This window comes from Streptomyces sp. NPDC046716 (assembly GCF_040645755.1).
In the GTDB taxonomy this organism is placed as follows: Bacteria; Actinomycetota; Actinomycetes; order Streptomycetales; family Streptomycetaceae; genus Streptomyces.
The window spans coordinates 1-41,091 of record NZ_JBEYYU010000069.1 but is presented as its reverse complement, the minus strand read 5'-3'; the positions used below and the strand labels follow the sequence as shown (position 1 = coordinate 41,091).

Sequence of the window (41,091 nt, the reverse complement as noted above, 5' to 3'; positions counted from 1 at the left end):
GGGTTTTTTGTTGGGTTCTGTGCCCGGTTTTGTGGTGTGGGGTGTTGTGGGGTTCGTCGTCGAGCTCGACGACGACGGCTCGGTGTGGTTCCGGGTACGGGCGTTCTCGCGGCCCGGGCGGTGGTTCGTGCGGGTCGGGGGGCCGGTGGCCCGCCGGGTGCAGTTGTGGGTGACCCGGCGGTATCTGCGGGCGGTTGTCCGTGCCTGCTCCGACGCGCCGTAAGAGGTTCTGTTCGTTCGCGGGTGCTGCGCCGCCGTGGCTGGTCGCGCGGTTCCCCGCGCCCCTGCGGGGCGCGGCCCCATCGACAGGGTGATCGGCTGTGCACCGGTCCGCTCGACGCAGCGTCCATTGTTCTCGGGATGGTGTGACGGCATTCTTCGAGCGTGCGAGCCAACATGATCAGCCCCCGAGTCACCCGTCGATCCCTGCTCCGCGCCCTCGGCGGCGGGGCCACGGCCGCGGCGGTCGGTGCCCTCGCCACCGGCTGCGGGGTGCCGGCCGCCTATGTCGCGCCGGGCGACCGCGGCGCCCAGGACAGGTCCTCCACCGACAAGCGGCTCACCTGGGCGAACTGGCCGCTCTACATCGACGTGGACGACGACGACACGTCGAAGCGGCCGACCCTGGACGCGTTCGAGAAGCAGAGCGGCATCCAGGTCAAGTACACCGAGGAGATCAACGACAACGACGAGTTCTTCGGGAAGATCAGCCCGTCGCTGATGAACCACCAGAAGACCGGCCGGGACCTCATCGTCATCTCCGACTGGATGTGCGCCCGCTTCGTGCGGCTCGGCTGGGTCCAGGAGATGGACCGTGCCCGCCAGCCCCACGTCACCGAGTACCTGGATCCGCTGCTGCGTTCGCCTGCCTTCGACCCCGGCCGCAAGTACACCGTGCCGTGGCAGTCCGGCATCACCGGCATCGCGTACAACAAGCGCCGCCTCGGGCGCGAGATCAAGCACGTCTCGGATCTCTGGGCCGACGACCTGGCCGGCCGGGTCACCCTCCTGTCCGGCCTCGACGAGTCCTTCGCGCTCCTCATGCAGGGCAACGGCGTCGACATCACCCGGTGGACCGCCGCCGACTTCGACAAGATCTGCGACCAGGTCGAGAAGCTGGTGAAGTCCCAGCACATCCGCCGCTTCACCGGCAACGACTACATCAAGGACCTCTCCAGCGGCGACGTCCTCGCCTGCCAGGCCTACAGCGGCGACATCATCCAGCTCCAGGCCGACGACCCGGACATCGAGTTCGTCGTGCCGGAGGAGGGCGCCGAGCTGTGGGCCGAGTCCCTGATGATCCCCAACCTCGCCGACCACAAGGCCAACGCCGAGCAGCTGATCGACTACTACTACCGGCCCGAGGTCGCCGCCGAACTGGCCGCGTGGGTCAACTACGTCTGCCCCGTCCCGGCCGCCCGCGACATCCTCGCCGACGCCAGGGACAAGGAGACGGCCGCCCTGGCCGAGGACCCCCTGATCTTCCCGGACGACGCGATGCGCTCCCGGCTCGCCATCGCCCGCGACATCACGTCCGAGGAACGCACCGAGTTCGCGAAGCGGTGGAACGCGATCGCGGGGCTGTAGCGCGGACGCGCCGGATCTACCAGACGTAATAGGGGTCCGCGTAGGGAAGCGGATACCCGCGCGAATAGTTCATCAGGGCCGAGTACTTGTCGTCGCCGAGGAAGTACACGCCGGACCAGTGCTGGTAGAAGAAGCGTGAGGCTTCGTCGATGAGGACCGTTCCGACGTCGTACGTGTCGTACGCGACCGGGAAGACCTTCTTCCTCAGCGCGTCGGCCAGTTCTTGGATGTCCTCGCCCGCGCCCCGGTACGTGAGAAACGGAAAGAACTCCACCTTGTCGTCGTTCGAGCTGTTGAGGGGCGCGACGAGGCCGATGTGCTCGCGCAGGAAGTCCAGAGCGGGCGGGATGATGTCGAGGCTGCTCCCGTCCTCGCGGAAGGCCTCCTGCGCGTCCGCGATCTCGGCGGCGGCGAGCTCGTCGCACCGGCGGCCCGGGTACCACCCGGCGTCCGTCAGCCAGGCGTCGACCTCCACGGGAGACTTCAGTACGGGCACGGCTCCTCAGGCGAGTTCGGGCTGCGGCTCCGCCGTCTTGGGCTCCGGGTGGACCGGTGGGGTCGGGGCCGGGTTCCAGGACCGGGTGGTGCGCAGGAAGTACGCGATCACCGAGGCCATCGCGAGCAGCAGCAGCGGACCGAACAGCCAGGGGTGGGTCGCCAGTTCGCGCGGCAGGTAGCGGTACGCGACCAGCAGCGCGGCGAAGACCACCGTGCCGTAGGAGACCAGGCGGACCGCCGACAGGTCCCAGCCGCGGGCGAAGGCGCGCATGGCCGCCTCGATCGTCAGCGCGAACACCACACCGGCGATCAGGTCCACGCCGTAGTGGTAGCCGAAGCCCAGCGTCGCGCTGAGCGTGGCCACCAGCCAGAACGCGCCCGCGTACCGCATGGGGCGCGAGCCCTTGCGGGTGTGGATGAACAGCGAGGTGGCCCAGGCCGTGTGCAGGCTGGGCATGCAGTTGCGCGGGGTGATCTCGTCGAACAGGACCGGGTGCGGGGTGCCGATCGCCGGCAGCACGTCGGGCCACACGTGGGAGACGGCCCAGGCCCCGCCCTCGGCGCCGTACGCGTAGACCGGGCCGACGACCGGGAAGATCATGTAGATCGCGGGTCCGACCAGACCGATGACCAGGAACGTACGCACGAGGTGGTGGGCCGGGAAGCGGCGGTCCTTCGCCACGTTGCGCAGCTGGTAGAGGCCCACGAGCGCGGCCGCCAGCGGGAGCTGGCCGTAGACCACGTTGAGGAGGTTGCCGCCGACCGGGCCGACCGCTTCCAGGATCCGGCCCGCCACCCAGGACGGGTTGCCGAGCGCGTGGTCGGCTAGGGCCACGTACGGGTCGAGGACCTGCGGGTGTTCCTTGGCGGTGATGAGCAGCCAGGTGTCACCCGTCTTGTGGCCGAACACCAGGAGCATGCCGAGGCCGCAGCCCTTGAGCAGCAGCGACCGTTCGGTACCGGTGTGGCGTGCGACCGCGACGACCGCGAGGCCGAGGATCACCCACAGCGCGCCGTTGCCGAAGTTCATGTCGGCGCCGACCACCAGGCGCACGAGCCAGAAGACGACGTCGATGCCGACCGCCGTGGCCGCCGCGATCATCCGCTGCCGCCAGGTGAGCACCACCATCGCCAGCGCCAGACCGGCGTACAGCAGGGGTCCCGAGTGCGGCGCGAAGATCAGCTCCTGCGCCTCGACGGTCAGCGGCCCCGGCTGCCCGTAGCGGCGTGCCGCGAACTCCAGCGCGATGAGGAACCCGGCGGTCGCCACCCCTGCCGCGCCCCACAGGACGAAGCGCGGGCGGCGCCACAGCGGGCCGGGGTGGTCGGACGGGGATATTCGAGAGGGTGTGGTCGTCAATGGTCCGGCTCATCGGGTGCGGGCAACGGGCATGAGCTTCTGGTGAAGAACAGGTGACCCAGGTGGTCGTGACAGCTGGAACATGCTAGCTCCACAGGGTTCCGCCTGACAGGGGCAGTCCGGAACCCGACGCGGCAGCTCAGCGGGGTGTGCGGCGGGTCACACGGTCCGCACGGCGGCCATGACGATGCGCTCGGCGACGGGGTTCATCTCCTCACCCTTCGCGTCGGTGGCGTTGACCGAGTAGACGAGGGTCCGGGACAGATTCCGGGTCGCGGCGAGCGCCGCGCTGTAGCCGTACCGGGAGCCGGTCTTGCCCCAGTAGGTCCGGCCGCCGAGCTCGATGCGCTGCAGCCCCGCGCTCATCGTGGCGCCGTCGATTCCGGCCGGCACGGTGAACATCTCCCTCAGCTGCCGCGGGGGCACGATCCGGCCCCTGAAGAGGGCGACGAGCAGCCGCTCCAGATCGGCGGTGGTGGAGATGATGTCGCCCGCGGCCTGCCGGTCGGTCTGCACCCACCGCGTCACGTCGACGAACGCGCCGTCCACCAGCTGGTAGCCGTGGTTGTGCGGGCCGTGGATCGTCCGGTCGGTGCCCGGGAAGTACGTGTCGCGCATCCCCGCCGGGCGCAGCACGAGACGCGTGGCCACGTCCGCGTACGCCTGCCCGGTGAGCTGTTCGATCAGCAGGCCGAGGAGGGTGTAGTTGATGTTGAGGTAGTGCTGCTGGGTGCCCGGCGCGAACTCCGGGCCCTTGGCCAGCGCCGACGCCGCCACCTCGGCGGGCGCGACCACGTCGAAGCGGTGCGCGTACTGGTCGGCGAACGCGTCGCCCCAGCCGTCGGCGAACCGTATACCGGACGTGTGGTTGAGCAACTGCCGTACGGAGATGGGCCGGTGGAAGTCCGTGCCGCGGAAGAGGCGGGGCAGGTGGCGCTGGACCGGTGCGTCCAGGTCGATCCGGCGCGCGGCCGCGAGCTTCAGCACGGTCGCGGCGGTGACCACCTTCGTCGTCGAACCGGCGCGGAAGCGGGCGTGCGGGTCGGCGGCCCGCCCGGACGCGAGATCGTGCACGCCACCGGACCCGTGCCAGGTACCGGCGGTACCGCCGACCCGTACGAGGGCGGCGGTGGCGTCGTCGTCCGGCAGACCGGAGACGGCGCGCCGCAGGGCCGCCGTATCGAGTCCTCCGGTGCGAGGGGCGGCGGTCGCGGGCCCCGCGAGGGCCGGGGCGGCGGCGAGGGCGGCGGACAGTCCGAGAAAGGCACGACGCTTCAACGGGGGCTCCTGGGTGGGGTGTTCGCACGGTGTCCGTACGGGTTGGCCGGCCGGTGCCGGTCGACGCGATCACCTTCGCGCGGTGCGCTCCGCTGGGCATCCTGTCCACGGACGACACGAACCCTGGGCCGGCCCCCCGGGTTCCCCTAGGTACTGTCCGTGCGTCGCGCGCCCGCCGCGCGGTCTCACAGGATCCCAGGCCGCCGGGTCCGCGTGACGGTTCTCGGGCGGGCCGGGCATCGCCAGGACTGCGGGCAGGCAGTCGCTCATGTTGTCGGTCCTCGTTGCTGTGTCGGATCTCTGGCCGCGGAATTTGGACAGTACGGATCTCGTCTGGCAACGTCGCCCGTCCGACCCCGATGACACCGGAAGGCGGTGCGGAAGATGACCGAGGTGAGCACGCGCAGCGTCCGGGACGCCGCTGTCGCCACGCGCCTGCGCAGGACGACGACCCTCGACGTTCCGGAGGACTTCGAGACGTGGTCCGTGGCGGACCTCGCGGACTGGCTCCACGACACGGAGGACGACCCGCAGGTGTCCGACGAGGACTTCTACCAGGCCCGCAAGGCCGTGCAGATGCTGGGCGTCGAGGACGTCTGATCCCTGGGACGACGACCCGGCGCCGCTTCCGCCGGCCGCGTCAGGCGGCGCCGCGCAGCCCCGTCAGGACGTCGATGCGGTTCGTCGTGATCGAGTCGACGCCGATGTCGAGGAGGCGGCGCATCGACGACCTCGTGTCCGGGGTCCAGACCGAGACGAGCCGGCCGTCGCGGTGGATGCGGGCCGCAAGGTCGCGATCGACCAGGGAGAAGCGGTAGTTGAGCCAGTGCGGGCGGATCGCCGCGAGCAGGGCCGGGCGGGGCGGGGCCAGGGTCGTCCAGGTGAGGGCGATCTCGGCGGCCGGGTCGGCGGCGCGGACCATGAGCATCGTCTCGGCGCCCGCGCAGTAGTAGACGCGGTCCTCGGCGCCGGCGTCGCGGATGGTGCCGACGATCGTGCGCACCGCCTTCGCCGTGGCGCCCGGCAGGTCGACCATCAGCCGGGCGTCGGTGCCGGCGGTCGCGGTCAGCGCCTCGGCGAGGGTGGGCACACCGCCCGCCGTCACCTCGCGCACCTCCGGGGCGGAGAGCGCGGCCAGCGGGCGGTCGTGGTCCCAGAGCCGCTTCAGCGTCGCGTCGTGCAGCAGGACGGGTACGCCGTCGCGCGTCAGGCGGACGTCGACCTCCACGGCGTCCGCGCCCCGGTCCAGCGCGGAGCGCAGGGACGGGAGGGTGTTCTCGCGGACGCGGTAGGGGTCGCCTCGGTGGGCCACGGCAGTCACGGTGCGCATGGGCCCATTCTGGCGTCCCGGCAGGCCGCCCTACGCGCCCGCGAGCCAGTCGCGCGTGTACGTGTCGATCTCGTCGGCGATCCGGGCCTTGCCGGGCGCGTCGAGGAAGGAGGCGTGCACCGCGTTCTTGGCGAGCTCGGCGACGCCCCGCTCGTCGAGGCCGAGGAGACGCGCGGCGACCTCGTACTCGTGGTTGAGGTCCGTGGCGAACATCGGCGGGTCGTCCGAGTTGATGGTGACGGTCACGCCCGCGTCGACGAACTGCTTCAGCGGGTGCTCGTCGAGGGTGCGCACGGCGCGGGTCGCGATGTTCGAGGTCGGGCAGACCTCCAGCGGGATGCCGTGCTCGGCGAGGTGCGCGAGCAGCTTCGGGTCCCGGGCGGAGGACGTGCCGTGGCCGATGCGCTCGGCGCGCAGTTCGGTCAGGGCGTCCCAGACCGACTCCGGGCCGGTCGTCTCACCGGAGTGCGGCACCGAGTGCAGACCGGCCGCGATCGCCCGGTCGAAGTACGGCTTGAACTGCGGGCGCGGGACGCCGATCTCGGGTCCGCCGAGCCCGAACGAGACCAGGCCCTCGGGGCGCAGCCGGTCGTCCGTGGCCAGCCGCGCCGTCTCCTCCGCCGATTCGAGCCCCGCCTCGCCCGGGATGTCGAAGCACCAGCGCAGGACCGTGCCGAACTCCGCCTCGGCCGCCTTGCGGGCGTCCTCGATCGCGTCCATGAACGCGCGGGCGTCGATGCCGCGCCGGGTCGACGAGAAGGGCGTGAGGGTCAGCTCCGCGTACCGCACGTTCTGCCGGGCCATGTCGCGGGCCACCTCGAACGTGAGGAGCCGGACGTCCTCCGGGGTGCGGATCAGGTCGACGACCGACAGGTAGACCTGGATGAAGTGGGCGAAGTCCTTGAAGGTGAAGAACTCCGTGAGCCGCTCGATGTCCTTCGGAACCGACGAGTCGGGGTGCCGGGCGGCAAGCTCCGACACGATCCGGGGAGAGGCCGACCCCACGTGGTGGACGTGGAGTTCTGCTTTCGGCAGTCCGGCGACGAAGGTCTGCAGGTTCGTGCTCTCGGAGCTCACGGTTTCCTCCCCAGGAACTTGGGTGATCGGCTGATCGGGGTCCTGGGCATCGTATGCGGACGCCCCGACGGCGACGGCCCGGCCTCCGGAAACGGGCGCGGGACCTGCCGGTCTCCGGGGGAGGACCACGCCCTAGCATGTCCGGGTACGCGCAGTGGACAACGTACGCGCAGCAGACCACGGAGGGGGCCCGCACATGACCGGCGGCAGCACACCGCAGGACCGCGACCCCTGGGCCCCGCCGCAGAGCGTGCCGCTGTCGAAGGCGTCGGACGCGACACCGGATCTGCACGACCGGCAGACCGTCACGTCGATGCCGCTCGCCCCCGGACCGCAGGCACCGCCCCCGCCGCAGCCCGCCCCGGCGCCGTACGCACCCCCGCCCGCACCGCAGGACCACAGCCCGGTGCCGCCGCCCCCGATCTCCCCCGAAGGGCCCGGTCAGCCGGTCCCCGGCGCCCAGTACGGCTACCCGGGCCCGCAGTACGGCTACCCCGGCCCCCAGTACGGCCAGCAGGCGCCGCAGTACCCCGCGCCGTACGGCGCCCCGCAGAACTACGCGTACTGGGGGCAGCAGAGCATGATGCCCGCCCAGCCCAGCAACGGGCTCGGGGTCGCCGCGATGGTCCTCGGCATCGTCTCGGACGTGCTGTTCCTGATGTGGCCCATCGCCATCCTCTGCGGAATCCTCGCCATCGTCTTCGGAGCCATGGGCCGCGGGAAGGCCAGGCGCGGCGAGGCGGCCAACCCGGGCCAGGCGCTCGCCGGCATCATCTGCGGCTCGGTCGGCATCGTGCTCGCCGTCGGCTTCGTCGCGGCGATCATCGCCACCTTCTAGAGCCGCCGCTTCTGGCTTCTGGAGCCGCCGATTCTGGAGCCGCCGCGCGTCAGCCTCGCAGCCGCTCCCGCGCCGCCATCAGCGCGAAGCCCAGCAGATTCGGCCCCCGCCACTTCTCCGGGTCCTGCGCCGCGGGGTCGTCCGCCGCGAGGCCGATGCCCCACACCTGGTCCACCGGGCTGGCCTCGACCAGCACCCGCTCCCCGGTGCCGAGCAGGAACGCCCGCAGCGCCGGGTCGGAGCGGAACTTGTGCACGCTGCCCTCGGTGACGACGCCGAACCGCTCGCGCCGCCACACCGCGTCGTCGAACCCGCGCACGAGGCGCCCCGCCTTCTTGGCCTGCGACGGATGCCCGGCCTCCAGCGCCATCCGCTCGGCATCGGCGTCACCGAAGAGCCGGGCCTTCGCCGCCATCATCCAGTGCTCGGCCGTCGCGTACTCCACCCCGTCCACCGTGAACGGCGACGGCCACCACTGACTGAGACAGCTCGCCCCCAGCTCCCCGTCCGCCCGCGCGGCGTGTCCCCAGAAGTGCAGGTACTTCACCCGGGCCCCCGCCCCCAGGGCCGCCACCAGCGATTCCCTGCTGTTGATCTCCATACACGGGAGTTTGGCACGCACCACTGACACTCCGTCCTGGGTTTTCCAGGCTGACTCGACACCTGGTCGACAGATTCCGTCGCGTAACCAAAAGGCAACAACGGAATCACTTGTTGGAGTAGTAGGGCTCTGTCAGGATCGGCACTCAAATCGAGCTGGAGCCACGCCGGTGCCCGCGGGACGGGATCTCCGGCGGAGGAGAGCGAGAGCGAGCACTCATGCACAACCCCACCTCGGCCAACCCCCTCTCGGCCACGTCCGTCACCGCCTCCGTACAGGAACGGTTCGCCGACGGCGCGAACCACATCGCGGGCCGCCTCACCAAGGGCACCTCCGGCCGCACCCACGCGGTCGTCGACCCGGCCACCGGCGCCGAGGTCTACACGTACGAGCTGGCGGGCCCGGACGACGTGGACGCCGCCGTCGCCGCCGCCCGCGCGGCCTTCCCCGGCTGGTCGGGCCTGACGCCGGGCGAGCGGTCCGACGCGATGCACAGGTTCGCGGCCGTGCTCGGCGAGTGGGCCGAGGAGTTCGCCCGGTTCGAGTCGCTGCAGTGCGGCAAGCCGATCAAGCTGAGCCGCGAGTTCGACGTGCCGGGCACCGTCGACAACACCGCGTTCTTCGCGGGCGCCGCCCGCCACCTCCAGGGGCAGTCGGCGGGGGAGTACAGCGGCGACCACACCTCGTACGTACGCCGTGAGCCGATCGGAGTCGTCGGCTCCATCGCGCCCTGGAACTACCCGCTCCAGATGGCCGCCTGGAAGGTCCTGCCGGCCATCGCCGCGGGCAACACCATCGTGCTCAAGCCCGCCGAGCTGACCCCCTTCACCTCGCTGCTGTTCGCCGAGGCCGCCGTCGCGGCCGGACTGCCCGAGGGCGTCGTCAACGTCGTCACCGGTGCGGGCCGCGACGCCGGTGAGCACCTGGTCGGCCACCCCGACGTCGCCATGACCTCCTTCACCGGCTCGACCGGCGTCGGCAAGCGCGTCGCCGAGATCGCCACCGCGACCGTCAAGCGGCTCCACCTGGAGCTGGGCGGCAAGGCCCCGTTCCTCGTGTTCGACGACGCCGACCTCGACGCGGCCGTGCACGGCGCCGTCGCCGGCGCGCTCATCAACACCGGGCAGGACTGCACCGCCGCCACGCGCGCGTACGTGCAGCGTCCGCTCTACGACGCGTTCGTCGAGAAGACCGCCGCCCTGATGGAGACCGTCCGGCTCGGCGACCCCTTCGCCGAGGACACCGACCTCGGGCCGCTCATCTCGCACGCCCACCGCGACCGCGTCGCCGGTTTCGTCGACCGGGCACGCGCCTACGCGCGCGTGGTCACCGGCGGCGAGGCCCCTGACCATCCGGGCGCCTACTACAAGCCCACCCTCGTCGCCGACGCCCCGCAGGACAGCGAGATCGTCCAGTCCGAGATCTTCGGCCCGGTCCTGGTCGTGCTGCCCTTCGACAGCGACGACGAAGGCATCGCGCTGGCCAACGACACCCCGTACGGGCTCGCCGCCTCCGCCTGGTCGACCAACGTCTTCCGCGCCAACCGCGCCACCCGCGAGATCAAGGCCGGCTGCGTCTGGGTCAACGACCACATCCCGATCCTCAGCGAGATGCCCCACGGCGGCTACAAGGCATCCGGCTTCGGCAAGGACATGTCCGCCTACTCCTTCGAGGAGTACACGCAGGTCAAGCACGTCATGTTCGACAACACCGCGGTGGTCCGCAAGGACTGGCACCGCACCGTCTTCGGGGACCGATAGCCACTTGGCCGCCTGACTCACGGCCGACTCCACCCTCCCGCAAGGGACTCCCGAAAGGGCAATCACGCGCATGGAGCAGTACGAGCCCGACCGCCTGTCCCCGGCCCAACTGGCCGCGATGAGGCGCAGCTTCCGCAACGGCAGGGCCTCGGCGACAGCGCCACTGGCCCGCCGCTCCCTGCTGCGCGCCTCGGCGGGCGGCGTGTTCGCCGTCGGCGGGCTCGGCGCTCTCAGCGCCTGCGGCATCCCCGCGGCGAGCAAGTCCTCGGGAGGCGTCTCGTCCGAGGACCACTCGGCCAAGGAGAAGACGGTCAACTTCTCCAACTGGACCGAGTACATCGACCTCAGCAAGGACAAGAAGCACCACCCGAGCCTGGACGCGTTCGCCCGGCGCACCGGGATCAAGGTGAAGTACACCGAGGACATCAACGACAACGTCGAGTTCTTCGGCAAGATCAAGCCGCAGCTCGCGGCGGGCCAGGACACCGGACGCGACATCATCGTCCTCACCGACTGGCTCGCCGCCCGCCTCATCCGCTACGGCTGGGTGCAGAAGCTGGACGCGGCGAACCTGCCGCACGCCTTCACCAACCTGTCCGGACAGTTCCGCGACCCCGACTGGGACCCCGGGCGCGCCTACTCCTACCCCTGGCAGGGCATCGCCACCGTCATCGCGTACAACGTGAAGGCGACCGGCGGCAAGGAGATCACCTCCGTCTCCGAGCTCCTGGACGACCCGAAGCTCAAGGGCAAGGTCGGGCTGCTCTCCGAGATGCGCGACACCATCGGCATGACGCTCCTGGACATGGGCAAGGACCCGCGCGACTTCAGGACCGACGACTTCGACGCGGCCGTCGCCCGCGTCCAGAAGGCCGTCGACAACAAGCAGGTCCGCCGCTTCACCGGCAACGACTACATCGCCGACCTCAACCAGGGCGACCTCGCGGCCTGTCTGGCCTGGGCCGGTGACGTCGTCCAGCTCCAGGCCGACAACCCCGACGTGCGGTTCGCGATACCCGACGCCGGCTACATCACGTCGACCGACAACATGCTGATCCCCAACAAGGCGCGTCACAAGACGAACGCCGAGAAGCTCATGGACTACTTCTACGAGCCGGCCGTCGGCGCCGAACTCGCCAACGCCATCAACTACGTCACCCCGCTGGAGAGCACCGTCGTCAAGGCGGAGCTGGCCAAGCTGGACAAGGACGCGGCCGCCGACCCGCTGATCGTCCCCGATAAGGCCATGTCGGCCAAGGCGCACGGCTTCCGGTCGCTCAGCGCCAAGGAAGAGACGTCGTACGAGCAGAAGTTCGCCCAGCTCACCGGCGGCTGAACCGGTGCCCGCTGCCCACCCCCTTCCCCCGGACTCCTTGGACTCACCATGACGACGCATCCTCAGAGCGACCACGGCGGCGACGTACGTCTCACCGGCATCAGCAAGACGTACGACAACGGCTTCACGGCCGTCCAGCCGCTCGACCTCACCGTCCCGCAGGGCTCCTTCTTCGCGCTCCTCGGCGCCTCCGGCTGCGGAAAGACCACCACGCTGCGCATGATCGCGGGCCTGGAGGAGCCGACCACCGGCACCGTGATGCTCGGCGACCAGGACGTCACGGGACTGCCGCCCTACAAGCGGCCCGTGAACACCGTCTTCCAGTCGTACGCGCTCTTCCCGCACCTCGACATCTTCGAGAACGTCGCCTTCGGACTGCGCCGCCGCGGCATCAAGTCGGTGAAGAAGCAGGTCGAGGACATGCTCGACCTGGTGCAGCTCGGCGAGCACAAGCGCAAGAAGCCGCACCAGCTCTCCGGCGGCCAGCAGCAGCGCGTCGCCGTCGCCCGCGCCCTCATCAACCACCCCAAGGTGCTGCTGCTCGACGAGCCGCTCGGCGCCCTCGACCTCAAGCTGCGCCGCCAGATGCAGCTGGAGCTCAAGCGCATCCAGACCGAGGTGGGCATCACCTTCATCCACGTCACGCACGACCAGGAGGAGGCCATGACCATGGCCGACACCGTCGCCGTGATGAACCAGGGCCGCGTCGAACAGCTCGGCGCCCCCACCGACCTGTACGAGAACCCGGGTTCGACGTTCGTCGCGAACTTCCTCGGCACCTCGAACTTCATCGAGGCCGAGATCGCGGGCCGGGCCGGCGACGACCTCACCCTGCGGGCCGGCGACGGCAAGCTCGTACTGCCCAGCGCCCGATGTTCCGCCGCCTCCACCGCCACCGGCGAGAAGGTGCTGCTCGGCGTGCGCCCCGAGAAGATCTCCCTCACCCACGCCGACGACGCCTCCGAGATCCCCGACGGCCGCAACCGCATCACCGGCCGGATCGCCGACTCGTCGTTCATCGGCGTCTCCACGCAGTACGTCGTCGACAGCCCGCTCTGCGACGCGTTCGAGGTCTACGCCCAGAACATCGAGCGGGACGCACGGCTCGCGCCCGGTGCCGAGGTCGTCCTGCACTGGAACCCCGCGCACACCTTCGGTCTGGACGCGGACCAGGACGCCGAGGCGGGCGTGGAGAAGGTCTCGGAGGACGCGAACGCATGAGCACGACTCTCACCGAGGCGCCCGGGACGCCGTCCGAGGTCCCGGCCCCCCGCAAGCCGAAGCGGCGCGGCCGTCTCGTCCCGTACTGGCTGCTGCTGCCCGGCATGCTCTGGCTGATCGTTTTCTTCGCGCTGCCGATGATCTACCAGGCCTCCACCTCCGTACAGCAGGGGTCGCTGGAGGACGGCTACACCGTCACCTGGCACTTCGCCACCTACTGGGACGCGCTGTCCGAGTACTGGCCGCAGTTCCTGCGGTCCGTGCTGTACGCGGGGCTCGCCACCATCCTGTGCCTGCTGCTCGGCTACCCGCTGGCCTACCTGATCGCGTTCCGCGCGGGCCGCTGGCGCAACGTCATCATGGTCCTGGTCATCGCGCCGTTCTTCACCAGCTTCCTGATCCGCACGCTCGCCTGGAAGACGATCCTCGCCGACAACGGCGTCGTCGTGAGCACGCTCAACTCGCTGCATCTGCTCGACGTCACCACCTGGCTCGGCATGACCGACGGCGACAGAGTCCTCGCCACCCCGCTCGCGGTGGTCTGCGGCCTCACGTACAACTTCCTGCCGTTCATGGTCCTGCCGCTCTACACCTCGCTGGAGCGGATCGACGGCCGGCTGCACGAGGCGGCGGGCGATCTGTACGCGTCGCCGATCACCACCTTCCGCAAGGTGACCTTCCCGCTGTCGATGCCGGGCGTCGTCTCCGGCACGCTGCTCACCTTCATCCCGGCGACCGGCGACTACGTCAACGCGGACCTGCTCGGCTCCACCGACACCCGCATGGTCGGCAACGTCATCCAGACGCAGTTCCTGCGCATCCTCGACTACCCGACGGCGGCGGCGCTCTCCTTCATCCTCATGGCGGCCATTCTCTTCATGGTCACCTTCTACATTCGCCGTTCCGGAACGGAGGATCTGGTCTGATGTCCTTCGTACGCTGGATACGCCGCAATCTGGTGGTGCTCGCGGGCCTGATCACGCTCGCCTATCTCCTCCTGCCGAACGTCGTCGTCACGGTCTTCTCCTTCAACAAGCCGAAGGGCCGCTTCAATTACGAGTGGCAGGAATTCTCGGTCGACGCCTGGAAGAATCCGTGCGGGGTGGCCGACATGTGCGGCTCGCTCTCGCTCAGCCTCCAGATCGCCTTCTGGGCCACGCTCGGCGCGACCGCGCTCGGCACGATGATCGCCTTCGCCCTGGTCCGCTACCGCTTCCGGGCGCGCGGCGCGGTGAACTCGCTGATCTTCCTGCCGATGGCCATGCCGGAGGTCGTGATGGCGGCCTCGCTGCTCACGCTCTTCCTCAACATGGGCGCTCAGCTGGGCTTCTGGACGATCCTGATCGCCCACATCATGTTCTGCCTGAGCTTCGTGGTGACCGCCGTGAAGGCGCGCGTGATGTCGATGGACCCGCGCCTGGAGCAGGCCGCGCAGGACCTGTACGCCGGTCCGGTGCAGACGTTCCTGCGCGTGACGCTGCCCATCGCCGCACCCGGGATCGCGGCGGGCGCCCTGCTCGCCTTCGCGCTCTCCTTCGACGATTTCATCATCACGAATTTCAACGCGGGCTCGACCGTGACCTTCCCCATGTTCGTCTGGGGATCGGCGCAGCGCGGTACGCCCGTTCAGATCAATGTCATCGGTACGGCCATGTTCCTGGTCGCCGTACTGTGTGTGCTTGCCGGAATGATGGTCGGCAGGCGAAAGAACAAGAGTTCCTGAACCACGGGGGCTCCGAATTTCTGAGGGAGTTGGAATCATGGCCGCTGGTGCCATGAATCGCTGGACCCAATCCTTGGCCGACGCCAAGCCGGTCGCGTACTGGCTCGACGACCCCGGCCGCCCCGAGGCCCGCCCCGCCCTCACCGGCGACGAGCACTGCGACCTGCTGGTCGTGGGCGGCGGCTACAGCGGCCTGTGGACGGCGCTGCTCGCCAAGGAGCGCGACCCGGGCCGTGACGTGGTCCTCGTCGAGGGCAAGGAGATCGGCTGGGCCGCCTCCGGGCGCAACGGCGGCTTCTGCGCCGCCTCCCTCACGCACGGCACGGCCAACGGGCTGACCCGCTGGCCGAAGGAGATCAAGAAGCTGGAGGAGCTGGGCGCCGCCAACCTCGACGCCATCGAGGCGGCGGTCGCCCGCTACTCCATCGACTGCGACTTCGAGCGCACCGGCGAGCTGGACGTGGCCACCCGGCCGCACCAGGTCACCGAACTGCGCGAGTTCCACGAGGAGCTGGGCGAGGCCGGCCTCGCCGACGGCCTGGAACTCCTCGACGCGGAGCAGACCCGCGAGCAGGTGAACTCGCCGACCTTCCAGGGCGCCCTGTACGACCGCGACGGCGTCGCCATGCTCCACCCGGCGAAGCTGGCCTGGGGCCTCAAGCAGGCCTGCCTCGACCTCGGTGTCCGCGTCTACGAGAACACCCCGGCCACACGGCTCGCCTCGAACGGCACGGGCGTCGCCGTCCGCACCCCGTACGGCCGGGTCTTCGCCCGGCACGCGGCGCTCGGCACGAACGTCTTCCCGTCGCTGGTCAAGCGGGTGCGCTCGTACACCGTCCCGGTCTACGACTACGCGCTGATGACCGAGCCGCTGAGCGCGGACCAGCTGGCCTCGATCGGCTGGAAGAACCGCCAGGGACTCGGCGACTCGGCCAACCAGTTCCACTACTTCCGGCTCTCCGCCGACAACCGGATCCTGTGGGGCGGCTACGACGCCGTCTATCCGTACGGCGGCCGGGTCCGCGCCGAGCACGACCACCGTCCGGAGACGTACGCGAAGCTGGCCGAGCACTTCTTCACCTGCTTCCCGCAGCTGGAGGGCGCGCGCTTCACGCACGCGTGGGGCGGCGCGATCGACACCTGCTCGCGGTTCTCGGCGTTCTTCGGCACCGCGCACTCGGGCAAGGTGGCGTACGCGGCCGGGTATACCGGGCTCGGCGTCGGCGCGACGCGCTTCGGCGCGGACGTGATGCTCGACCTGCTGTCGGGGGAGCGCACGGAGCGCACGGAGCTGGAGATGGTCCGCTCCAAGCCGCTGCCGTTCCCGCCCGAGCCGTTCGCGTACACCGGCATCGCGCTCACCAAGTGGTCGCTTGCCCGCGCCGACGACAACGGCGGCCGCCGGAACGTGTGGCTGAAGGCGATGGACGCGGTGGGGCTCGGCTTCGACAGCTGAGCCCGGGGCGTTCACTCCTCCGTGGGCGTCCCCTGATGGAAGTACAGCCGCCACCCGGCCTCCGGGTGGCGGCGCCATACGGAGCTGCGCCGCACGCGGCGCTCGGGGCGTGCCGCGTGGTACGTCAGGTGCACGACGCCGGGCGCGAGCAGGGTGCCCGCCATCTCCGTGACGACCACGGGTGCCTCGGGGCCGATGTCCCCCGAACCCGTCACCTCCAGGATGGTCTGTCGCCCCCAGCGCCGCCCGGACGCCCCGAACTCGAAGAACTCCGGGTCGAGGAGCGCGGTCACGAGGGCGTCGGACGCGCGCACCTCCGGGTCGAGCAGCCTCAGTTCGCCGTCGATCGCGGCCTGGATCTGCTGCCGTGCGTCTGGGGTGGCTTCCATGCCGGGAGAGTAGTGAACCGGCGTACGCCCTGATGGGACCTGTGATCCGGTTCACTCCGGGAAAGCTGCCGAACCCGCGTAATGCTCGGGCCCCCGCCCCCCTCTCGCTCGTGACCATCGGAGTCGAAGCGAGAGGGAGGTCCCGCCATGACTGGCTCAGGCGCGGCTAAGTCGGCGGTCGAGTGGCTGGTGTCGGTGGCGCCGGATCCGGAGGCGTGCCGCTGGGAGTGGGAGCGCAATCCGCTCGGGGTGGCGCTGTTGCCCGCGGGCAGGGAGTGGGACGTCCTGATCCTGCCGGGGGAGCTGGGTTACCCCACGCTCGACGTCCTCACCCGTGTCATCGACCGCCCGGGACCGGTCCTCGCCGACTTCGGGGAGGCCCGGATGGGCTTCTTCGTCCCGGCCGGCACGGTCGCGCGCTGGCTCGGCACGGGGGTGCGGGGCGCGGGCCACGGCACCTGGATCGTGGTCCCCTACCCGGGCCGCGCCACCGGCGGCGTGCGCTGGCTGGTGCCGCCGGACGGCCAGGGCACGCTCACCGATCCGGCGCTCCTCGAACTCGCGATGCACGAGGCGGCGGCCCAACTGGCCCGGGAGACGGGGGAGTAGGCGGGGCACAAGATGATCTCGTGGGTCCGCGAACCCTTGACAACTCAATTGGTCTGGACCAAGTTGGGCGCACTCCGCTCCACCGTGCCCCTTCCCCCGCCACGCCCGGAGGCAGCCATGGCCCGTACCGGACCATCCCGTAGATTCCTGACCGCCGTGACGGCCGCGACGCTGGCCGCCGCCGGCCTCACCGCGCTGTCCGCACCCGCCCACGCGGCCGACACCGAACTGGCCCGCAACGGCGGCTTCGAGTCGGGCCTGGACGGCTGGACGTGCTCGGCGGGCACCGGAAAGATCGTCAGCTCGCCGACGCACGGCGGCACTTCGGCCCTCCAGGGCACCCCGACCGCGGGCGACAACGCCCAGTGCACGCAGACCGTGACGGTCAAGCCCGGCTCCACGTACTCGCTCTCCGGTTACGTGCGCGGCAGTTACGTCTACCTCGGCGCGACCGGCACCGGCACCACGGACGTCTCGACGTGGACCCAGTCGGCGGCCGACTGGCAGAAACTGTCGACGACGTTCACGACCGGCCCGTCCACCACCAAGGTCACTCTCTTCACGCACGGCTGGTACGGCACCCCCGCCTACACCGTCGACGACCTCAGCCTGATCGGCCCCGGCGGCGAGGCCCCCGTCCTCCCGGCCGCCCCGACCGGCGTCAAGGCGGGCACCGTCACCGCCACCTCCGTCGCCCTGTCCTGGCCCGCCGTCTCCGGCGCGACGAGCTACGCGGTGTACCTCAACGGCACCAAGTCCCGCACGGTGACCGGCACGTCGACGACCCTCACCGGTCTCACGCCCGCCACCGCGTACAGCCTCCAGGTCACCGCGCTCAACGACGCGGGCGAGTCGTCGAAGTCGACGGCCGTCACGGCCACCACGGCCCAGGGCTCGGGCGGCAACCAGGGCTCCACGGACCTTCCCGCGCACGCCCTCGTCGGCTACCTCCACGCCAGCTTCGCCAACGGCTCCGGCTACACCCGCATGGCCGACGTCCCCGACAGCTGGGACGTCATCGACCTCGCCTTCGGCGAGCCGACCTCGGTGACCTCCGGCGACATCCGCTTCAACCGCTGCCCGGTCACCGAGTGCCCGAACGTCGAGTCGGACGCCGACTTCAAGGCCGCGATCAAGGCCAAGCAGGCGGCCGGCAAGAAGGTGCTGATCTCGATCGGCGGCCAGAACGGCCAGGTCCAGCTCACCACCACGGCGGCCCGCGACACCTTCGTCTCGTCCGTCTCGAAGATCATCGACACCTACGGTCTCGACGGTCTCGACATCGACTTCGAGGGCCACTCGCTGTCCCTGAACACGGGCGACACCGACTTCAAGAACCCGACCACCCCGGTGATCGTGAACCTGATCTCGGCGCTGAAGACCCTCAAGGCCAAGTACGGCGACAAGTTCGTCCTGACGATGGCCCCGGAGACCTTCTTCGTCCAGAACGGCTACCAGTTCTACGGCAGCGGCAAGTGGGGCGGCCAGGACCCGCGCTGCGGCGCCTACCTCCCGGTCATCTACGCCATGCGCGACGACCTGAGCCTGCTGCACGTCCAGGACTACAACTCGGGCCCGATCATGGGCCTCGACAACCAGTACCACTCCATGGGCGGCGCCGACTTCCACATCGCCATGACCGACATGCTCCTGACGGGCTTCCCGGTCGCGGGCGACGCGAACAACGTCTTCCCGCCGCTCCGCCCCGACCAGGTCGCCATCGGCATGCCGGCCTCCACCAACGCGGGCAACGGCTACGTCTCCCCGGCCGAGCAGAACAAGGCCCTGAACTGCCTCACCAAGAAGACCGACTGCGGCGCCTACACGACCCACGGGACGTGGCCGGCCCTGCGCGGTCTGATGACGTGGTCGGTCAACTGGGACCGGTTCAACAACTACGAGTTCCAGAAGAACTTCGACGCCTACTTCGGCTAGCCGCGCCGGGTCGTCTCGGCGAGCAGCTCCGCGAGGAACTCCGCCCGCCGGGGCGACTCCAGTGCCCCCAGTGCCGCGGGCAGGTCCAGCGGCACCGGGCGCACCCGCGCCGACACACTCCCGTCCCAGCGCCGCACGGCCACGGCCGCACGGTCCCCCGACGCCCCGCCCGGGTGCAGCAGCACGCAGGTGGGCGGGGCGTCGCCGGGGTCGCGGGCCAGGGCGTGCGCGTACAGGAAGGCCTGGTACAGGTCGGCGGTCGAGACCTTCCGGGTGTCGTACAGCTTGTACTTGACGTCCACCGGGCGCACGAAGGGCAGCGCGTCCGTGCCGCCGCGGACCAGGACGTCGGGGCGCACCTCGCTGTAGGGGCGGGCGGTCCGCTCGTTCCACAGGACGTAGGTGTGCCGGGACTGGCCCTCGACGGTGAGGCCCGTGCCCGTCGCCGCCTCCGCCAGCAGCCGGGTCGTGAACAGCTCGAACAGCTCGTTCATGTCGATCAGGAAGGCCCGCGCGGCCAGCGGCCCGGCGCCGAAGAGGTCGTCGAGGCCGCCGCCGGTGAGCAGCAGCGCCGACCAGAAGTGGGCGGGGCGGTAGTGCTCGTTGTGCCGGTGATAGGTCAGCCGCCCCAGGTCCGCGCGGACGTCGGCCGGCCGGGTCGGCGTGTACTGCGCGAAGCGGGCCGCGACCCGGCGGGCGCGCGCCCGGACCGAGAGCGACGCGGTGGTGCGCGCCGCGAGATCGGCGGCGGCCGCGCACACCCGGTTGTCCGCGATGTCCGTGTCGAAGTCGTCGTAGCGGCAGGCCAGCCGGTCCAACCGCCCGTAGTGGTGCAGGAGTTGACGGTCGGGCAGGAGACGTCCCCGGACGGCGGGCAGCGGTTCCTCACGGCGCACGTAGTCACGGCGCACCCCGCGCGCGAGCAGCCGCTCGGCGTGCTCGGTGACCATCAGGGCCACCAGGTCCCGCAGCTGCGGCGCCCCGTCGGCGAAGGTGCGCGGCGCGGGCAGCGCCTCGGGGGCGGCGCCGACCGCGTGGTGCAGCATCCGCAGCACGTCCAGGCCGGTGCCCAAATACTTGGGCTCGACGCGGATCTCGCAGCCGTCCAGGGCGACGACGCCGACGTACTGGCCCGCGCCCACCTCGATCCGGCCACCGGTCAGTTCGCGGACCCGCAGACGGCGCGCGAACCGCTCGTCGGCGACCGCCCGCCGGTCCGCGGCGCTCAGCCGCACCCCGCCGAACTCCCGGCTCTCGTACTCGCGCAGGACAAGCACCCGCACCGGCCTACTCCGCCTGGTCCTTGACCTGGAACTCCGCGTAGAGGGCGGCGATCAGCTTCTCGTCCTCGACCTCGCGCAGCGTGTGGTTGTCGCGGTCCACCAGCTCCTCGCCCAGGAACGCCGCGAGCAGCGTGTAGTCGTCGTACGCGTACTCCTGGAGCAGCGGCAGCACCTCGCCCCGCACGATCGCGGCGAGTTCGGCCGCCGAGTCCACCGGGGTGCCGCCCGGCAGGAAGTAGGCGTGGCCGATCTGCTTCTCGCGGTCGAGGCGGGTGCGGATGCGTTCGTTGAGGGCGTCCAGCATCTCGGCGAGGTGCAGCTGATCGACGTAACAGCCCTCCAGCGGTGTGGAGTCGGGGAGGAGTTCGAGGAACGCGAAGCGGCGGCGGACGGCCGCGTCGAGCATCCGGATGGAGCGGTCGGCGGTGTTCATCGTGCCGATGAGCCGGACGTTCGGCGGGACGGCGAAGCGCTCGCCGCTCAGCGGCAGCGTGACCGTGCGGCCCCGCTTGTCCCGCTCGATCAGGGTGATCAACTCGCCCAGGATCTTGGGGAGATCGCCCCGGTTCAGCTCGTCGACGACGATCAGGTACGGGCGCCCGGGGTCCGCCGCCGCGGCCTGGCAGACCCGCTTGAAGACGCCGTCGACCAGGTCGAGCGCGAGCCCGGTGCCCCCGGCGCCGCGCACCGGCCGGAACCCCTCGACGAAGTCCTCGTAGCCGTAACCGGGATGGAAGGTGACCACGGTCAGCAGCCCCGCATCCGCCAGCGCGGCGAGAGCGGCCTCGTAGGCGGGGGAGCCGGGCTCCGCGTACGGATCGACGCCGGGGAGTCCGCAGACCTCGCCGAGCCCGCGCACCGCGTGGTTCAGGGCGGTGTACGTCTTTCCGGTGCCGGGCGGGCCGAACAGGACGACCTGGCCGCGCCGGTCGAGACCCTCTGCGATGCGCCGCAGCAGCGGGGACGGCGGGGGAGCGGGGACCTCGTCCGGCTGCCCGGCCGCTTCCGGTGTCTCCGCCCGCTGCACGTCCTTGATCCGCTTCCAGACGGCGGGCGGCACGTCCTTCACCGTCACCGTCGCCCAGGAACGCTCGGGCTCGGCGAGGCGGCCCGCGTAGTCCTCGTCCCACTCCACGGAGACGGTGTGCCGGTGGTCCGCCCGCTCGGGGCGCCACGCGTAGCCCTCGTCGGTGACCCGGCCCACGGCGAGGATCTGGCTGGCCCCCGTGTTGGCGACGACGAGGTCGCCGGCGCGCAGGCTCAGCAGCTTCCAGACCTCGTTCGCCTTCGCGGAGACCTTCGACTGGAAGTTGTTGTGCTGGGCGCTGAACGCCTCCCGGAACGCGGCCGCGTACTCGTCCTTGTCGGCGAACTCGCGCAGATCGCCGATCTCGTCCCAGCCCACCGCGATGTACCCGCCCGCGCGGCACTGCTCCCACAGCTCGCCGTCCCGGCCCGCCGCGATCTTGACGATCTGCTGGACCCGGTTCGGATCCGCCCACCAGTACAGGAACCGCACCACGAGCTGCGGCGGCCAGCCCGCGAACCGCTCGTCGGCGTCGATCACCTGCTTGAGCCTCGCCTGGAGCGCGAACCGTTCGAGACGCGGCGCGGGCTCGCCCGTCAGCCGGTGCAGGAAGTGGCGCACGAAGTCGCCCGCGTAGACCGGGAGCGTGGACTCCGGCGCGTACACCGACAGGGTCTTGGCGATCAGGGAGGGGCCCGAGCGGACCGCGTCGATCGAGTCGATGTCGGAGAGGCGTCCGTCGCGGGCCGCCTCCACGGCCTCGACGATCCCGGCGCGCACCGCCTGCCACGCCGTCTCGACGTCGGGATGGCGCGGGTCGTGCCACCAGCTGCCGTCCTTGCGGCGGAAGACGAGGTGCTTCATCGCCGAGCCGCCCGCGATGCTGCCGAGCGCGTTGCTGCCGAACTCGACGCGGTAGCAGTACGGCTGAGTGGTGGCGCTGTCGCCCTGCCCGAGCGCGTAGCGCGCCAGCGGCAGCGTGGGCCACTCGGCGAGCGGGAACGCCTCCCGGATCCCGGCCGCCTGCTCCTCCGCCTCGGCCAGGGCCTTCTCGTGGGCGCCGCGGTCGAACGCGGCGAGCGCGTCGGCGAGCGGCCACGGCCGCATGGTCTCGGCCTGCGCGGCGCTGACCGGTTCGAGGACGCAGCCGCACACGCCGGTGACCGGGCGTCCCTGGGCGTTGAGCAGCCCCGCCTCCCGGGCGAACGCGGCACGTCCCGCGATGTCGTCGGTCGGCGCCGAGTCGATCAGGCGCCGCCAGAGCAGCCGGTCCGGATCGGGGGCCCGGCGCAGGGTGTGCGAGTCCGTCAGATGGCCGCAGTCGGGGTCGTGGTGGGTCTTCTGTCCGTGCAGCGGCAGGATCACCGTGCCCGGCGACGGGGTGAGGGCGTACTCCCGGCCCTCGAAGGCCACGACCGTCCGCTCCCCGGTCCCGGTCGCCCGCTCCAGCCCGTCCGCCATGCGCTGCCCGCCTCCGTCAACCGTCGCCGTCCGGCTGACGACCGTACCGCGCCCAGAGGTGGGCGAGTCCGGTGATCAGCAGGACGGACAGGCACCAGCTGCCGATCACGTCGACCGGCCAGTGATAGCCCTGCCGTACGAGCCCGACGCCGACGCCCACGTTCAGCACGACGCAGCCGAGGGCGAGTTCACGTCTGCGGAGCAGCAGGGCGCAGATCCCGTACGCGACGGCCGCCGTCGCCGCGTGTCCTGACGGATAGAACCCCGTGGCGGGTGCCATCGGCGGTGGTCCCGGCCGGGCCAGCACCGCCTGGAGCGGGCCGACCAGGGCGAGGGTGACGAGCATGGCCACGGCCGCGCCCGTCGCGGGACGCCAGTCGCGGGTGCGCCAGGTGACGACGGCGAGGACCGCGCCCAGAACCGGGAGGGCGACCTGGAGGTTGCCGAGGTCCGCGAAGAACTCGGCCGGGGCCGAGGGGATGCCGCTGGTGCGGATCGCGTCACCGAGGCGTTCGTCGGGGGAGAGCAGAGGGCCGTCCGCCGCCACCTGCCAGGTGAGGACCGCGAAGAGCAGGGCCGCGAAGGCGGCGAGAAAAGTGGCCGGGCGCCCCGGAGCAGGGGGGGTAGCTCCGAGGCGCCCGATCTGATCGGCGTGCCGCGCGCCCCGGGGGGTTTGGGGCGGGCGACCGTCCGATCGGTGAGGAGTTCCGGAGCCAGAGGCTCCGGGTGTGTGCGCGAGGGCACGACCAGGGCGGGGCTGGGGAGGCTCCGACCCGGAACCGTCCGCGGTTTCCTTTGGACGGGGTGTTTCTCTCATCTGCAGAAACCGTACGTCAGGGGATGGGGGCCACGACAGCCGGTTCGGCAAGCTGCCATGGGGCCCCCACACCTTCTTCACATGCTCCGACCGCCGCTCCGGATGCGGCGGAACCCCGAACCGCTCAGAGAGCGGCGAGAGCGCCCTCGATGATGTCCAGGCCCTCGTTGAGCAGGTCCTGGCCGATGACCAGCGGCGGCAGGAAGCGCAGCACGTTGCCGTAGGTGCCACAGGTGAGGACGAGCAGGCCCTCGGCGTGGCAGGCCTTGGCGAGGGCGCCGGCGGTCGCCGCGTCCGGCTCCTTGGTCGCCGGGTCCTTGACCAGCTCGATGGCGATCATCGCGCCGCGGCCGCGCACGTCGCCGATGACGGAGAACTTCTCCTGCATCGCCGTCAGGCGGGCCTTCATCGTCGACTCGATCTCCTTCGCCCTGGCGTTGAGGTCGAGCTCCTTCATCGTCTCGATGGCGCCGAGCGCACCGGCGCAGGCCACCGGGTTGCCGCCGTAGGTGCCGCCGAGGCCGCCCGCGTGCGCGGCGTCCATGATCTCGGCCCTGCCGGTCACGGCGGCGAGCGGCAGGCCGCCCGCGATGCCCTTGGCGGTGGTGATCAGGTCGGGGACGATGCCCTCGTCCTCGCACGCGAACCACTGGCCGGTGCGGCAGAAGCCGGACTGGATCTCGTCCGCGACGAAGACGATGCCGTTGTCAGCGGCGAACTCGCGGATCGCGGGCAGGAAGCCCTTGGCCGGCTCGATGAAGCCGCCCTCGCCGAGCACCGGCTCGATGATGATCGCGGCGACGTTCTCCGCGCCGATCTGCTTGGTGATCTGGTCGATCGCCTGCGCGGAGGCCTCGGCGCCCGCGTTCTCCTCGCCGGTCAGCCAGCGGTAGCCGTAGGCCACCGGTACCCGGTACACCTCGGGGGCGAACGGGCCGAAGCCCTGCTTGTACGGCATGTTCTTGCTGGTCAGCGCCATCGTCAGGTTCGTACGGCCGTGGTAGCCGTGGTCGAAGACGACGACCGCCTGGCGCTTGGTGTACGCACGGGCGATCTTGACGGCGTTCTCGACGGCCTCGGCGCCGGAGTTGAACAGCGCCGACTTCTTGGCGTGGTCGCCAGGCGTCAGCTCCGCGAGCGCCTCGGCGACGGCGACGTAGCCCTCGTACGGCGTGACCATGAAGCAGGTGTGGGTGAACTCCTGCAACTGGGCGGAGGCGCGGCGGACCACGGCCTCGGCGGAGGCGCCGACCGAGGTCACGGCGATGCCGGAACCGAAGTCGATCAGCCGGTTGCCGTCGACGTCCTCGATGATGCCGCGGTCCACGCGGGCGGTGAACACCGGCAGCGTGGAGCCCACGCCGGCCGCGACCGCGGCGAGGCGGCGCTCCTGCAGCTCCTGCGACTTCGGGCCGGGGATGGCGGTGACGACGCGGCGCTCCTGCGGGATGTCGCTCATGCGGGGCTCCTGGTTCTGAAGAGGGCGTGTCACCGGGCTCTGGTCCGGTTTCGCCGGGATGTACGGGGGCTTTCCTCGCAGGTTAGGGGCGAGGGAAGGGGCCGGTCATGCTCCATCGGGGTGGGGTCGTCCCGGTCCGTTGTCCGCCGTGGACATATACATACGGAGGCAGGTAACGGCGGAAGGCACGCGTAACGGGGCGCGTAACCGGTGAACTCCCTAGGTACGGGCACTACATTGAGGCCGATTCGCAGAAAAATGCGCTGAGCAGGGGGCAAGGGCCATGGACACCGAGGGCACGCAGGGCACGAGCGGCGCCGCCGCGGAGCACGGCCGTGCCGCCGTGCCGCATCCGGCCCGCCCGGTCGCACCGCCACCGCGGCCCGCGCACGCGCCGGGCGTGCGGGACGAGGCGGCCGCCGGGTCGGAGTTCCTGACCTGGCTGCGCACCCCGCGGCCGACCGCCGCGCCGGGCGTGTGGCGGTTCGGACACCGGCCGCGGCCCGAGGCGGAACCGGCGGTGACGCCGGTCCGGCAGCTGTTCAGCGGCGCGGTCATCGCGTTCCTGGTGGGCTGGCTGGTCTGGTCGCTGCTGTGGAACGGATACCTGGGCGGCTGGTGGCTGCTGCCGCTGTACGCGATGGTCCCGGACTCCTGGGCGTCCCCGCACTCGTTCACCTCCGTCGTCGTCGTGTACCTCTACTACGGGATCTTCGCCGTCGGGATCATGGTCGCCGTCGGGCGGCTCGGCCGCTGGGCGGAGATCTGGCGCCGCTTCGGCTACCCGGCGTGGCGCAAGGCCGCCGTGCCGGTGCAGGCCGCCCGGCCCGTCGCCCCGGAGAAGGACCCCGTCCAGTGGCCCACCCTGCGCGAGGCCGGTGCCGCCGAGGCCGCCGACCGGCTCGGCGCCGACGCCCGCGCCGGGCTGATGCGCGACGTCGACCACGCCCGGATCGCCCGCGCCTGGCAGGGCGTGAAGCGCGGCCGGCACCCGCTCGCCGCGTTCTCCGCCGCCGTGCTCAAGGACGGCGCCGCGGCCTGCCCGCACCCCTCGGGCGTCCGCGACCTGCCCGCCCGCGCCGCCCGCCACGACCTCGGCACGGCGCAGGTCAGACTCGGCGCCGCCGCCGACGACGAGCGCAACCCGTACATGTACCGCGGTGTCGGCCTCGGCATCGGCCCCGATCTGCTCGGCACCTCGCTGCTCGCGGTCGGCCCGCCCGGCGCCGGCAAGACCAGCGCCGTCGTGTGGCCGCTCGCCGAATCGCTGTGCCTGGGCGCGCTCGCCGGACGGGCCGCCGTGATCGTCGTCGGCGCGGCCGGCGCGGGCCTCGGCCCGCAGGACGCCTACGACGTCGTGGTCCGCGTCGGTCAGCCCGACTCGGTGTACGACCTCGACCTGTACGGCGGCTCCACCGACCCGGACGAGGCCGCGGCCGTGCTCGCCGAGGCGCTCGTCGGCGACCTCGCCGACCCGCATCCGAGCGGCGACAGCCGCCGCTCCACGACCGTCCTCGGCCAGCTGCTCGGTCCGTACCACGCGGTGCACGGCCGTTTCCCGTCCGTCCCCGAACTGCGGCAGCTGCTCGACGGGGCGCCCACCGCCCTCGGCGCGCTGCGCAAGGCGCTCGTCGAGGCCGGGCACGAGGCGATGCTGCGCGAACTCGACGCGCGGGAGCGGCAGCTGGGCCACCCGGGTGACGTGGGCGCGGTGCTCGCCGACCGGATCGCGCTGCTCGACCGGCCCGCCTTCGCGTCGTTCTTCGACACGTCCGGGCGCACCCGCCCGTTCTCGCTGCGCGCCCTCGACCACCCGGTCCGGGTCCGCGTCGACCTGCCCGAGCGCGGGCACGCCGACGCCTCCCGGATCCTGGCCCGGCTCGTCCTCGCCCAGTTCACGGCGAACGTGGCGGTGCGCGAGGACCGCTCCCTGTTCGCCTGCCTCGTCCTCGACGACGCCACCGGGGTCGTCACCCCGCAGACCGTGCGGGCCGTGCAGCGGCTGCGCTCGGCCAACGCGGGCGCCGTCCTGACCCTGCGCACCCTCGACGACGTGCCGCGCGCGCTGCGCTCCCCGCTGCTCGGCGCGGTCGGCTGCCGGATGGCGCTGTCCGGCCTCACCCCGTGGGACGGCCAGGACTTCGCCGAGGTCTGGGGCAAGGAGTGGACCGAGACCCGCGACGTCACCGACCGGCAGATCATCGCCGAGACCCCGGCGGGCAAGGCGCTGCACGCCGTGCGCCGGGTGATCACCGGGCGGGCGCCGACCGCCCGCGCGGTCACGGTCCGCCAGGTCGAGCGCGAACGCTGGTCGGCCTCCGACCTCGCGCACGCCGTCCCGCCCGGCCATGCCGTGCTCTCCCTCACCACGGTCCGCGGCGAGCACGCGCCGCCGCTCCTGGTCGATCTGCGGGGCTGAGGGGGTCCGGACCGCGGGGCGGCTCCGGGAGTACGTACGGTAAGGCAGAATCGGCACGGGACGTTCATACGGAGCGTCCAAAAGATTCACAAGCACAGCCGGTTCCGCCCTCCCCCCACAGCTCACCTGAAGGCCGCCATGCCGCCCACGCTCGCCTCGCTCGTCCACCACTCGGCGCTCAAACTCACCGTGCGCGCGGGCGAGGCGCACCTGGACACCCCCGTTCGCTGGGCACACGTGAGCGAGCTGGCAGATCCCGTGCCCTACATGGAGGGCGGGGAGCTGCTGCTCATCACCGCCCTCAAACTGGACGCCGACGACCCGGAGGCCATGCGCCGCTACGTGAAGCGGCTCGTCGGCGCGGGCGTCGTCGGGCTCGGTTTCGCCGTCGGGGTCAACTACGACGCCGTCCCCGAGGCGCTGGTGCGGGCCGCCCAGGACGAGGGCCTGCCGCTCCTCGAAGTACCGCCCCGTACGCCCTTCATCGCCATCAGCAAAGCCGTGTCGGCCGCCATCGCCGCCGACCAGTACCGGGCCGTCACCTCCGGGTTCGCCGCCCAGCGCGAGCTGACCAAGCAGGCGCTCGGCGAGGGCCCCGAGGGGCTGCTCTCCGTCCTCGCCGCCCAGGTCGACGGCTGGGCCGCGCTCTACGACGCCTCGGGCGCCGTCGTCGCCACCGCCCCGGAGTGGGCCGGACGCCGGGCGGCCCGGCTGACCGCCGACGTCGAACGGCTGCGGGAGCGCCCCGCACCGGCCAGCGCGGTCGTCGCGGGCGGCTCCGACAACGGCACCGACCGCGTGGAACTGCACTCCATCGGTACCGGGCGCAGGCCGCGGGCGGCGCTCGCGGTCGGCACGGCGGCCGCGCTCGGCACCGCCGAGCGGTACGCGCTGCACTCCGCCATCGCCCTGCTGACGCTGACCACCGAACGTTCCCGGGCCCTGTACGCGGCCGAGCAGCGGATCGGCGCGGCCGTGCTGCGCATGCTCCTCGCCGGCGAACCCGACCACGCGCGCGCCGTCGCCGGTGATCTGTACGGGGCGCTGCTCGACGCCCCGTTCCGGATGGTGCTGGCGGAGGCCGCGGCGCCGCCGCCGACCGGGGTCGCGCCGAGCGGGGGCCGGCCGGGCGGCGGTGCGCTGCTGCTCGCCGACGCGGTGACCGGGGCGGGCGGTCCGCCCGGTGACCCCGTACCGGTCCTCATCGACGTCGTGGAGTCCGCCGCCGCGCGCTCCGGCGAGGCCGTGCTCGTCGTGCCGGACGGGGAGCGCGTGGTGCTCCTCGTGGTCGACGGGGGAGCGGCGGCCGAGGCGTGCGGGCACTACGCGGAGGCGCTGGAGGTGACCCGGTCCGCGGCCTCCGGTTCCTCGGGCGGCCCCGACGAGGAACTGGTCATCGGCTTCTCGGCGCCGGCCGGGCCGATCGCGGCGGCCACCGCGTTCAAGCAGGCCGAGCAGGCGCTGTCGGTCGCGCGGCGGCGCGGGCGGGTGCTGGTCGAGCACGAGGACGTCGTCGCCGGTTCGGTGCTGCCGCTGCTCGGGGACGACGCGGTGCGGGCGTTCGCGGACGGGTTGCTGCGGGCGCTGCGCGATCACGACGCGACGGGGCGTGGTGACCTGGTCGCCTCGTTGCGGGCCTGGTTGTCGCGGCACGGCCAGTGGGACGCGGCTGCCGCCGATCTCGGGGTCCACCGGCACACGCTGCGCTATCGCATGCGCCGGGTCGAGGAGATCCTGGGCCGCTCCCTGGACGACCCGGACGTCCGCATGGAGCTGTGGCTGGCCCTGAAGGCGACCGGGGCCTGATCTGTGGGGGCTGGTCGCGCAGTTCCCCGCGCCCCTGAAGGCCTGCGCTGCGCGCGCCTTCCCCTGCCCCTGAGCGAGCGCAGCCCGCTCCCAGGGGCGCGGGGAACTGCGCGAGAAGCGGCCACCGGGCCGCGGAAGGCGACGCTCCCAGGGGCGCGGGGAACTGCGCGACCGGCCACACTCGACCCGCACCCGACGAACCGTCCAACAACGCACCCCGAACACTCCAGCCCGGCCAAACCGATCCGCCCGGCACCCCACCTAACGTGGACCCCGCACAAGCCCACGAACACGGAGAGGCCGGTAGAAGACACATGACCGCCACCCACGCCTTCTGGCTCGCCGGCCGCCAGGCCACCGGGGACGAGACCTTCGACGTCCACAACTCCTACGACGGCCGTCTCGTCGGCACCGTCGCCGTGCCGACCGAGGCCCAGGTGGAAGAGGCCGTCGCGGCGGCCCACGCCGTGGTCGACGAGTTCGCGGCGACCCCGGCGCACGTACGGGCCAAGGCCCTGAACCACGTCGCCGACCGCCTCACCGAGCGCACCGAGGAGATCGCCCTGCTGATCTCCGCGGAGAACGGCAAGCCGATCAAGTGGGCCCGCGGCGAGGTCGGCCGCGCGGTCTCCGTGTTCCGGTTCGCCGCCGAGGAGGCCCGCCGCTGGAACAGCGGTGACGCCCAGCGCCTCGACACCGACGCCGGCGGCACCGGCCGTCTCGCCCTGACCCGCCGCATCCCGAAGGGCGTCGTCCTCGGCATCGCGCCGTTCAACTTCCCGCTGAACCTGAGCGCCCACAAGGTCGCCCCGGCCATCGCGGTCGGCGCCCCGATCATCCTGAAGCCGGCGCCCGCGACCCCGATCTCCTCCCTGGTCCTGGGCGAGCTGCTCGCGGAGACGGACCTCCCGGCCGGTTCCTGGTCGGTCCTGACCGTGCCGAACGACAAGATGCCCGCCCTGGTCCAGGACGAGCGCCTCCCGGTCATCTCCTTCACCGGCTCGGGCCCCGTCGGCTACGCGATCATGGACAGCGTCCCGCGCAAGCACTGCACGCTGGAGCTCGGCGGCAACGGCGCTGCGGTCGTCCTCGCCGACTACGCCTCCGAGCAGGACCTCGACTGGGCCGCGACCCGCATCGCGACCTTCTCCAACTACCAGGGCGGCCAGTCCTGCATCTCGGTGCAGCGCGTCATCGCCGACGCCGCCGTCTACGACCGGCTGCTCCCGAAGATCGTCGCGGCCGTCGAGGCGCAGGTCACCGGCGACCCGGCCGACGACGCCACCGACGTGGGCCCGCTGGTCAGCGAGGACGCCGCGAAGCGCGTGGAGACCTGGGTGACCGAGGCCGTCGACGCCGGCGCCTCCCTCCTCGCGGGCGGCAAGCGGGACGGCGCCACCTACGCGCCGACCGTCCTGGCCGACGTACCGGCCGACGTCACGATCTCCTGCGAGGAGGTCTTCGGACCGGTCCTCACGGTCAAGAAGGTCGACGGGGAGGCGGAGGCGTTCGCCGCCGTCAACGACTCCAAGTACGGCCTCCAGGCAGGCGTGTTCACCCACGACCTCCAGACCGCCTTCCGCGCCCACCGCGCCCTCGAGGTCGGCGGCGTCGTGGTCGGCGACGTGCCCTCCTACCGCGCCGACCAGATGCCGTACGGCGGCGCCAAGCAGTCCGGCGTCGGCCGCGAGGGCGTGCGCTACGCGATGGACGACTACACCTACGAGCGCGTCCTGGTCCTGACCGGCCTGGCCCTGTAGAAGCCCCGCGAGAACCCGGCGCGCGCCTGTCCCGCGCGCCGACCACGACGGCGGCCCGAACCCACTGTGCGGGGGTTCGGGCCGTCGTCTTTCTGTTCCCCCGTCGGGCTGCGGCGGTGATCAGGGAGCCGGATCGGACGGCCCCACGATCGCCCGCAGCGCCGCGAGGTGCCCCCGGTAGGCGGCCCGGCCGCGCCGGGTCAGGTGGAGCCACACGCGTTGGCGGGTGTCGCGGACGGCCTTGCGCTGCTCGACGTAGCCGGCGTCCATCAGCACGGCGACGTGCTTGCTCAGCACGGAGGCGGAGAAGCCGAGTTGCTGCTGGACCAGGCCGAACTCCGCCTCGCCCGCGGTGTCCAGGAGGGCGCAGATGCGCAGCCGGTTCGGGGCGTGGACGGTGGCGTCGAACCCCTCCAGGGGGTCGGGAGGCTCGGCGTTCACGCGGTCTTCCGGTGCAGGCGGACGAAGGCGAGGTGGAAGCCGACGGACACGGCGGCACCGATGACCGAGGCCGCGATCAGCCACACCGGCCGTCCGGTGGCGCGGAATCCGAACCCCGCACCCACCAGCAGCACGGGCAGCCCGACCGCGAGCGGGACGCTCGCCCGCTTCGGCAGCACGTCCCAGCGCAGCGCCACCCCGGTCCTGTCGCGCCACTTCCTGGCCGCGACGGTGAAGAGCGCCCCGTACACCGCGGTGATCGCCAGCATGATGCCGGCCCAGGCGGGTCCCGGCAGGAGCCAGTCCCGGTCCGCCAGGACACCTCCGTAGACGATCGGGAGCGCCGCGACGTACAGCGTCAGCGTGACGAAGAACCAGTTCGGCCACGGCGTGGCCGACAGCGCGGCGGCCGAGGCCCGGACGTGCTCGGTGTCGGCCAGAGCGGAACGCGCCTGCTCCGGCGTCAGTCGTACCCCGTTAGTTTCCATGACGGAAAGAGTAGCGGTCTGTTTCCGGTATGGAAAGTGAGCGAGCGTCGGCAGGGTCGGCTCCCGCGGGCGCCCGCCCCCGTTGTCAGTGCCGCCCCCTACATTCCTCCCATGGCCACCTTCACCGACCTCAACTTCAAGCTCGTCGTCATCGAGAAGCTGATGTACGACGACGAGACGCTCACGCCCGCCTTCCGGATGGCCGACCTACTCAAGGAGCGCGGGCTCGGCGACGACCCGTGGACGTACGCCTACGACCACGACCTGGCGTTCAAGGTCGTGCCGGAGGCGAAGGAGTACTTCGAGGCGCTGGAGATCAGTGACGAACTGCTCGCCTCCGTCGAGGAGTTGGGGATGGACGGCGGGCTGCGGGTGTACCAGGAGTGCGCGCCGGTCTGGGACGGGGAGGACGACCTGTTCGACATCCAGGTGCTCGACGACCTGGCGCTCCTGCCGAACCTGCGGCGCGTCTGCGGCTCGGAGTTCCTCGGACCCGAGCTGCGGTCCGCACTCGCCGCGCGGGGCATCGTCGCCGACTAGGCCCCGAGGGCTGGCCGACATGCCGGTTTTCGGGTACATACGATCGAGTAGCACCGGCCGGTAACGGACCGGGCCGGTGGACCCGACGCGCGGCGAGGTGAACCTCATGTCCGCAACACCCCAGCAGCAGGCGAAGGTCTCCGAACGGGAGGCCCGGCAGGTCGCCGAGGCCGCACGCGAACAGGACTGGCGCAAGCCCAGTTTCGCGAAGGAGCTGTTCCTCGGCCGGTTCCGGATCGACCTCATCCACCCGCACCCGATGCCCGCCGACGAGGACGCCCAGCGCGGCGAGGAGTTCCTGGCGAAGCTGCGCGACTTCTGCGAGACGGAGATCGACTCGGCCCGCATCGAGCGGGAGGCGAAGATCCCCGACGAGACGGTCAACGGGCTCAAGGAGCTCGGCGCGCTCGGCATGAAGATCGACACCAAGTACGGCGGGCTCGGCCTCACCCAGGTGTACTACAACAAGTCGCTCGCCCTGGTCGGCTCCGCGTCCCCGGCGATCGGCGCCCTGCTCTCCGCGCACCAGTCCATCGGCGTACCGCAGCCGCTGAAGCTGTTCGGGACGCAGGAGCAGAAGGACACGTTCCTGCCGCGCTGCGCCCGTACCGACATCAGCGCGTTCCTGCTCACCGAGCCGGACGTCGGCTCCGACCCGGCCCGGCTCGCCACCACCGCCGTCCCCGACGGCGACTCCTACGTCCTCGACGGCGTGAAGCTGTGGACGACGAACGGCGTCGTCGCCGATCTGCTCGTCGTGATGGCGCGCGTCCCCAAGTCCGAGGGGCACAAGGGCGGGATCACCGCCTTCGTGGTCGAGGCCGGCTCCGAGGGCGTCACGGTCGAGAACCGCAACGCGTTCATGGGCCTGCGCGGCCTGGAGAACGGCGTCACCCGCTTCGACCGGGTACGGGTGCCTGCGGCGAACCGGATCGGGCCCGAGGGCGCCGGACTGAAGATCGCGCTCACGACCCTCAACACCGGGCGCCTCTCGCTGCCCGCGATGTGCGTCGGCGCCGGCAAGTGGTGCCTGAAGATCGCCCGCGAGTGGTCGGCGGCGCGCGAGCAGTGGGGCAAGCCGGTCGCGTTCCACGAGGCGGTCGGCGCGAAGATCAGCTTCATCGCGGCGACCACCTTCGCCCTGGAGGCCGTCGTCGACCTCTCCTCCCAGATGGCCGACGAGGACCGCAACGACATCCGCATCGAGGCCGCCCTCGCCAAGCTGTACGGCTCGGAGATGGGCTGCCTGATGGCGGACGAGCTGGTGCAGATCCGCGGCGGCCGCGGCTTCGAGACCGCCGAATCGCTCGCCGCCCGCGGCGAACGCGCGGTCCCCGCCGAGCAGATCCTGCGCGACCTGCGGATCAACCGCATCTTCGAGGGCTCGACCGAGATCATGCACCTGCTGATCGCCCGCGAGGCCGTGGACGCCCACCTGTCCGTCGCGGGCGACCTCATCGACCCCGACAAGTCACTGTCCGACAAGGCGCGGGCGGGCGCGAAGGCGGGCGGCTTCTACGCCCGCTGGCTGCCCAAGCTGGTCGCGGGCCCCGGCCAGCTCCCGCGCTCGTACGGCGAGTTCCACCCGGCGGGCCACCGCGACCTGTCCGGCCATCTGCGCTACGTGGAGCGCTCGGCCCGCAAGCTGGCCCGCTCCACCTTCTACGCGATGTCCCGCTGGCAGGGCCGCATGGAGACCAAGCAGGGCTTCCTCGGCCGCATCGTCGACATCGGCGCCGAACTGTTCGCGATGAGCGCGGCCTGCGTACGCGCCGAACTCCTGCGCACCACCGAGGAGTACGGCCGCGAGGCGTACCAGCTCGCCGACGTCTTCTGCGGCCAGGCCCGCATCCGCGTCGACGAACTCTTCGACCGGCTGTGGACCAACACCGACGAGCTGGACCGCAAGGTCGTCAAGGGCGTCCTCGGCGGCACGTACACCTGGCTCGAGCAGGGCGTCGTCGACCCGAGCGGCGACGGACCCTGGATCGCGGACGCGACACCCGGGGCCAGCAAGCGGGAGAACGTGCACCGGCCCATCCGCTGACGGCGGCTACTCCCCGGGCCCGGTCAGCCGGGCCCGGGCGATCTTCCGGAAGTCGGCGACCAGACGGCTCCGCTCGCCCGCCCGCGTCGCCAGCACCACATGGCTCGGCTCGACGCCCTCCAGCGGGATCGCGACGATGTCGGGCCGCATCCGGTGCACCCGCAGACCGCCCGCCGAGATCGCCAGCGACTGCCCGTCCGCGACGAGTTCGAGCTTGTCCTCCAGGGCGTCGATGACCGGCCCGTCCGGCGCCCGGCTCCCGTCGGGCCGCGGATCGATCCGCCAGAACGCGTTCCACGACGAGTGGCCGCCCGCCATCCGCGGCAGGGACTCGCCCGCGATGTCGTCCACCGTCACCGACTCCCGCCCGGCGAGCCGGTGGCCGAGCGGGACGAGCAGCACACGCGGCTCGTCGTAGAGCACCGAGACGTCCAACTGGCCGGTGGGGAAGGGGAGCCGGGCCACCACCGCGTCCACCCGGTGGTCGAGCAGCGCGGTGCGGGGCTCGTCCCAGTTCAGCGCCACGCCCCGCACCTCGGCGTCCGGATGGCGGCTGCGCAGCTCCCGCACGGCGGGCGTGACGATGATCCCGCTGATGAACCCCACCGCGCACCGGCCCGGCTCGGCGGCCGCCCGGGCCTGCGCGGCCGCCTGCCCCGCCGACTTCAGCAGCGCCCTGGCCCGGGGCAGGAACACCTCCCCGGCCGCCGTGAGCCGGGAGCCCTGCGGCGTCCGGTCGAGCAGCCGCGCCCCCAGCTGCTGCTCCAGCCGCCGGATCTGCCGGCTCAGGGACGGCTGCGTGGTGAGCAGCGCCTCGGCGGCCCGCCCGAAGTGCCGGTGCTCGGCGACGACGGTGAAGTAGCGCACGAGACGCAGATCGAGATCGGCACCGGTCAGGGGCGCGGACGCGGACGGGGGCACGGGCGCGGATTCGGGCATACGGAAAGCGTATGCCCGGCCCGCGGGGACAGCCCGCCGGTCCAAGCTCCCGACCTGCGGTGATGCGGATTCCGTATTGCGCGATGCGGAACAAGCCTTGGACGTGCGCCCCGGTGGCCGCCGACGCTGGAGGCACCTCATCCCCTCCGCTCGCAAGGAGCACCCCATGCGCGTATTCGTCACCGGAGCCACCGGATTCATCGGCTCGGCCGTGGTCCGGGAACTGCTCTCCGCCGGGCACCGGGTCGTCGGCCTGGCCCGCTCCGACGCCTCGGCCACGGCCCTGGAGGCGGCCGGTGCCGAGCCGTACCGCGGCTCGCTCGCGGATCCCGACGGCCTGGCCGTCGCCGCGAAGGAGACCGACGGCGTCATCCACCTCGCCTTCGACCACAGCTTCACCGACCACGCCGGCGCGGGCCGCGCCGATCTGCGGGCCGTCGAGACGATGGGCGCCGCGCTCGAGGGCACCGGCAAGCCGCTCGTCGTCACGTCGGGCATGGTCACCGAGCCGGGCCTGGTCGCGACCGAGGACCTGCCGGGCGACCCGCGGTCGGCCGGCGCCGCCCGCGTGCCCAGCGAGGCCGCCACCCTCGCGCTCGCCGGGCGCGGTGTGCGCGCCTCGGTACTGCGGCTGCCCGCCTCCGTGCACGGCCGCGGCGACGGCGGCTTCGTTCCCCGGCTGATCGCCGTCGCCCGCGAGAAGGGCGCCGCCGCGGTGGTCGGCGACGGCGCGAGCACCTGGCCCGCCGTGCACCGCCGCGACGCGGCCCGCCTGTTCCGGCTCGCCGTGGAGTCGGCACCCGCCGGGGCCCGGCTGCACGGCGTCGCCGAGGAGGGCGTGCCGTTGCGGGACATCGCAGCCGTGATCGGCCGCCGCCTCGACGTGCCCGTGGTGCGGCTGACGCCCGAGGAGGCGCGGGAGCACTTCGGCTGGTTCGCCGGGTTCGCCTCCATGGACGTACGGGCGTCGAGCGAGCGGACGCGCACGAGTCTGGGCTGGCAGCCCACCGGGCCGACGCTCCTCGCGGACCTGGAGGACGCCGGCTACTTCGGCTGACGGGCCGCCGGACGCCGACGGGGGAGCTGCCGGTAGAGTCCGCCGGATCCGTCAGGGACAGTCATGATCACGACACGCACGGGGGTCGGCATGGAGCGCGACGAGACGAAGTACCGCGACGAACTGGAGCGCCGCTTCCTCGCGGAGACACAGCACCACCGAAGCCGCGGCCTCGCGCTCCTCGGAGTGGCCGGCCTGCTGTGGGCGTACGTCGCCCTCCGCCTCCTCCTGCCGTGGGCGGTCCTCGGCAACGATCCGGACTGCGACGCGCCGCTCTTCGAGGACGTCTTCATCGACGGCGACGGCCGCTTCCGCAACCCGTGCGCGGTCGAGGCCTGGCCGACGCTGCTCGGCGTGTCGGCGCTCTCCCTGCCGTTCGCCGTCGCCGGAGCGGCCTTCTACGTACGCGGACTCGTCACCGCCAATCTCGCCCACTACGTGCGCTCGATGACCCGCTGACCGCGAACTGCCGGGACACCCTGTCGGCTTCACGGCGACAGCACGCAAGAATGGGGCAATGACCGACAGCCCCGACAGCTCCGTCAGCCCGTCCCCGCTCGCGGATCCCCACCTCGTTTTCGATCCGGCCCCCACCGACACCCCGCGGGACATCGCCGTCCTGGGCGCGACGGGCTCGATCGGCACGCAGGCCATCGACCTGGTCCTGCGCAACCCGGACCGCTTCCGCGTCACCGCCCTGAGCGCCGCGGGCGGCAGGGTCGAACTCCTCGCCGAACAGGCCCGCCGACTGGGCGTGCGCACGGTCGCCGTGGCCCGCGAGGACGCCGTGCCGGCGCTGCGCGAGGCCCTGGCGGCCCAGTACGGCGCGGGGGAGCCGCTGCCGGAGATCCTGGCCGGGCCCGACGCCGCCACCGAGATCGCGGGGCGCGGCGACTGCCACACGGTGCTCAACGGCATCACCGGCTCCATCGGTCTGGCCCCGACGCTCGCCGCGCTCGAAGCGGGCCGCACGCTCGCGCTCGCCAACAAGGAATCGCTGATCGTCGGCGGCCCGCTGGTCAAGGACATCGCCGCGCCGGGCCAGATCATCCCGGTCGACTCGGAGCACGCGGCGCTCTTCCAGGCGCTCGCCGCCGGCACCCGCGCCGATGTGCGCAAGCTGGTCGTGACGGCGTCGGGCGGCCCGTTCCGCGGCCGGACCCGGGCCGATCTGGAGCAGGTCACCGTCGAGGACGCCCTCGCGCACCCCACCTGGGCGATGGGCCCGGTCATCACCATCAACTCCTCGACCCTGGTCAACAAGGGGCTGGAGGTCATCGAGGCACACCTGCTCTACGACATTCCGTTCGACCGCATCGAGGTCGTCGTCCACCCGCAGTCCTACGTGCACTCCATGGTCGAGTTCACCGACGGCTCCACGCTCGCCCAGGCCACCCCGCCCGACATGCGTGGGCCGATCGCCGTCGGCATCGGCTGGCCCGAGCGGATCCCCGACGCGGCCCCCGCCTTCGACTGGACGAAGGCCTCCACCTGGGAGTTCTTCCCCCTCGACAACGACGCGTTTCCGTCGGTGGGGCTCGCCCGGCACGTGGGGGAGCTCGCGGGGACGGCCCCGGCGGTGTTCAATGCCGCCAATGAGGAGTGCGTGGACGCGTTCCTGAAGGGCGCCCTGCCGTTCAACGGGATCATGGACACGGTGACGAAGGTCGTCGAGGAACACGGCACACCGGAAACGGGAACTTCACTCACCGTCGCGGACGTCCTCGAAGCGGAGACCTGGGCACGCGCCCGGGCCCGTGAACTGACCGCACAGGACAAGACGGCCGCGGAGGCTCGTGCATGACGACCCTGATGATGATCCTCGGCATAGTCGTCTTCGTGGTGGGCCTGCTCGTCTCCATCGCGTGGCACGAGCTGGGCCACCTGTCGACGGCGAAGCTCTTCGGCATCCGCGTGCCGCAGTACATGGTCGGCTTCGGCCCCACCCTCTTCTCGCGGAAGAAGGGCGACACCGAGTACGGCGTCAAGGCGATCCCGCTCGGCGGCTACATCCGCATGATCGGCATGTTCCCGCCCGGCGAGGACGGCAAGATCGAGGCGCGCTCCACCTCGCCCTTCCGCTCGATGGTGGAGGACGCGCGGGCCGCGGCCTTCGAGGAACTGCAGCCCGGCGACGAGACCCGGCTCTTCTACACGCGCAAGCCGTGGAAGCGCGTCATCGTCATGTTCGCGGGCCCGTTCATGAACCTGATCCTGGCGGTCGGGCTGTTCTTCACGGTCCTGATGGGCTTCGGGATCACGCAGCAGACGAACACGGTCGCCTCCGTCTCGGACTGCGTCATCAAGGCCAGCGCCGACCGTGACACCTGCAAGGCGTCCGACCCGGCGTCCCCGGCGAAGGCGGCCGGACTCCTGGCGAAGGACAAGATCGTGTCCTTCAACGGCGTCACGACGGACAAGTGGAACACCCTGTCCGACGAGATCCGGGAGAGCGCGGGCAAGACCGTCCCGATCGTCGTCGAGCGCGACGGACAGCGGAAGACCCTGACCGCGAAGATCGCCACGAACCAGGTGGCGAAGAAAGACTCCAGCGGCCAGATCACCGACGGCTACGTGAAGGCCGGCTTCCTCGGCTTCACCGCCGCCACCGGCGTCGTCCACCAGAGCTTCGGCGACTCGGTCTCCTGGATGACCGACAGGGTCGGCGACGCCGTCGACTCCATCGTGGCGCTGCCCGCGAAGATCCCCGCGCTGTGGGACGCCGCCTTCGGCGACGGCCCGCGCGAGGCGGACTCCCCGATGGGCGTGGTCGGCGCGGCCCGCGTCGGCGGCGACATCGCCGGGCTCGACATTCCCGCCACCCAGAAGGTGGCGATGTCGCTGATGCTGGTCGCGGGCTTCAACCTGTCGCTGTTCCTCTTCAACATGCTCCCGCTGCTGCCGCTGGACGGCGGGCACATCGCGGGCGCGCTCTGGGAGGCGCTGCGGCGCAACTTCGCGCGGGTGTTCCGGCGTCCCGACCCGGGCCCGTTCGACGTGGCGAAGCTCATGCCGGTCGCCTACGTCGTCGCGGGAATCTTCGTCTGTTTCACGATCCTGGTGCTGATCGCCGACGTCGTTAACCCGGTGAAAATCTCCTGATCGCGTGAGGTTCAGGGCGGCCGGGCACCCTGGGTGCCCGGCCGCCCACCTTCGGGTGGTCCAGCGGGGCGCGATGTGCTCGGCCGTGCGCCAGTGACGTAATCTCGGAAACCTCTGGACTCGATCCTCGATCCACACCTTGGGGTTGCACAGCAGATGACTGCGATTTCTCTCGGCATGCCGGACGTACCGACCAAGCTCGCCGAGCGGCGCAAGAGCCGGCAGATCCAGGTCGGCACGGTGGCCGTGGGCGGCGACGCCCCGGTGTCGGTGCAGTCGATGACGACCACGCGGACGTCCGACATCGGCGCCACGCTCCAGCAGATCGCCGAGCTGACCGCGTCGGGCTGCCAGATCGTGCGCGTGGCCTGTCCCACGCAGGACGACGCCGACGCGCTGCCGATCATCGCGAAGAAGTCGCAGATCCCGGTGATCGCCGACATCCACTTCCAGCCCAAGTACGTCTTCGCGGCCATCGAGGCGGGCTGCGCCGCGGTCCGCGTCAACCCGGGCAACATCAAGCAGTTCGACGACAAGGTCAAGGAGATCGCCAAGGCGGCGAAGGACCACGGAACCCCGATCCGCATCGGGGTCAACGCGGGCTCGCTGGACCGCCGCCTCCTCCAGAAGTACGGCAAGGCGACCCCCGAGGCCCTCGTCGAGTCGGCCCTGTGGGAGGCGTCGCTCTTCGAGGAGCACGACTTCCGCGAGATCAAGATCTCGGTCAAGCACAACGACCCGGTCGTCATGGTCAACGCGTACCGGCTGCTCGCCGAGAAGTGCGACTACCCGCTGCACCTCGGCGTCACCGAGGCCGGCCCCGCCTTCCAGGGCACCATCAAGTCGGCCGTCGCCTTCGGCGCGCTGCTCTCCGAGGGCATCGGCGACACGATCCGCGTCTCCCTCTCGGCCCCGCCGGTCGAGGAGATCAAGGTCGGCAACCAGATCCTGGAGTCGCTGAACCTCAAGCCCCGCCGGCTGGAGATCGTCTCCTGCCCGTCCTGCGGCCGCGCCCAGGTCGACGTCTACAAGCTGGCCGAGGAGGTCACCGCCGGGCTCGACGGCATGGAGGTGCCGCTCCGCGTCGCCGTCATGGGCTGCGTCGTCAACGGTCCGGGGGAGGCCCGTGAGGCCGACCTCGGCGTCGCCTCCGGCAACGGCAAGGGGCAGATCTTCGTCAAGGGCGAGGTCATCAAGACCGTCCCCGAGTCGAAGATCGTGGAGACGCTCATCGAAGAGGCGCTGAAGATCGCCGAGCAGATGGAGAAGGACGGCGTGGCCTCCGGCGAGCCGTCGGTCGCGGTCGCCGGCTGACCAAGGTTCAGGTCGCTTTTTACGCGCACCCGTCTGCCGGGTTCCTCCCGGTGGGCGGGTGCGCGTCTCGTCGTGGCCGGTCGCGCAGTTCCCCGCGCCCCTGGGAGCGAGCTCCGCTCGCCCAGGGGCGCGG

At 71.6% G+C, this 41,091-nt stretch carries 36 protein-coding genes; 22 read left to right on the top strand and 14 right to left on the bottom strand.

The window, feature by feature from the left end:
* On the top strand, positions 1 to 223 hold a 223-nt coding region (locus tag ABZ930_RS35145), incomplete at its 5' end, for a DUF1990 family protein (protein ID WP_361557366.1).
* Positions 224 to 396: 173 nt separating this feature from the next.
* Entirely contained in the window at positions 397 to 1,587 is a 1,191-nt protein-coding gene (locus ABZ930_RS35140) for a spermidine/putrescine ABC transporter substrate-binding protein (protein WP_361557363.1), read from the top strand.
* 16 nt (positions 1,588 to 1,603) lie between these two features.
* Here the strand turns inward: ABZ930_RS35140 and ABZ930_RS35135 are convergent, their stop codons facing one another.
* From ABZ930_RS35135 to ABZ930_RS35125, 3 genes are all read right to left on the bottom strand, one after another.
* Positions 1,604 to 2,083: an SUKH-3 domain-containing protein gene (locus ABZ930_RS35135; protein ID WP_361557360.1), complete on the bottom strand. Its 480-nt coding sequence runs from the start codon at positions 2,081 to 2,083 to the stop codon at positions 1,604 to 1,606.
* Positions 2,084 to 2,089: 6 nt separating this feature from the next.
* Entirely contained in the window at positions 2,090 to 3,397 is a 1,308-nt protein-coding gene (locus tag ABZ930_RS35130) for a phosphatase PAP2 family protein (protein WP_361557372.1), read from the bottom strand.
* 207 nt (positions 3,398 to 3,604) lie between these two features.
* A complete protein-coding gene (locus tag ABZ930_RS35125) occupies positions 3,605 to 4,723 on the bottom strand; it encodes a serine hydrolase domain-containing protein (protein WP_361557357.1) in 1,119 nt (372 codons plus the stop codon).
* 384 nt (positions 4,724 to 5,107) lie between these two features.
* On the opposite strand from ABZ930_RS35125, the gene ABZ930_RS35120 reads away from it, so the two are divergent.
* Positions 5,108 to 5,323, top strand: coding sequence for a hypothetical protein (locus ABZ930_RS35120; protein WP_361557354.1), 216 nt, complete (start codon positions 5,108 to 5,110; stop codon positions 5,321 to 5,323).
* Between the two features lie 40 nt (positions 5,324 to 5,363).
* Here the strand turns inward: ABZ930_RS35120 and ABZ930_RS35115 are convergent, their stop codons facing one another.
* Together ABZ930_RS35115 and ABZ930_RS35110 are read right to left on the bottom strand one after the other, a co-directional pair.
* Positions 5,364 to 6,053, bottom strand: coding sequence for a glycerophosphodiester phosphodiesterase (locus ABZ930_RS35115; RefSeq protein ID WP_361557351.1), 690 nt, complete (start codon positions 6,051 to 6,053; stop codon positions 5,364 to 5,366).
* 30 nt (positions 6,054 to 6,083) lie between these two features.
* Positions 6,084 to 7,157: an adenosine deaminase gene (locus tag ABZ930_RS35110; RefSeq protein WP_361557369.1), complete on the bottom strand. Its 1,074-nt coding sequence runs from the start codon at positions 7,155 to 7,157 to the stop codon at positions 6,084 to 6,086.
* A 169-nt stretch (positions 7,158 to 7,326) separates the two neighbouring features.
* Here ABZ930_RS35110 and ABZ930_RS35105 point away from each other — a divergent pair, with 169 nt between their 5' ends.
* A complete protein-coding gene (locus tag ABZ930_RS35105; RefSeq protein WP_361557348.1) occupies positions 7,327 to 7,968 on the top strand; it encodes a DUF4190 domain-containing protein in 642 nt (213 codons plus the stop codon).
* 49 nt (positions 7,969 to 8,017) lie between these two features.
* On the opposite strand, the gene ABZ930_RS35100 is transcribed toward ABZ930_RS35105, so the two are convergent.
* Positions 8,018 to 8,569, bottom strand: coding sequence for an NADAR family protein (locus ABZ930_RS35100; protein ID WP_361557345.1), 552 nt, complete (start codon positions 8,567 to 8,569; stop codon positions 8,018 to 8,020).
* A 218-nt stretch (positions 8,570 to 8,787) separates the two neighbouring features.
* Between ABZ930_RS35100 and ABZ930_RS35095 the strand changes: the two genes are divergently transcribed.
* The 6 genes from ABZ930_RS35095 (at position 8,788) to ABZ930_RS35070 (ending at position 16,065) form a co-directional block, all read left to right on the top strand.
* On the top strand, positions 8,788 to 10,329 hold the full coding sequence (locus ABZ930_RS35095; RefSeq protein ID WP_361557342.1) for a gamma-aminobutyraldehyde dehydrogenase: 1,542 nt from the start codon (positions 8,788 to 8,790) through the stop codon (positions 10,327 to 10,329).
* Positions 10,330 to 10,399: 70 nt separating this feature from the next.
* Positions 10,400 to 11,665, top strand: coding sequence for a spermidine/putrescine ABC transporter substrate-binding protein (locus ABZ930_RS35090; protein ID WP_361557339.1), 1,266 nt, complete (start codon positions 10,400 to 10,402; stop codon positions 11,663 to 11,665).
* Positions 11,666 to 11,713: 48 nt separating this feature from the next.
* Positions 11,714 to 12,886 (top strand): ABC transporter ATP-binding protein, encoded by a 1,173-nt coding sequence (locus ABZ930_RS35085; protein ID WP_361557336.1) that lies wholly within the window; start codon positions 11,714 to 11,716, stop codon positions 12,884 to 12,886.
* Positions 12,883 to 13,812, top strand: coding sequence for an ABC transporter permease (locus ABZ930_RS35080; RefSeq protein ID WP_361557333.1), 930 nt, complete (start codon positions 12,883 to 12,885; stop codon positions 13,810 to 13,812). The genes ABZ930_RS35085 and ABZ930_RS35080 overlap by 4 nt, the downstream gene beginning before the upstream one ends.
* Entirely contained in the window at positions 13,812 to 14,609 is a 798-nt protein-coding gene (locus ABZ930_RS35075; RefSeq protein WP_361557330.1) for an ABC transporter permease, read from the top strand. Before ABZ930_RS35080 ends, ABZ930_RS35075 begins: the two co-directional genes overlap by 1 nt.
* Positions 14,610 to 14,646: 37 nt before the next feature.
* On the top strand, positions 14,647 to 16,065 hold the full coding sequence (locus tag ABZ930_RS35070) for an FAD-binding oxidoreductase (protein WP_361557327.1): 1,419 nt from the start codon (positions 14,647 to 14,649) through the stop codon (positions 16,063 to 16,065).
* 11 nt (positions 16,066 to 16,076) lie between these two features.
* Here the strand turns inward: ABZ930_RS35070 and ABZ930_RS35065 are convergent, their stop codons facing one another.
* Positions 16,077 to 16,454 carry a DUF4440 domain-containing protein gene (locus ABZ930_RS35065; RefSeq protein ID WP_361557324.1) on the bottom strand — a complete coding sequence of 126 codons (378 nt, stop codon included), beginning with the start codon at positions 16,452 to 16,454 and terminating at the stop codon, positions 16,077 to 16,079.
* 147 nt (positions 16,455 to 16,601) lie between these two features.
* Here ABZ930_RS35065 and ABZ930_RS35060 point away from each other — a divergent pair, with 147 nt between their 5' ends.
* Entirely contained in the window at positions 16,602 to 17,063 is a 462-nt protein-coding gene (locus ABZ930_RS35060) for a hypothetical protein (RefSeq protein ID WP_361557321.1), read from the top strand.
* Between the two features lie 117 nt (positions 17,064 to 17,180).
* Positions 17,181 to 18,998: a glycoside hydrolase family 18 protein gene (locus ABZ930_RS35055; RefSeq protein WP_361557318.1), complete on the top strand. Its 1,818-nt coding sequence runs from the start codon at positions 17,181 to 17,183 to the stop codon at positions 18,996 to 18,998.
* Here ABZ930_RS35055 and ABZ930_RS35050 read toward each other — a convergent pair.
* The 4 genes from ABZ930_RS35050 to gabT all read right to left on the bottom strand — a co-directional run bounded on the left by ABZ930_RS35050 (position 18,995) and on the right by gabT (position 25,045).
* The gene (locus ABZ930_RS35050; protein ID WP_361557315.1) at positions 18,995 to 20,281 is read right to left on the bottom strand and encodes a hypothetical protein; all 1,287 of its coding nucleotides are present in this window, start codon (positions 20,279 to 20,281) and stop codon (positions 18,995 to 18,997) included. The two genes, ABZ930_RS35055 and ABZ930_RS35050, sit on opposite strands and share 4 nt — an antisense overlap.
* A gap of 4 nt (positions 20,282 to 20,285) precedes the next feature.
* Entirely contained in the window at positions 20,286 to 22,769 is a 2,484-nt protein-coding gene (locus ABZ930_RS35045) for an AAA family ATPase (protein WP_361557312.1), read from the bottom strand.
* A 16-nt stretch (positions 22,770 to 22,785) separates the two neighbouring features.
* Entirely contained in the window at positions 22,786 to 23,316 is a 531-nt protein-coding gene (locus ABZ930_RS35040; RefSeq protein WP_361557309.1) for a phosphatase PAP2 family protein, read from the bottom strand.
* 394 nt (positions 23,317 to 23,710) lie between these two features.
* Positions 23,711 to 25,045 carry a 4-aminobutyrate--2-oxoglutarate transaminase gene (gene gabT, locus ABZ930_RS35035; RefSeq protein ID WP_361557306.1) on the bottom strand — a complete coding sequence of 445 codons (1,335 nt, stop codon included), beginning with the start codon at positions 25,043 to 25,045 and terminating at the stop codon, positions 23,711 to 23,713.
* Positions 25,046 to 25,328: 283 nt separating this feature from the next.
* On the opposite strand from gabT, the gene ABZ930_RS35030 reads away from it, so the two are divergent.
* The 3 genes from ABZ930_RS35030 to ABZ930_RS35020 all read left to right on the top strand — a co-directional run bounded on the left by ABZ930_RS35030 (position 25,329) and on the right by ABZ930_RS35020 (position 31,030).
* Positions 25,329 to 27,464 carry an ATP-binding protein gene (locus ABZ930_RS35030; RefSeq protein ID WP_361557303.1) on the top strand — a complete coding sequence of 712 codons (2,136 nt, stop codon included), beginning with the start codon at positions 25,329 to 25,331 and terminating at the stop codon, positions 27,462 to 27,464.
* 138 nt (positions 27,465 to 27,602) lie between these two features.
* Positions 27,603 to 29,270 carry a PucR family transcriptional regulator gene (locus ABZ930_RS35025; RefSeq protein ID WP_361557300.1) on the top strand — a complete coding sequence of 556 codons (1,668 nt, stop codon included), beginning with the start codon at positions 27,603 to 27,605 and terminating at the stop codon, positions 29,268 to 29,270.
* Positions 29,271 to 29,584: 314 nt separating this feature from the next.
* Positions 29,585 to 31,030: an aldehyde dehydrogenase family protein gene (locus tag ABZ930_RS35020; RefSeq protein ID WP_361557297.1), complete on the top strand. Its 1,446-nt coding sequence runs from the start codon at positions 29,585 to 29,587 to the stop codon at positions 31,028 to 31,030.
* A gap of 120 nt (positions 31,031 to 31,150) precedes the next feature.
* Here the strand turns inward: ABZ930_RS35020 and ABZ930_RS35015 are convergent, their stop codons facing one another.
* Entirely contained in the window at positions 31,151 to 31,471 is a 321-nt protein-coding gene (locus ABZ930_RS35015; protein ID WP_361557294.1) for a transcriptional regulator, read from the bottom strand.
* Positions 31,468 to 31,959, bottom strand: a complete 492-nt coding sequence (locus tag ABZ930_RS35010) for a hypothetical protein (protein WP_361557291.1) — start codon at positions 31,957 to 31,959, stop codon at positions 31,468 to 31,470. The genes ABZ930_RS35015 and ABZ930_RS35010 overlap by 4 nt, the downstream gene beginning before the upstream one ends.
* Before the next feature lie 111 nt (positions 31,960 to 32,070).
* On the opposite strand from ABZ930_RS35010, the gene ABZ930_RS35005 reads away from it, so the two are divergent.
* Together ABZ930_RS35005 and ABZ930_RS35000 are read left to right on the top strand one after the other, a co-directional pair.
* Positions 32,071 to 32,499 carry a hypothetical protein gene (locus ABZ930_RS35005; RefSeq protein ID WP_361557288.1) on the top strand — a complete coding sequence of 143 codons (429 nt, stop codon included), beginning with the start codon at positions 32,071 to 32,073 and terminating at the stop codon, positions 32,497 to 32,499.
* 106 nt (positions 32,500 to 32,605) lie between these two features.
* Positions 32,606 to 34,546: an acyl-CoA dehydrogenase family protein gene (locus ABZ930_RS35000; protein ID WP_361557285.1), complete on the top strand. Its 1,941-nt coding sequence runs from the start codon at positions 32,606 to 32,608 to the stop codon at positions 34,544 to 34,546.
* Between the two features lie 6 nt (positions 34,547 to 34,552).
* Here ABZ930_RS35000 and ABZ930_RS34995 read toward each other — a convergent pair whose 3' ends face one another.
* The gene (locus ABZ930_RS34995) at positions 34,553 to 35,485 is read right to left on the bottom strand and encodes a LysR substrate-binding domain-containing protein (protein ID WP_361557282.1); all 933 of its coding nucleotides are present in this window, start codon (positions 35,483 to 35,485) and stop codon (positions 34,553 to 34,555) included.
* A 166-nt stretch (positions 35,486 to 35,651) separates the two neighbouring features.
* On the opposite strand from ABZ930_RS34995, the gene ABZ930_RS34990 reads away from it, so the two are divergent.
* The 5 genes from ABZ930_RS34990 to ispG all read left to right on the top strand — a co-directional run bounded on the left by ABZ930_RS34990 (position 35,652) and on the right by ispG (position 40,958).
* Positions 35,652 to 36,542: an SDR family oxidoreductase gene (locus ABZ930_RS34990; protein ID WP_361557279.1), complete on the top strand. Its 891-nt coding sequence runs from the start codon at positions 35,652 to 35,654 to the stop codon at positions 36,540 to 36,542.
* Positions 36,543 to 36,605: 63 nt separating this feature from the next.
* A complete protein-coding gene (locus tag ABZ930_RS34985; RefSeq protein ID WP_361557276.1) occupies positions 36,606 to 37,001 on the top strand; it encodes a hypothetical protein in 396 nt (131 codons plus the stop codon).
* A 58-nt stretch (positions 37,002 to 37,059) separates the two neighbouring features.
* Complete coding sequence (gene dxr / locus ABZ930_RS34980) at positions 37,060 to 38,346, top strand: 1-deoxy-D-xylulose-5-phosphate reductoisomerase (RefSeq protein WP_361557273.1); 1,287 nt, start codon at positions 37,060 to 37,062, stop codon at positions 38,344 to 38,346.
* Positions 38,343 to 39,644, top strand: coding sequence for a site-2 protease family protein (locus ABZ930_RS34975; RefSeq protein WP_361557270.1), 1,302 nt, complete (start codon positions 38,343 to 38,345; stop codon positions 39,642 to 39,644). The genes dxr and ABZ930_RS34975 overlap by 4 nt, the downstream gene beginning before the upstream one ends.
* Before the next feature lie 156 nt (positions 39,645 to 39,800).
* Positions 39,801 to 40,958: a flavodoxin-dependent (E)-4-hydroxy-3-methylbut-2-enyl-diphosphate synthase gene (ispG, locus tag ABZ930_RS34970; RefSeq protein ID WP_111667304.1), complete on the top strand. Its 1,158-nt coding sequence runs from the start codon at positions 39,801 to 39,803 to the stop codon at positions 40,956 to 40,958.
* Positions 40,959 to 41,091: the final 133 nt, after the last annotated feature.

Excerpts from the sequence above, each read along its gene's own strand:
- ABZ930_RS35105 (WP_361557348.1), top strand. The coding sequence starts at position 7,327 with ATGACCGGCGGCAGCACACCGCAGGACCGCGACCCCTGGGCCCCGCCG.
- ABZ930_RS35045 (WP_361557312.1), bottom strand. The coding sequence starts at position 22,769 with ATGGCGGACGGGCTGGAGCGGGCGACCGGGACCGGGGAGCGGACGGTC.
- ABZ930_RS35095 (WP_361557342.1), top strand. The coding sequence starts at position 8,788 with ATGCACAACCCCACCTCGGCCAACCCCCTCTCGGCCACGTCCGTCACC.
- ABZ930_RS35000 (WP_361557285.1), top strand. The coding sequence starts at position 32,606 with ATGTCCGCAACACCCCAGCAGCAGGCGAAGGTCTCCGAACGGGAGGCC.
- gabT (WP_361557306.1), bottom strand. The coding sequence starts at position 25,045 with ATGAGCGACATCCCGCAGGAGCGCCGCGTCGTCACCGCCATCCCCGGC.
- ABZ930_RS34990 (WP_361557279.1), top strand. The coding sequence starts at position 35,652 with ATGCGCGTATTCGTCACCGGAGCCACCGGATTCATCGGCTCGGCCGTG.
- ABZ930_RS35140 (WP_361557363.1), top strand. The coding sequence starts at position 397 with ATGATCAGCCCCCGAGTCACCCGTCGATCCCTGCTCCGCGCCCTCGGC.
- ABZ930_RS35080 (WP_361557333.1), top strand. The coding sequence starts at position 12,883 with ATGAGCACGACTCTCACCGAGGCGCCCGGGACGCCGTCCGAGGTCCCG.
- ABZ930_RS35020 (WP_361557297.1), top strand. The coding sequence starts at position 29,585 with ATGACCGCCACCCACGCCTTCTGGCTCGCCGGCCGCCAGGCCACCGGG.
- ABZ930_RS35075 (WP_361557330.1), top strand. The coding sequence starts at position 13,812 with ATGTCCTTCGTACGCTGGATACGCCGCAATCTGGTGGTGCTCGCGGGC.
- ABZ930_RS35030 (WP_361557303.1), top strand. The coding sequence starts at position 25,329 with ATGGACACCGAGGGCACGCAGGGCACGAGCGGCGCCGCCGCGGAGCAC.
- ABZ930_RS35060 (WP_361557321.1), top strand. The coding sequence starts at position 16,602 with ATGACTGGCTCAGGCGCGGCTAAGTCGGCGGTCGAGTGGCTGGTGTCG.
- ABZ930_RS34985 (WP_361557276.1), top strand. The coding sequence starts at position 36,606 with ATGATCACGACACGCACGGGGGTCGGCATGGAGCGCGACGAGACGAAG.
- ABZ930_RS35065 (WP_361557324.1), bottom strand. The coding sequence starts at position 16,454 with ATGGAAGCCACCCCAGACGCACGGCAGCAGATCCAGGCCGCGATCGAC.
- dxr (WP_361557273.1), top strand. The coding sequence starts at position 37,060 with ATGACCGACAGCCCCGACAGCTCCGTCAGCCCGTCCCCGCTCGCGGAT.
- ispG (WP_111667304.1), top strand. The coding sequence starts at position 39,801 with ATGACTGCGATTTCTCTCGGCATGCCGGACGTACCGACCAAGCTCGCC.
- ABZ930_RS35100 (WP_361557345.1), bottom strand. The coding sequence starts at position 8,569 with ATGGAGATCAACAGCAGGGAATCGCTGGTGGCGGCCCTGGGGGCGGGG.
- ABZ930_RS34975 (WP_361557270.1), top strand. The coding sequence starts at position 38,343 with ATGACGACCCTGATGATGATCCTCGGCATAGTCGTCTTCGTGGTGGGC.
- ABZ930_RS35055 (WP_361557318.1), top strand. The coding sequence starts at position 17,181 with ATGGCCCGTACCGGACCATCCCGTAGATTCCTGACCGCCGTGACGGCC.
- ABZ930_RS35005 (WP_361557288.1), top strand. The coding sequence starts at position 32,071 with ATGGCCACCTTCACCGACCTCAACTTCAAGCTCGTCGTCATCGAGAAG.
- ABZ930_RS35085 (WP_361557336.1), top strand. The coding sequence starts at position 11,714 with ATGACGACGCATCCTCAGAGCGACCACGGCGGCGACGTACGTCTCACC.
- ABZ930_RS35090 (WP_361557339.1), top strand. The coding sequence starts at position 10,400 with ATGGAGCAGTACGAGCCCGACCGCCTGTCCCCGGCCCAACTGGCCGCG.
- ABZ930_RS35070 (WP_361557327.1), top strand. The coding sequence starts at position 14,647 with ATGGCCGCTGGTGCCATGAATCGCTGGACCCAATCCTTGGCCGACGCC.
- ABZ930_RS35120 (WP_361557354.1), top strand. The coding sequence starts at position 5,108 with ATGACCGAGGTGAGCACGCGCAGCGTCCGGGACGCCGCTGTCGCCACG.
- ABZ930_RS35010 (WP_361557291.1), bottom strand. The coding sequence starts at position 31,959 with ATGGAAACTAACGGGGTACGACTGACGCCGGAGCAGGCGCGTTCCGCT.
- ABZ930_RS34995 (WP_361557282.1), bottom strand. The coding sequence starts at position 35,485 with ATGCCCGAATCCGCGCCCGTGCCCCCGTCCGCGTCCGCGCCCCTGACC.
- ABZ930_RS35025 (WP_361557300.1), top strand. The coding sequence starts at position 27,603 with ATGCCGCCCACGCTCGCCTCGCTCGTCCACCACTCGGCGCTCAAACTC.
- ABZ930_RS35115 (WP_361557351.1), bottom strand. The coding sequence starts at position 6,053 with ATGCGCACCGTGACTGCCGTGGCCCACCGAGGCGACCCCTACCGCGTC.